We start from the raw sequence: 55,333 nt of genomic DNA, 5'->3' as shown, positions 1-55,333 counted from the left end.
TCGCTCCCGATCGGGCTGCTCGGCGCCTATCTGCTCTACCGGCTGGCCGGCAACGGGGCGCTGGTCGCGGCGCTCATCCTGCCACTCTACCCTATCGCCGATGCCACGCTGACGCTGCTGCGCCGGCTGGCGCGGCGGGAGCGCGTCTGGGAAGCGCATCGCTCGCATTTCTACCAGCAGGCGACAACGAACGGCCACGCTGTCCTGGCCGTGGTGACGCAGGTGGCCGGGCTCAATCTCGCCCTCGTCCTGCTGGCGGGCCTGACGCTGCTGCTGCCGATGCCGTGGGCGCAACTCGCCTGCCTGGCCGCGGCTGTGCTCCTGACGGCGCTGCTGCTGCGGCGCTTCGCGCGGCCGGCGGACTCGGCATGAACGGCGAGCGCGTTCTCGTCACCGGGGCCGGTGGCTTCGTCGGCCCCCATGTCGTCGCGGCGCTGCTGGCGGCCGGATACCGCGTCCGCGTCGCCCAGAGAACCGCGGCCGAGCCGCCGCCGGGCACCGAGGGCGTCGTCACCGGCGATCTCGCCGCGCCCATCGACTGGACGGCCGCGCTCGCCGACGTGGCTCACGTCGTCCACCTCGCCGGTCTCGCCCATGCCGGGCCGGGCCTCGACGAGGCGCTCTATCGGCAGATCAACACACAGGCGACGCTCGCCCTCGCGGAAGCGGCCTACCGGGCCGGCGTTTCGCGCTTCGTCTTCATTTCGTCGATCAAGGCGCAGACGGGAGCGTTCGACGGCCCGCCGTTGCGCGAGGACGACCCGCCAGCGCCCGACGATGCCTATGGCCGCTCCAAGCTCGCCGCCGAGCAGGGGTTGGCCGGTCTCGATCTGGACTGGGTGGCGCTGCGTCCGGTGCTGGTCTACGGGCCGGGGGTCAAGGCCAACATGGCGGCGCTGGTCCGGCTGGCGCGCCTGCCGCTGCCTCTGCCGCTCGGCGCGCTGACGGCGCCGCGCTCGCTGCTGGCGGTCGAGAACCTGGCCGACGCGATCCTCTTCGCTCTGACGCTACGCTGCCCGGTGCGGCGCGCCTTCACCCTGGCCGATCCCGAGCCGATCGGCGTGGCCGGCATCCTGACCGCCCTGCGGGCCGGCCTCGGCCGGGGGCCTGGCCTGATCGCGGTGCCGACGGGGCTGCTGCGGTGGGGCGCGCGCCTGGCCGGGCGGGGGGAGGCCTTCACCAAGCTCGTCGGCAGCCTCGTGGCGCGGCCCGAGGGTCTGCTCAGGGCCGGTTGGCGGCCGCCAGCCGAGACGGTTGCGGCGCTCCGGCGCCTGGGGGAACGCTCTGCCGCCGGCTGAAATCGGGGATCGCCTCGTCGAGGATCGAATCCGCCGCGGTCCGGTCATCCGCCTTCAGCGCTGCCTCGAGACGGGCCAGCCAGCCCTGCAGCCGGGCGCGGTTGGCGAAGACGGGCTTGGCCGCCATGACGCCGTCGAGGCCGGTCTCCGCCATCGGCTCGTCGCGCGCGAACAGGATCTCGTTCATGCGCTCGCCGGGCCTGACGCCGGTCACGACGATCTCGATGTCCTCGCCCGGCTCGAAGCCGGCGAGGCGGATCATCCGCTCGGCCAGGTCCATAATGCGCACCGGCTGGCCCATCTTCAGCACATAGACCGCGGCCCGCTCCGCCTCGACACCATCCGGCCGGGCATGTGAGGCGGCGGTCAGGACGAGGTCGCAGGCCTCGCGGATCGTCATGAAATAGCGGATCATGTCGGGGCTGGTGACGGTCAGCGGCCCGCCGCGCGCGATCTGGGCCTTGAACTTCGGCACCACGGAGCCGACCGAGCCCAGCACATTGCCGAAACGCACGGCGACGAGGCGCATGCCGGCCGCGGCCGCGACGAACTCGGCGTCGCGCGATTGCGCATACATCTCGGCGAAACGCTTGGTCGCCCCCAGCATCGAGACGGGCTCGATCGCCTTGTCGGTCGAGATCAGCACGAAGATCTTGGCGTTGGCCGCGATTGCCGCGTCGGTGACGTTCACCGAGCCGAAGATGTTGGTCTTGATGCCCTCGCTCCAGTCCGCCTCGAGATAGGGCACGTGCTTGAGCGCCGCGGCATGGATCACGATGTCCGGGGCGAAGGCGGTGAACAGGGCCGTGATCCGGTCGCGGTCGCGCACATCCGCCAGCACGCCGGAGACGACCGTGGCATGTTTCTGGACGCTGAGTTGCTCGGTGATCTGGAAGAGGGCGGGCTCCGAGCTTTCGACGATGAGCAACTCGGCCGCACCGAAAGCGGCGCAGCGCAGGCAGATCTCGGAGCCGATCGAGCCGCCGCCGCCGGTGACGATGACGCGCTTGCCCGCCAGGAAGGCGCCCAGCCGCTCGCGGTCGATCCGGACGGTCGAACGGACGAGCAGATCCTCGATTTCGAGCGGGGCGAGTTCGGAATCACGCGCGCCGCCTTCCCCCAGGCTGTCGATGCGCGAGATCGGCAGCGCGAGCTTGCGGGTCCGCGCCAGCCATTTGTCGGGCTCCGCCTCGGGCAGCAGCGCGCTCGGCGTCGCGACGATCCGGCGGAAGCCCTCGCCGCGCTCGGCCGCGTCTCCGACGATCTGCTCGATCTGTGACAAAAGGCCGAGCACGGGCACGCCCCGGATAGCCTGGCCGAGATCGTCGGCGCGCGGCGAGAGGATGCCGGCCGGCCGCAGCCGGCGCATCGTGCCGGCCTCCATGGCCCTAATCACCATCTCGACCTCGAAGCCGCGTCCCAGCAGCAGCGCCGGAAGCGACGCCTCGCGGGCGGCGTGGCTGCGCGAACGTGAGAACTTGAAATAGCGGTAGGCCAGCCGCGGACCGCCCAGCAGCGCGATCTGGACCAGCCAGTAAAGGGCGATGCTGATCTTGCCGAAGTAGAAGGCGCCGTAGAAATCGGGCGAGACCAGCACATAATCGACCACGACGAGCGACAGCGTCAGGATCGTGCTCGCCTTGACGATGTTCGACAGGTCCGGCAGCGAGGCGAAGCGCCATTTCGAGCGGTAGAGCGAGAACAGCCAGTAGATCAGGCCGCCATAGGCGACGAAGGCCGGCAGGAAGCGGGGCAGATAGCGCAGATGCTCCTCGAGCTGCGCGCCTTCGAAGCGGATGACGAAGACGAGCCAGATCGCGAGCGCCGTCGCCACGAGATCGTGGGCGATGACGGCGAGCTTCTTGACGCTCTGCTTGGAAGACTGGGCCATGACGGGCGGGGTATCCTGCTCCCTCGGCGGCTTGTCAACGCGGCGGCCGCCGCGCGGACACGCCGGACGGTCAGCCCGCAGGCTTTGGCGTCTCCAGCGCGGCCATGATGAACGCGATCATCTCCTCCGCGGAGGGGCCGGGAAAGCGTTCGCACTGCGCCATCAGCAACGGATGCTGGAAGCGGATCATCGCGGTCCGGATGCACTGCGTCGCGGCGACCGGATCCATCGCGCGGAACTCGCCATTGGCGACGCCTTCGGCCACCACCCGGCCGAGAAGCGCGTCGAAACGCTCGATATGTCCGAGAATGGCGTCCCAGCTCTCCTCCATCGCGGCGCAGACCATCTCCTGCATGCGCTGCTGGTCGGCGAAGCGGGCCTGGTTGATCCGGTGCGAGGTCAGCAGCATGTCGCGCAGGCGGGCGCCCGCCGAGCGCGGCTCGGCGATGATCAGCGACAGCGATTCCTCCAGCTCGCCCTTGAAGCGCGCCAGAACCGCCTCGTTGATCGACTTCTTGGAGTCGAAGAACCGGTAGACATTGGCCGGGCTCATTCGCAGCGACTTGGCGATGTCGGCGACGGTCGTCTTCTGATAGCCGATGTCGCGGAAGAAGCGCTCGGCCGTGTCGACGATGCTCTGCCTCGTATCGCGCTCGGGCTGACTCACGTGCTGGGCCTGTCCTGTTGGGTCGGCGGAGATGGATGGGAGTGCGACCGCTATGACGAATTTCGTCATTCGTCAACATTCTGGTGAATAAGCTTTTTCAATGCATGCCGCTTCGTCGCCTGTCGTGCATTGATCTGGATTAAGCGGCGCTGCCGAAGGGCGGCGGAAGGGGCGCTCGGCAGGAAGAACGCGCTGCGCTTCGCGCGGTTCCTGCGGTCGGGGTGTCTCAGCCCGGCGCGGGGCGCCGATGCGCCAGCGCCAGAAGGGCCTCGACGTCGAGATGGCGCGCCAGATGCGCCGCCAGCCGGTCGAGTGTCGCCTCGACATCGCCCTCATAGTTGGTGCCCGACGACAGCGGGGCGCCGGTGATCGCAGCCAGGCAGGCGGCGCGCACGGTATCCGAGGCGAAGACGCCGTGGAGATAGCTGCCGACCACGCGGCCATCGGGGCTCGCCGCGCCCTCGCCGCGATCGTCGACCCGGAACGGCGCCCGCGCACGATCGGCCCCCTCCGTCCGGCCGAGATGGATCTCGTAGGCCTGGCCGGCGGCGGCGCTGGCTGCATGCACGAAACCGGTCTCGCGGACGGTCTTGCGGCCTTCCAGCACGGTCTCGACATCGAGGAGGCCGAGCCCGGCGGCCTCGCCGGCCGGGCCTTCGAGGCCCAGCGGATCGCGCACCACGCGCCCGAGCATCTGGTAGCCGCCGCACAGGCCCAGAACATGGCCGCCGCGCCGGCGATGGGCGAGGATGTCGATGTCCCACCCCTGCGCCCGCAGCGCGGCGAGGTCCCGAAGCGTCGTCTTCGAGCCGGGCAGGATGACGAGCCCGGCATCGCCGGGCAGCGCCTGGCCCGGCCGCAGCAGCACGAGGTCGATCGCCGGTTCCAGCTTGAGCGGGTCGAGGTCGTCGAAATTGGCGATGCCGGGCAGGACCGGGACGGCGATCTTGAGGCGCGCGCCGGGCCGGGCCGGCGCGTTGCGCAGATCGAGCCCGTCCTCCGCGGGCAGGCGCGCGGCGTCCGCGAACCAGGGCACGACGCCCAGGCAGGGCCAGCCGGTGGCGCTGCGGATGGTCTCGACGCCGTCGGCAAACAGCGCCACCTCGCCGCGGAAGCGGTTGACCGCAAAGGCGCGGATCATCGCGCGGTCGGCCTCGTCCAAGACGGCATGGGTGCCGACGAGGCTGGCGATGACCCCACCGCGATCGATGTCGCCGACCAGAACGGCCGGCACGCCGGCGGTGCGGGCAAAGCCGAGATTGGCGATGTCGCGCGCCCGCAGATTGGTTTCGGCCGGTGAGCCCGCCCCCTCGACCAGCACGAGATCGGCGCCCGCACAGAGCCGCTCGAAGCTCTCCAGAACCTTGGGCAGGAAATCCCCGCGCCGGGCGAAGTCCCCGGAGGGAAGATGCCCGGCCACGCGGCCCTGCAGGATGATCTGGCTGCCGGCTTCGCTCTCGGGCTTCAGCAGCACCGGGTTCATGTCGACATGCGCAGGGATGCGGGCGGCGCGCGCCTGCAGCGCCTGGGCCCGTCCGATTTCGCCCGCGGCCGTGGCGGCGGCGTTGTTGGACATGTTCTGCGGCTTGAACGGCCTGACCCTGAGCCCGCGATCCGCGAAGAGGCGGCAGAGCCCCGCGACGAGCAGCGACTTCCCGACATTGGAGCCGGTGCCGAGGATCATCAGCGCGGGGGTACGGGGCGAAGCCATGCGCCTGATTAGGCGGCGTGTGCCGGAGCGGCAACCGTCGCGATGCGAGGCGCTGAAGGGAGGGTCGCCGGTTCACGCCAATTCCCGCTGCGCCAAAGGGGCGAAGTCGCAACAGGTGCCCGTCGTGAACCGGCTGAAAAGCACCCAACAATGATCAGTGATGAATGTCAACAATCATCACTCGGTATTTTTTATGGAAGCCTCATCGCCTGTGCAGGGTGTGCCTGCAGCCCCGGCGTGGTAGAGGCGCCAGAAAGCGTTCCTTTCCGCCGCAGCGACGAACCGCGATGAACCCGATCTTCTCCGCCCTTTCGACCAGCGTCTTCGAGGTGATGTCGCAGCTCGCCCGCGAGACCGGTGCGGTCAATCTCGGCCAGGGCTTCCCGGACGATCCCGGGCCGCTCGACGTGCGCCGCAAGGCGGCGGAGGCCGTCGTCGACGGCTGGAACCAGTACCCGCCGATGATGGGCCTGCCGGAACTGCGGCAGGCGACGGCCACCCATTACCAGCACTGGCAGGGGCTCGATCTCGACCCCGGCAGCGAGATCATGGTCACCTCCGGCGCGACGGAGGCCATTGCCGGGGCGCTGATGGCGCTGGTCTCGCCGGGCGACGAGGTCGTGCTGTTCGAGCCGATGTACGATGCCTATGTCCCACTCGTGCGCCGCGCCGGCGGCATCCCGAAATTCGTGACGCTGCGCCCGCCGCATTTCGGCCTGAGCGAGGAAGCGCTCGCCGCCGCGTTCTCGCCGCGTACGAAGGTCGTCCTGTTCAACAACCCGCTCAACCCGACGGCGACGATCTTCTCAGCCACCGATCTCGATCTGCTCGCCGATTTCTGCATCCGCCATGACGCGGTGGCGATCTGCGACGAGGTCTGGGAGCATGTCGTCTTCGACGGCCGGCGGCATGTTCCCGTGCTCGGGCGGCCCGACATGCGCGAGCGCACCGTCAAGATCTCCTCGGCCGGCAAGATCTTCTCGCTGACCGGCTGGAAGGTGGGGCTGGTGATGGCCGCGCCGCCGCTGATGAAGGTGCTGGCCAAGGCGCATCAATACATCACCTTCACCACGCCGCCCAATCTCCAGACCGCCGTGGCCTATGGGCTGGGCAAGGAGGACGGCTATTTCGAGAGCATGAGGGCGGATTTCCAGCGCTCGCGGGACCGGTTCGCGCAGGGGCTGACGGGGCTGGGCTTCAGCGTGCTGCCGAGCGTCGGCACCTATTTCCTCAATGTCGACATCGCCCCGCTCGGCGAGAGCGACGACGTCGCCTTCTGCCGGAAGCTGGTGATGGAGAACGGCGTGGCGGCGATCCCGGTCAGCGCCTTCTACGACGAGGCGGCGGTCAAAACCGTGGTGCGCTTCTGCTTCGCCAAGCGCGACGCCACGCTGGATGCGGCGCTGGAGCGGCTCGCCGATCTGCGCAGGGCCGGCACGGCGGCCTGAGCCCCTCAGCGCTTGCGCATGCCTTCGGCCAGGCTGCCGGCGAGGACGAGCTTCTTCTGCAGCATGGCGACGTCGGCGCTGTGGCCGGCCTCGCGCATCGCCTCGACGGCGGCGGCGATCTGCATGAAGGCCTGCTGCGCCATGCCCGGGTCCTTGCGGCGCGCCGCGAGTTGCATCGAGGCCAGGCCTTGGCTGGCGGTGCTGGCCGCCCAGAGCTGCGGGCTGCGATCTCGCCGGCGCTCTTCCAGGGCCGAACCGAAGGCGGCGACCGCCTCCTCCAGCACGACCGGCTCGCTGTAGCGCTCGCCCATCGCGGCCAGAACCCCGCCCATCTGGTCCTGCAGCTCGGCCCAGCGCAGCGGCTCCCGGGTGCGGTCGACGGCCTTGGCGACGCGGTTGAAGCCGTTGAAGGCGCGCTCGAGCAGAGCGAGGTCGCTGGTGCGACGGCCCAGCGCGGCGCGGCCGCGCGAGATCAGCTGCTCGGCCTCGAGCCAGCGGGCCTCGTCGCCGTCCTGGTTCCAGCGGGCGAGGGCGGTGGCCAGAGCGGAGATCGCCTCCTCCAGCAGATCGTCATTCTCGCGCAGCTCTCCAAGCGGAATGGCGATGCGACCAAAGCGCACCTTCAGCGCACGCCAGAGCAACGGCGCCTGGTCGTGCCGCAGATCCTCCAGGGCCGTGCGGCAGCAGGCCAGCGCCTCGTCCAGCCGCTTGTCGTCGCCCGCCAGATGGGCAAGGCCCGCCAGGGCGCGCGCCAGCCGCTCCTGCACGGTCGCCCAGGCGATCGTGTCGTCGAAATTGTCGAGCCGCGAGAGCAGGGTTCGGAAATGGGCGATCGCCGTCTCGAAACCAGCGGACTCGGCAAAATCCTCGCCGGTCCGCGCCAGAGCATCGCCCTGGCGCAAAGCGAATTCGCGGCTGCGCGCGAGATCCGCCTGACCGATGATGGCGGCTGCCTCGCCATAGCGCTGCGCCGCTTCCTTGCAGGCGGCGGGCGTGAGATCGAGCAGGGCAATGGCGGCGCGGTCGCTGCGTGCCTCGCCGGCGGCGATGCGCCGGTCGGACGGCATGGCCGACAGGTCGGTCATTCCGCCGAAGAAATGCAGTTCGAGTTGCGCCAGCGCCCGCTCGACCTCGACGAACTGCCCGCTCTCGAGAGCCCGCGCGGCCTTGCGGCGTGCCTCGGCGACCACCGCATCCGCGCTCGCCTGGCCGAGGCGGCGGCGCAGGGCCACGACCTCGCGGGCCTTGCGGCCGAGGAGTTGCTCCAGCCTCGCGAGGTTCGGCCGGACGCCGCTCCTGACCAGGCTGGCCATGACGGCGAGCAGCACCGCGAGCGGCACATCGTGCCGGTCCGCGACCCGCGCGATCATGGCGGACATGTCATCCTGAGAGGTCACTTGGCCACCTCCCGTCTCCTGCGGTCGCAGCATGCCCGAACGGCCCCGTTTGCCGGGGCCAGCAGCCGGTTACTTCGCGGCGATGACCGCGATCTCGACGGTGAATTGCGGCGCGGCGAGCTTGGCCTCGACCGTGGCGCGGCCCGGCGTCTGGCCGGCGACGACCCACTTGTCCCAGACGCCGTTCATCTCGGCGAAGGTCGACATGTCGGAGAGCCAGATGTTGACCATGAGAAGCTTGCTCTTGTCGGTGCCGGCCTCGGCCAGCAACCCGTCGATGATGCCGAGGATATCCGCGGTCTGCTCGGCGACGCTCTTGCCCGCCGCCTTGTCGGCGACCTGGCCCGCCAGATAGACGGTGTCGCCATGAACGACGGCCTTGGACATGCGCGGGCCGACGGCGATGCGATGAATGCTCATGATCAGATCTCCGGAAAAGGGCCTTCGCTGGTAGCCTGTGCCGACACGGCGCGCAACGCCGTGGAGGTTGCGGTATGACGTTAGGTCAATGCTGTCCAGCCGGCCCAGAGCATCGCATATCGTCCTGCCTTGCCCGCCAACACCAGCAGAACGAAGCGGCCCAGCGGAAAGTTCAGCGTGCCGGCCGCGAAGGTCAGCGGGTCGCCGGCGAGCGGTAGCCAGGCGAAGAGCAGCGACGGCCAGCCGAAGCGCGCGAACCATGCTTGGGCCTGCCAGAATCTCGCCGGGTCCGGCCGCAGGCGTAAAGGCAGTTTCTCGACGCCATGACGCGCGATCAGGCGTCCCAGCCACCAGTTGACGACCGAACCGGCCGTGTTGGCGAGGCTGGCGACGAGAAACAGCGCGAGCGGATCGACGGTCCTGGCCGCCAGGAGCCCGAGGAAGACGGCCTCGGACTGGGCCGGCAGCAGCGTCGCGGCGACGAAGGCGGCGCCCGCCATTCCGGCCAGTGACCAGAGGGCCTCCATCAGTGCGGCATGTCAGACAAGCGGGTCGGGGTTGCGCCGGGCGCCATCCCTAGAGCCGCCGCAGCGCGACCTGCTGGATCCGGTGGCTCGCCCCCTTTGTCAGGATCAGGCTGGCGCGCTGGCGGGTCGGCAGGATGTTCTCCTGCAGGTTCGGCAGGTTGATGCCGGTCCAGAGGTCCTCGGCGATCGACAGCGCCTCTTCTTCGCCGATCTCCGCATATTTGCGGAAGAAGGAGCGCGGGTCGCGGAAGGCGGTCTGGCGCAGCGTCATGAAGCGGTTGACGTACCAGCGGTGCAGGTCGTTCTCGTCGGCGTCGAGATAGACCGAGAAGTCGAAATAATCCGAGACGAAGGGGATCACCGTGCCGTCCTTCGGCATCCGGCTCGGCTGCAGCACGTTGAGCCCCTCGAGGATCAGGATGTCCGGCCGCTCGACCGTGACGCTCTCGCCCGGCACCACGTCATAGACGAGGTGGGAATAGACCGGCGCCTTGACCTGCGGCTTGCCGGCCTTGACGTCGGAGAGGAAGCGCAGGATCGCCGAGCCGTCATAGCTCTCGGGAAAGCCCTTGCGCTGCATCAGCCCGCGCCGCTCGAGCTCGGCATTCGGCAAAAGGAAGCCGTCGGTGGTGACGAGCTCGACCTTGGGCGTGTTGGGCCAGCGCGACAGCAGGGCCTTGAGCACGCGCGCCGTGGTCGACTTGCCGACCGCGACCGAGCCCGCGACGCCGATGATGTAGGGGACCTTGACCTCGGCCTCTGCCAGCAGGAAGCGCTGCGTCGCCTTGAACAGCCCCTGCGTCGCCGCGACATAAAGCGAGAGAAGCCGCGACAGCGGCAGGTAGATCGCGACGATCTCGTCGAGCGAGATCGGGTCGTTGATCGACTGCAGCTTCGTCAGGTCGTCGACCGACAGCGTCAGCGGCGTGTCGGCGCGCAAATGCGCCCACTCGTCGCGGGTGAAGCTGCGATAGGGCGAATCGAGTTCGGGGAGGGCCGGGGCAGGCATCGCGCGCTGATCCATGGGGCGACCCGCATTCCAGGCTTCGAGGTTCAACGCGGGACTAGCCTCGGCTCTTCAACGGGGGCGTGCGGCTTTCTCCGCCAGACCGGAGCGCACGGTGCGGCCCTCAAGCTGGCTCAACACGTCCTGCAATGCAACATCGCGGGCCTTCAGTACAACCAAGAGATGATAGAGCACGTCCGCGCTTTCGGCGATCAGCTCCTCCCGGTCGCCCTTCACGGCGGCGATCACGGCCTCGACCGCCTCCTCGCCGAACTTCTTGGCGCAGCGCTCGGGCCCGGCGGCCAGCAGCTTGGCCGTCCAGGATTCGTCCGGTGCGGCGGCGGCGCGCTCGGCGATGCGGGCTTCGAGATCGGAGAGGGTGAAGGTCATCGCTCAGTCCAGCCGCATCGCCAGGCCCGCCTGCGCCATATGCGCCTTGGCCTGCGGGATGGTGTAGGTTCCGAAATGGAAGATCGAGGCGGCGAGTACGGCCGAGGCATGGCCCTCGCGCACGCCGTTGACGAGATCGTCGAGATCGCCGACGCCGCCCGAGGCGATCACCGGAACCGTGACCGCATCCGCGATGGCGCGGGTCAGGCCCAGATCATAACCGACCTTGGTGCCGTCGCGGTCCATCGAGGTCACCAGCAGCTCGCCGGCACCCAGCGAGACGACCTCCTGCGCGAAGGCCACTGCCTCCAGCCCCGTCGGGTTGCGCCCGCCATGGGTGAAGATCTCCCAGCGCCCGGGTGTCACCTGCTTGGCGTCGATCGCCACGACGATGCACTGGTCGCCGAACTTCTCGGCCGCCTGCCTGACGAACTGGCGGTTGGTGACGGCCGCCGTGTTGATCGAGACCTTATCGGCGCCCGCCAGCAGCAGGCCGCGGATGTCCTCGACCTTGCGCACCCCACCACCGACGGTGAGCGGCATGAAGCAGGCTTCCGCCGTCCGCGTCACCACTTCGAACAGGATGCCGCGGTCCTCGTGGCTGGCGGTGATGTCGAGGAAGCAGAGTTCGTCGGCGCCGGCCGCGTCATAGGCCTTGGCGGCCTCGACGGGGTCGCCCGCATCGACGAGATCGAGGAACTGCACGCCCTTGACGACGCGGCCGTCCTTGACGTCGAGGCAGGGGATGATGCGGGTCTTGAGCATGGCGAAGCCGGCTTCCGGGAGGGCTGGCGCGAGCCTATGCCGGATTTCGGCCCCGCCGTCACCCTCACCGCGCCTCGGCGGCCTGCGCCAGCCGCGCCGTCTCGGCGATCCAGCCCCAGAAGCTGCGAAACCAGGCCTCGCTTTCCGCCAGAAGGCGCGGCGCCAGCGCGACCCGGCCCCGGCTGCGATCCTGCACCAGCAGTTCCTCCGCCTCGGACCGGTTGATGACGTTGCGGACATGGGAATGCGACAGGCCGAGGCGCGCGGCGACCTCGCGGGCGTGAAGGTCGAACCAGACCAGATCGCCGGGCTCGCCCGTCGCCGCGCGATGATGCGCGCCGAGGAGGACGAGTCCGATCCGGTCGCCGCAGTCGAAGCGGTCGAGCCAGGCCCAGGCGCCGTTTCCGGCCGTCGCCTCCCGCGTCCGTGCGAAGAGATCGCGGGCATGGCCGAGAAACAGCCGCAGGAAGGGGTCGTCAGCAAGCAGGCGCTGCGAGAGTCCGACCTCGGCCAGGCCCAGGATCTCGCCGCAGCCGGCGTGATGCGACAGCCATTGCCGCAGTCCCTCATAGAGCGGCGGCGCCGGCACCAGCCAGGCCGACCGGGCATCCCCGGGCACCGGCTCGCGCGTCACATAGCCGGCGAGCCGCAGCAGCCCAAAAAAGGCCGCGAGCGTGCGGGCACCGCCCATCTCGCGCTGGACCAGCGCCAGCGTCGGCCTCGGACCAGCGCCGCGCTCGGCCTCGCAATGCATGACGACGACGAGCCCGGCCGCATGCGATTGCAGGTTGCGGCCGAAGACCTTGCTGACGATCTTCTCGGCCACATGCATCCGCAGCACGCAGTCCGCGCAATGCAGCATCGCCGAGCGGAAGCTCGCAGATCCGCCCGCCACGGCTGAGATGGGAATAATTTGGCGCGAATTGTAATTCAACTGAAGATAAGGACCTGTTTCAGGGATCATTCAGCAAGTCCTCGTCGCAATCGGATTCAAGCAGACTTTGGACTGTTCAGCCATGGCAGCATCAATACCATCGCGGGGCAAGCCCGGATCACCGCTCCGTCCGGATGCGAAACGTCCGCTGGCCCGAGGAAGGCTCCCATGTGTGAACGCTGTGCCCCGAACGCCCTCTTTCCATCCCTTTCCCGCCGCTCCCTGTTCGGTCTCGGCGCCGGGCTCGCCCTGACGGCCGGCCTCACCCGTCCGGGCTGGGCGCAAGGCGCCGCCTCGCCACCCGCACCGATCAGCGGCGCGGAGGCGCTCGACCGGCTGATGGCGGGCAATGCCCGCTACGCCGCCAACAAGCCCAACCAGCGCGACTTCTCCGCCGGGAGGGCGGCGCGGACGCGCTCGCAGCATCCCTTCGCCTCGATCGTGAGCTGCGCCGATTCCCGCCTCGCGCCCGAACTCGCCTTCGACCAGGGTGCAGGCGATCTTTTCGTCGTTCGTGTCGCCGGCAATTTCGTCAACGAGGATGGCCTGGCGAGCCTGGAGTTCGGCGCCGCCGTGCTGCAATCGCCCCTGATTCTGGTGCTCGGCCACACGCGTTGCGGCGCCATCGCCTCGACGATTGACGTTGTCAAGAACGGCACGGAGCTGCCCGGCCACCTGCCCTCGCTGATCAACGCGATCAAGCCGGCCGTGCTCGACGCTCAGAAATCCGGTGCCGCCGATCTGCTGGACGCGGCCATCGCGGCCAATGTCCGCCTCAATGTCGAACGGTTGAAGAGCGCCGCGCCGATCCTCGCCGAGCGCGTCGCCCAGAAGAAGCTCACCGTCGCCGGCGGCGTCTACGACCTCGCCACGGGCAAGGTGAAGCTCATCTGAGCGTTGCGAGGCGCCCGTCGGCTCACAAGCCGGCGGCGCGGCGCAGCAGGTCGATGCCGACGACCGTCAGGATGGCCTTGATCGCGACGGCGAACCAGCGCTCGGGCAGCCGCTCCAGCAGCGTCGTTCCCAGCATCGTGCCGGCAAAGCCCGATAAGATCATCGCGCCGATCAGCGGCAGCCAGTCCGAGAAGGAAAAGCCCAGCGCCCCGAAGGCGAAGACCTTGAGCAGGTGCTGGATCGTCGTGCAGGCCGCATGGGTCGCGATCAGCTGCCGCTTTTCGAGACCCAGCGGCAGCAGCAGCGCCTGCACGAAGGATCCGGTCGCGCCGACGAACATGGTGATGATGGTCGAAAGTCCGCCGCCGATCACGAGCCCGCTCGAGGCCAGCCCCGGGATGCGTGGCTTCGGCAGCCAGGTCATGACGAGGATGAAGGCACCGAGCAGGCCGAGCAGGATACGCTCCGGCAGTTCCACCACCAGCAGCGCCCCGATCAACGCCCCGATCACGGAGCCCGCGGTGAAGCGCGCCACCAGCGGCCAGAGCGCATGCGCCCGCTGCACATAGGTACGCCCGACATTGGAGCCGACCTGCACCAGTCCGTGGACGGCGATGACCACGGAGGGCGACACCGTTCCGGCGAGCGCACCCAGCATCGCCACCCCGCCGCCGATGCCGAAGGCGGCGGTGAAGGCCGAGGTGAGGAAGCTGACGGCGATCAGCAGCAACGCGATGGTGGGCGCGACGCCGGCCGGCAGGAGCATGTCGAGCATGGAGGACCGCAAGGGCGGGAGGGGCGGGCATTCCTGCTACACCCACCCGCAGCCCTCGGCAAAGCCGGCGGCGCAGGTCGAAGACGCGATCCGCGCAGGGCCGGGGCCGCATGTCGGAAACCACATTCCGGCTCGGCGCTTTACAAGCACCTCCCGAGAGCGTTTCCTTGAGGGAATGGCGGCGGATATCGCTCCGACAACGCCGAAGCGATCAACAGTTGCGTCTTTGCGGAGTGGTGTGATGCGTCGCATGTTCGGCCTGCTGGCCGCTGTCCTTCTGTCGCTGGCCGGCATCGCCTCGGCTGAAGCCGGCGTCGATGTCCGCGTCGATATCGCCGCCCAGCGCGTCCAGGTCACCACGACCGACGGCGAGAGCTACAACTGGGCCATCTCCTCGGGCCGCAAGGGCTATCGCACGCCCAACGGCGTCTACCGTCCGACGCGGTTGGAGAAGAACTGGTACTCGCGCAAATATGGCGGCGCCATGCCGAGCGCCATCTTCTTCCGCGGCGGTTACGCGATCCATGGCACGACGGCCGTCGGCGCGCTCGGGCGCCCGGCCTCGCATGGCTGCATCCGCCTGCACCCGGCCAATGCCGCCAAGCTCTTCGCGCTGGTGAAGAAGCATGGGCCGAGCCAGACGCGCATCGCGCTGAACGGCGTCGCGCCCGACAATCTCTCGCAATTCGCCAAGGCCAAGGGGGCTACGAAGACGAAACTCGCCAAGGCCAAGAGCAAGCAGCGCGCCGCCATCGCCCAGCAGCGCAAGGCGCCGAAATGGGATGCCGCCCGCGAGCAGATCCTCCTGCGCCCGGCTCTGCCCGCCGGCGCCTTTGGCTATCAGCCGACCAACCTGCAGCGCTATTACGAGACCGGCCCGCGCTGGCGCTGAGCGAAGCTCAGAGCGCCTCGGGAACGATCCGTAGCCAGCCTTCGAGCGTCTCGCCCGGGGCGAGCCGCGTGAGCGGCGCGGCTTCCCGCGCCGCTCTCTCGCTGGGCGAGCCGATGGCGTGGCTCTGCGGCTCGACACAGAGGAAATCCGCTCCCGGGGGCGCCCAGACCACCGGGCAGCGCAGGGTCTCGCTCGCCGTCAGCGCGATCGCGAGCCCGGTCGAGGGCGTCTCGATCCGCGCCGTCCCGTCCCAGCCGAGGAAGCTCCAGGCGACTTCCCCGCCCGTCGCGAAGGCAGCGCCACCGGCATAGGGCCCCCCGCCGTCGAGCGTGCGGGAGCCGGCGGCGCGATAGCCTTCGCCCTCGAACAAAAGCGCCCCGCGCGCCGTCATCCGCAGCCGCGTATCCGGCGTCGCGGGAAACCAGGGGTGATGGCCCAAGCCATAGGGTAGGGCCTGGTCTGCCTCGTTGGTGAGGACGAGTTTGACGGTCAGACCGGCCTCGTCCAGCGCGATCTCCTGGTTGACCCGGTAGCGATAGGGGTCGGGACCGGCCTCGCGCCGATGTTCCAGCACGGTATGGCCGGCGGTATGGCCGAGTACGACCCAGTTCGCCTCCCAGCCGAAGCCATGGATGCAGTGCCCGCCGCCCAGTCGGTTGTCCGGGAGTGCGAAGCGCTGCTCGCCATCGTCGACGACGCGGTCGAAGGCGCAGTTGGCGAAGGGCACCATGGCCCAGCTCCCCATCTTGTTGGGCGCTGCGGTCGAGGGCGCGAGACCCGGCGGCGCGCGCAGGAGCGGATGCAGGCGCCCATCCGGCCCCCGCCACTCCAGCGCGGCGATGATGCCGCCGATCTCGGGGTGGATGCGGGCCTGCAGCGGACCGGCCTTCAGCTCCAGCATGGTGTCGTCCTTCAGCTGATCAGAGGGCGCAGCAGCGCCTGGAGCTGGCGCATCCCCGGCAGGAAGCGATCGGCCATCTCCACCGCCGAGCTGCGCTGGACCTGGCCGGAGAGGTTGAAGGCGGCGACCACCTCGCCGCGCGCATTGAGGAGCGGCATGGCGATCGAGATCAGGCCCAGTTCGAGTTCCTGGTCGACGATGCAGTAGCCTTGCGCCCGCACGCCGGCCAGGATCTCGGCCAGCCGGTCGGGGTCGGTCACGGTGTGCGGCGTCAGGGCCCGGGGCCGGCCCGCGAGAATGCGCGCCCGGGCGTCGGCCGGATCGCGCGCCGCCAGCAGCACCCGGCCCATCGAGGTGCAGGAGGCCGGCAGCCTCGTGCCGACCGAGAGCCCGACGGACATGATCCGCCTTTGCGCCGAGCGCGCGATATAGACGATCTCGTGCCCGTCGAGCAGGCAGGCCGAGGACGACTCGTGCGTCTCCTCGGAGAGCCGCTCCAGAAAGGGCTGCACGAGCTGGGGCAGGGCGGCCGAGGCCAGCCAGGTATGGCCGAGCCGCAGCACGCGCGGCGTAAGCCGGAAGAACTTCCCGTCGAAGGCGGCATAGCCGATCCGTGTCAGCGTCAGCAGGCAGCGCCGGGCGGCGGCGCGGGACAGCTCCGTCGCCCGCGCGACCTCCGCGATCGTGAGTCTGTCGCGGCCGGCATCGAAGCACTCGATCACGGCCAGCCCCTTTTCGAGGGCGGCCATGTGGTCACGGTCGGGCGCCTCTCCAGCCATTCTTGACCGCCTGCCCCTCGCTGGCCTAACGTTCGATTATCAACACAGTGTGCGATAAACGCACAATCTGAGGAGATGTCAAGGTGGCGGAATTCGTCTCCCTCTCGCAGGGAATCGAGGCGGTCTTGAGCGATGGCTGTTCCGTCGCGATGGAAGGCTTCACCCATCTCATCCCGCATGCGGCGGGGCATGAGACGATTCGTCAGGGCAGGCGTCGCCTGACGCTGATCCGGATGACGCCGGACCTGATCTACGACCAGCTGATCGGCACCGGCTGCGCCGAGAAGCTGATCTTCTCCTGGGGCGGCAATCCCGGCGTCGGCTCGCTGCATCGCTTCCGCGACGCGGTCGAGAACGGCTGGCCGCACCGGCTCGAGATCGAGGAGCACAGCCACGCCGCGATGGCGAATGCCTATGAGGCTGGGGCGGCGAACCTGCCCTTCGCCGTATTCCGCGGCTACAAGGGCGTCGATCTGCCCAGCGTCAACCCGCAGATCCGCTCGGTCACCTGCCCCTATACCGGCGAGGTGCTGGCGACGGTGCCGGCGATCCGGCCCGATGCCGCGGTCATCCACGCGCTGAAGGCCGATCGCGAGGGCAATGTCCTGCTCGAGGGCATCGTCGGCGTGCAGAAGGAGGCGGTTCTGGCGGCGAAGCGCTCGCTCGTCACGGTCGAGGAGATCGTCGACGATTTCGGCCCGCGCAACGCCAATGCGGTGATCCTGCCCTCCTGGGCCGTCACCGCGATCGCCCATGTGCCGGGCGGCGCCTACCCGTCCTACGCCCATGGCTATTACAAGCGTGCCAACGACTTCTACATCGCCTGGGACAAGATCGCCCGCGAGCGCGAGACCTTCCTGGCCTGGATCAAGGACAACGTGCTGGAAAAGGGGCCCGACGCCTTTGCCCGCCATGCGACCCGGAAGGAGGCGGCGTGATGAGCGCGACACCCACCGAGATGATGACGATCGCGGCCGCGCGCCTGCTGACGAATGACGATGTCTGCTTCGTCGGCATCGGCGCGCCCTCGGCCGCCTGCAACCTCGCCCGCCTCACCCACGCGCCCAAGATCACGCTGATCTACGAATCCGGCACGCTCTCGACGCGGCCCAGCGTGTTGCCGCTTTCGATCGGCGACGGCGAGCTCTGCGACACCGCGCTGACCACGGTCGCGGTGCCCGAGATGTTCCGCTACTGGCTCCAGGGCGGGCGCATCACCATCGGTTTCCTCGGCGGCGCGCAGATCGACCGCTTCGCCAATCTCAACACCACGGTCGTCGGCCCCTATGACGCTCCGAAGGTGCGTCTGCCCGGCGGTGGCGGTGCGCCCGAGATCGCCAGCAATTGCGGCCAGATCTTCATCACCATGGCGATGGGTACCCGGGCCTTCGTCGACAGGCTGCCCTTCATCACCTCCTTCGGCCACGGCAAGGGCAAGGGGGACCGCGCCGCGCTCGGCCTGAAGACGAAGGGCCCGACCAAGGTGATGACCGATCTCTGCGTGCTGGAGCCGGATCCCGACACCGCCGAACTCACCGTCGTCTCGCTTCATCCGGGCGTGACGCGCGAGCAGGTCCAGGCCGGTTGCGGCTGGCCGCTGCGCTTCGCGGCCGACGTCGCGGAAACGCCCGCCGCGACGGAGCAGGAATTGTCGGTGCTGCGCGATCTCCACGCCCGCACCAAGCAAGCCCATGGAGTGGCGGCATGAGCCTGATCTATCCGCGCGAGAGCCTGGCGGCGCACCCAGTGAATGCCTCGCCCGCCTATGGCTCGACGGTGAAGCGCGCGCCGTCGAAGCCGCTGATCCTGCTGCCGCACACGCTCTCGGAGACGACGGGCCCGGTTTTCGGCCATGCGGCTGTCGGCGCGGGTGATTCGGACCTGACGCGCCAGCATGCGGGAGAACCGCTGGGCGAACGCATTATCGTCTCGGGCCGCGTGCTCGACGAGGATGGCCGGCCGGTGCCGCATACGCTGATCGAGATCTGGCAGGCCAATGCGGCCGGGCGCTATGTCCATGTCCGCGACCAGCATCCGGCGCCGCTCGATCCCAACTTCACCGGGGCCGGCCGGGCCCTGACCGATGCGGAAGGACGCTATCGCTTCGTCACGGTGAAGCCCGGCGCCTATCCCTGGCGCAACCACCACAATGCCTGGCGCCCGGCCCATATCCATTTCTCGCTCTTCGGGCCGAGCTTCCTGTCGCGGGTGATCACCCAGATGTATTTCCCGGGCGATCCGCTGTTCAAATACGATCCGATCTTCCAGTCGATCACCGACGCGCAGGTGCGCGAGCGCCTCGTCTCGCGCTTCGACCTCGCCACGACCGAGCCGGAATGGGCGCTCGGCTATCAGTTCGACATCGTCCTGCGCGGCCGCAACGCGACGCCGGTGGAGGAGCCGCATGAGCACTGATCCGCAAACGGCCCAGGCGCCCCTCGGCATCACGCCGTCGCAGACCATCGGCCCCTTCTTCGCCTATGCGCTGACACCGCGCGCCTATGGCGGCAGCGAGCTGGCGACCGGGACCGTCGCGGCCGAGAGCGTCGCCGGCGAGCGCATCCGCATTGCCGGCACGGTCTATGACGGCGATGGCGCCCCGGTGGGAGACGCCATGCTCGAGAGCTGGCAGGCCGACGCGCAGGGCCGCTACAACGCGGCCGGCAATGCCGGATTCACCGGCTTCGGCCGCATCGAGGCGACCGCCGAGGGCGCGTTCCAGATCGAGACCATCCGCCCCGGCCCTGTCGCCGCGCCGGACGGGACGATGCAGGCGCCGCATCTCTCGCTCTCCGTCTTCGCCCGCGGCATCCTGACCCGGCTGGCGACGCGGATCTATTTCGAAGGCGAAGCGGCAAATGCCGCCGATCCCGTGCTGGCGCTGGTCCCGGCGCAGCGGCGGCACACACTGATCGCGACGCGCCAGCCGGACGGCAGCTTCCGCTTCGATATCCACCTGCAGGGCGAGGACGAGACGGTCTTCTTCGCGGCGTGAGGCTATTCCCCTCCCCCTCGTGGGGAGGGGCTAGGGGTGGGGGGCGTAAAGGTGGAGCGCCTCGCATGCATCAAGGCGTGAACGGTTGATCCAGCGCTTTTGGTGATGCAACTGTCACCCGGTCGTTCGCCCCCCACCCCTGCCCCTCCCCACGAGGGGGAGGGGGTCCCGGAGCCTTCCCCCATGCCCAGACCCCTGATCGCGCTCGACTGGGGCACGACCCGCGCCCGCGCCTATCTCATCTCGGCAGCCGGAGAGGTGCTGGAGCGCCGCAGCGCTGACCAGGGCATTCAGTCGGTTCCCGCAGGCGGCTTCCCTTCCGCCTTCGAGGCCATCGCCGGCGATCTGCGCCGCACGGTGCCTGAGGCGCAAATCGTGCTGGCGGGCATGGTGGGCAGCCGCAATGGCTGGGTCGAGGCGGCCTATGTGCCATGCCCCGCCTCGCCGGATGCCATCGCCGCGGCCGGCCTGAAGGTCGCGCTGGCCGACGGCACACCTGCGCTGATCCTGCCCGGCCTCTCCAGCGACGAGGGCGCCTTCGACGTCATGCGCGGCGAGGAGACCCTGATTGTCGGGCTCGGGCTCGAGGACGGCATCGTCTGCCTGCCCGGCACGCATTCGAAATGGGCCCTCGTCGAGGGCGGACGGATCACCCGCTTCGCCAGCTTCATGACCGGCGAGATCTGGGGTCTGCTGCGGCAGAACTCGATCCTCTCCCGCCTCGCCGAGGAGCCGACCGAGGAGGGCGCGCAACTGGGTCTTTCTGCAGGCTTTGCCGCCTCCCGCCGCCCCGGCGGCCTGCTCAACACCGCCTTCGCGGCCCGCTCCGAAGTGCTGGCCGGGAGGCTGCCGGGTTCGGCCGTCGGCCCCTATCTCTCTGCCTTGCTGGTCGGCCACGAGATCGCCGGCGCGCTGGCGTTGTTCGGGCGGCATGACACCGTCCATCTCGTCGCCGACGGCGCCATGGCGGAGAGCTATGGCGCCGGCCTCGCTGCGGCGGGGCTCAAGGCCGTGGTGACCACGCCGGAAGCCGCCTTCGTCGCCGGCATCCGCCGTCTCGCCGGAGCCATCGCGGCATGATCGTCGTCTTCGGTTCGCTCAATGTCGATCTGGTTACCCCGGTCGAGCGTCTGCCCGGCGCCGGCGAGACCGTCATCGGACCCTCCTACGCCCTCCATCCCGGCGGCAAGGGCGCCAACCAGGCGCTCGCGGCCCGTCGCGCCGGTGCGCCGGTGCGCCTCGTCGGCGCGGTCGGGACCGATGCCTTCGCCGATATCGCGCTCTCGCTGCTGGCGGCCGATGGTGTCGACCTCGCTGACGTCGCGCGGGTGGCAATGCCGACCGGCGCCGCCTTCATCGCCGTCGCTGCCGACGGTGCCAACCAGATCGTCGTCGCCGCCGGCGCCAATGCCCAGGCGAGCGCGACGCCCCTGGCGTCGCTGCCGCTCGGCGAGGCCGACATCCTGCTGCTCCAGCGCGAGGTGCCCGAAGCGGAATGCCTCAAAGCGGCGCGGGCCATGAAGCAGGCCGGCGGTCGCGTGATCCTCAACCTCGCGCCCGCCGGGCCGCCCGATCCAGCGCTGCTTGCCGATCTCGACATGCTCGTCGCCAACGAGCACGAGGCGCTGGTGCTGGCGCAGTCGCTGGGCTGGGCCGAGCGGGAGCCCGACGACATCGCCCGCCGCTGCGACGGCGAACTCGGAATCGCCTGCATCGTCACGCTCGGTGCGCAGGGCGTCGTCGGCTGGCATGGCGGCGTCCGTCGCCGGCTTTCAGCCCCCGCCGTCAGCGTGGTCGACACCGTGGCCGCGGGAGACAGCTTCACTGGCGCCTTCGCGGCAGCGCTGTCTGCCGGCTTCGGCTTTTCGGGCGCTCTGCAGCGAGGGCTCGCCGCCGGCTCGCTCGCCTGCACGGCGGCCGGTGCCCAGCCCAGCATTCCCCGCCGGGATGCGATCGAGGCGCTGGTCGGGCAGTCCTTCCTCTAGGTCGAGACCCATTCGCGCGGTCGTGGCAAGGCGTGGTTAAGCCTGTCGCGCATCGATCGGCGCGCAATTCGGCATCCTGCGTCATCCCGCAGGCCGTCTTCACCCTTCCGCAGGAACTGCGCCGCATCGTCGCGGCAACGCAGGGAAAGGCAGGCCGATGGCGCAAAATCCGGTGGTCTGGGCGCTCGGGATCGCGGCGATCGCATCGCTGAGCGCGGTGGGGTACAGCGGCAGGCTGGCCGACCTCGTCGGTGTGGGCGAAGCGCCGAGCGCCGCGAGCATGACCGCGAGCCCCGCTTCGGCGAGGGCGACCGAGCCGGCGGCCGCACCCTATCGCCCGGCCGAGCCGCCGACCCTGACGGTGGCGGCCGATTATCGCGGCCACTATGTCGTGCACCCCTCGATCGACAATTTCCGTGTCAAGATGCTCGTCGATACCGGCGCCAGCCTCGTCGCGCTGACGGCGAAGGATGCGAGCGCGCTCGGCATCCGCCCCTCCCCGGGCGACTACAAGATGAAGCTGAACACCGCCAACGGCACCGTGAGGGGCGCCCGCGTCAACCTGCGCGAGGTCCGGCTCGGCTCCATCCTGGTCCGCAATGTCGAGGCGGTCGTCCTGCCCGAAGGCGCACTGTCGATGAGCCTGCTCGGCACCTCCTTCCTCGCCAAGCTGCGCGGCTACGAGGTCCAGACCGGCCGCATGATCCTGCGCGGCTGACGGCAGCCCCCTGCCGCCGACGGTGCATGGGTCGATTTCGCAGGCCAGATCCGCGACGTGGTCACCGTCAATGGCGTGCGCGTCACCACGCAGGACCGGGAAACTGGGCCCTGGTGCGCGCCTCGTCCAAGAAGCCCGGACTGGTCGTGGTCTGCGAGAGCACGGTGTCGGATGCGTGCGCGAGGTCTTCGCCGCGATCGATGCGGTGCTGCGGCTCAACCCGGAGGTCGGCGCCTGCAACCGGACGATCTGAGGCGATCGGACGCGAGCATCGCTCCGGTCAGCCGAAGCCGGGACACATCGCCACGCCGGACCGCTCGACCTGCTCGATGCTGGCGGTGCCGCCGGCCTTGCCGAGGCGCGGGCGCATATAGATCGGGTCGCCGCCGATCGAGATCGCGCCGCCCTTGATGAGCCAGCCGACCACGGGCGTGAAGTCGTAGCTCGCCTGCGCCATGATGAGCGAGCTGTTGGGCAGGCGAATATCCGCAGGGATGGTGACCGTGGTTCCGCGCGCGAATTTCGTCGAGTTGCGCTGTTCGCTCCAGCACACCTTCGCCACGCCGGCGCCGTCGACGACGATGTGGTGGACCGACATCTTCGGGTTGGCGCTGGTATAGGGCATCATCACGGTCTGCGCCGCATCGAAGATGTTGCTCATCTCGGTGTTGGAGATGGTGGTGGACTGCGCCGTCAGATCGGCGAGCGAGCGCGTCAATTGCGTGACCTTGCGGTCGATCATGACGCCCTGGCCGGTTTCGACGATCCCGAAATAGATCGCCAGCATCGCCGGCAGGATCATCGCGAACTCGACGGCGGCGACGCCGCGCGGATTGCCGCGGAAGCGTCGCGTCAGGCGTCGCAGGGCCGCCTTGTTGCGGCGCAGGGAGAAGGCGCGCGTCATCGGAGACCTCATGTCGCAGGCGCGTTGAAGGGCTCGGTCCGGAACGTCGCCGAGGCGACGATGCCGCGGCGGCCGGAGCCGATATTGGCCAGACTCGCGCTCCAGTAGGTGAAGTAGAGCGGGTATTCGAGGACGGCCCGCACCACCACGATCTGCTGCGGCTGGGGCGCATTGTAGCCGAAGCCGGTGGTGTTCAGCCCGCCTGCCGAGATCGGATTCGTGCCGTCGGTGCCGTTCTTCGCATTGGCGAAGGAACTGTAGGTGCGGACGTCGATGACCAGCTTCGAGCAGTCGACGAGCCCCGGGGCATTGGCGCAGACGTCGTTCTTGAAGGCTTGCGTGTTGGTGGCCGCATTGCCGGTGTAGCGCGTCAGCGCCTCGCCGGTGAGCAGGCGCCGCGAGGTCTGGGAGACCGCCTCCTCGAGCACCTGGCTGGTCCAGAACAGCAGCGCCGTTTCCAGGATGGCGGTGAGCAGCATCAGGAAGGGGATCGAGATGAAGGCGAACTCGACGGCGGTCGCGCCGTCCTGCGACCTGCGAAAGCGGGCGAGCAGCCGGAAGCGCGCGCGGCGTGCGGCCGGGGAGGCGGGGGACGCCGCGGGGTCGATGGGTGAAGGGTCGGTCATGTCGTCCGGGTCCCGTTGTCGCGTGCAGGTCGCTGCCGCGGGACCTCGGGCCGGCTTTCGCCTGTTGGCCCTTCGGATGCGGCATCGGTCAGATGACGCGTCCAGCATTACCGGCAAAGCATTGCCGATCCGTTAGACCGGTCGCGGTCGCGGTCGAATCGCGGTTAGCGGATGCTTAACCCTGAGGCGCCGAGTTTCAGCGCTTGCTCGCGCCCAGCGCCGCGCCGTTGCGGCTGCTGGCCTGGGAGCCGACCTCGCCGAAATATTTCTGCGCGTCGCCGAGCTGCGCCGCCGGCTGGCAGACCGGCGTGCAGGAATAGCTCTCCCGCTCCAGCCCGCGCTGCACGGTCAGGACGGAATCGGAATCCGCGCCCACGCGCACGAGGGATTCCGCCAGGAGCGTGCCGGACGCGTCGAGCGCGATCAGATTGGTCACGCCGAAGCTCTTGCCGGTGACGATCATGACGCCGTTCTTCTGCACGGCGACGTCGGCGATGGCGGGATTGCCGACGATCACGGTCTGCGCCTTCTCGGGCAGCCGCACCACCTTGGCGTGATCGACCTTGACGATGACGCTCTCGATCGTGCCCGTTGCGGGCGCCGCCGGCGCCGGGCCGGCACTCAATGTGACGCTCGCGACAACTCCCGCTACCGCGGCGATGGTCCGGGCGGAGCGGGGCCGATGGCGCCGAAGGGCGGCCGGGAGAGTGAACATCGCGCTGCCTCAAGATTTCCGTACCGACAGCTAAGCGGAAAATGATGAATCAAACCCTAATCTGGCTGTGCGGGCTGGTTTGGCGAGGGCGGTGGACACATGACCAAGGGAGAGAGACAGCGCCACCCCCTGATACCTGGACAGGATGATGCCGGCGCCGGATGTTGATGCGCAGGAATGGCAAACGTAAAACGGCTCATTAACTGTCAAAGACATGTAATAATCTAATTGAATCTGTCGATGATCATGGCAATTTGGCGTTAACCATCGCTCGAATGTCTTTGAGATCGAGCGAATTCTTCCTTCGCCTTAACCGATCGGCAAGAGGAGCGGGGTAATGTCCATCTCGTCGCTGACCGAAGCCACTTCAGAGCGAAGGCAGCCGTCAAACCGTGGTTCAAGAGGAGTTTCACATGACCAACGTTTTCGCTCGTTTCGTCAAGGATGAGTCCGGCGCCACCGCCATCGAGTACGGCCTGATCGCGGCCCTGATCGCCGTCGTCTGCATCACCGTCTGGACGAACATCGGCACCAGCCTGTCGGCCAAGTTCACCGCGATCAACACCGGCCTGCAGTAAGATCCGGCGGGCGGGGCAAATACGCCCCCGCCACCGCAAGCCTGAACGCCCCGGCTCGTCCGGGGCGTTTTGATTCGTGGCAGCCCCGCCGCCCTCTCATCGAACGCAGTAAGGCTTTGGTGAGACGCCTGCGGCAGGATCGCCTCCACCGCCGTCACCGCTCCGGAAGGGGATGTTCATGTCGCTCCCGCTCATCGCCCTGCTCTTCGTCTTTCCGGCGGCCATGGCCTATGCCGCGGCGAGCGACCTCGTCTCGATGACGATCTCGAACCGGCTCTGCCTCGTCCTGCTCGCGACCTTCGCCGTCTGTGCCGCCACGCTGGGACTGGGCTGGCACCAACTCCTCTGGCACCTCGCGGCTGGCGGGCTCGTCCTGGTGATCTGCTTCGGCATGTTCGCGGCGGGCTGGATCGGCGGCGGCGACGCCAAGCTCGCGGCAGTGACCGCGCTCTGGTTCGGCTTCGATCAGCTGATGCCCTATCTTTCCCTGGCGGCGATCGGCGGCGGCGTGCTCACCTTCGTTCTCCTCAAGCTGCGCTCCGGCCCGCTGCCGCGGGTCGCGACCGGCTGGTCCTGGGCGCGCCGGCTGCACTCGCCGAAGGAGGGCGTGCCCTATGGCATCGCACTCGCCTTCGCGGCCCTCCTCGTGCTGCCCGACAGCGCGCTGTGGCGGGCCGCGATGGGGCTGTGAGGGCACCGGCGCGGGCCGTCGGCCCGGCCTTCAAAAAAGATACGTCCGATTAACCATAAGTTGACGATTCCAGCCGCACGATCCTCGCCGAGAGCCAACTGGGTTTGGCCGAGGGTCAGTCGCTATGAGTCCCGCCCGCATCATCATCCTTCTGGTTGCGCTGGTCGCCGGTATCGGTGCCGCCATGCTGATCAGGAAGCCGTCTCAGGCTCCTGCTCCCGTCGCCCGGGTCGAACAGGCGCCGACGGTGCCCGTTCTCGTCGCCGCGGCGGACATCCCCGTCGGTAACGTCGTCGCCGCCGCCGACATGCGCTGGCTCGACTGGCCGCTCGCCAGCGTGCCGGCCGGCGTCATCCGCAAGGACGAGGCGCCGCAGGCCGAGACCGAGCTCGCCGGCCAGGTCGTCCGCTACGGCATGCTCGCCTCCGAGCCGCTCCGCCGCGAGAAGCTGATCAAGACCGACGGCACCGGCTTCCTCTCGGCGGTGCTGCCGTCCGGCATGCGCGCCGTCGCGATCTCGACCGACAGCCGCGGCGCCAACACGGCCGGTGGCTTCATCCTCCCCAACGATCGCGTCGATGTGATCGTGACCATCAAGGGGCCTGCGGTCGAGGGTGAAGGCGATGCCTTCCTCAGCGACACGATCCTGCGCAATCTCCGGGTCCTCGCCATCGGCCAGAACGTCCAGGAGCGCAACGGCGAGAAAGTCGTCGTCGGCGAGACGGCGACGCTCGAGGTCGAGCCGGGCCAGGCCGAAACCCTGTTCCGCGCGCAGAAGATGGGAACGCTCTCGCTTTCGCTGCGCAGCCTCAAGGATGCGGGCCAGGTCGTGACGGGCCCGACGGCCGAAGGCGCGATGACCATCGTGAAATACGGCGTGACCTCAAGGAGTGCGAACCAGTGAGCCGGCACCGTACCCTCCTCTCCGCCGCCCTCGTTCTGGCGCTCGCCGGGCCGGCCTTCGCTCAGGCCACCGGCAAGGCGCCGGTCCTCAATGTCGGCACCAGCGAGCACGCGATCTCGCGCAAGCTCGATCTCTCGATTGGCCGCTCGCTGATCGTCGAGCTGCCGCGCGACGCCAAGGAGGTCTTCGTCGCCAATCCGAAGGTGGCCAACGCGGTCGTCCGCTCAGCCCGCAAGCTCTTCATCATCGGCATCGCCGACGGTTCGACCTCGATGTTCGTCATTGACGGCGAGGGTCGCCAGATCACCGCGCTCGAAATCGAGGTCGGCCGCGATCTCAACGTGCTGCGCCAGACGCTGCGTTCGGCGATGCCGAGCGCCCAGATCGAGGTCAAGCCGGCCGGCAACTCGATCCTGCTCGTCGGCAATGTCGCCAACGCCTCCGAGGCGACCCAGGCCGTCGACATCGCCAACGCCTTCGTCGGCACCACGGCCGGGCTGTTCAGCTCCTCCAAGGGCGCCGTCATCAACTCGCTGACGATCCGCGGCCGCGATCAGGTCATGGTCAAGGTCGTCGTCTCCGAGGTGTCGCGCAAGGCGATCAAGCAGCTCGGCATCAACTCGACGGGTGAGTGGAAGCTCGGCAATTTCTCGATCATGCCGACGCTCGACAATCCGCTGCCGCTGCAGCCGCAGGCGCTGGCCGCGACCGCGGTTACCGCCGGCATCGGCAACTCGACCAATTTCACTCTTCGGGCCCTGGAACGCGCCGGGCTCTCGCGCGTCCTCGCCGAACCGACGGTCACCGCCATTTCCGGCGAAAGCGCCAAGTTTACGGCGGGCGGCGAAGTTCCGGTTCCCAGCGGCTATTCCTGCGACGGCACGGGCCTCTGCACGCTCGGCATCCAGTACCGGCCGATCGGTGTGGCCCTGAACTTCACGCCGATCGTGCTGTCGGGAAACAAGATCAGCATGCGCATCGCGACCGAGGTGACGGAGCTCGACTTCGAGAACCAGCTGCGCCTCAGCGACACCCGCAACAGCAGCCAGCAGGTCGTCAACGCGCCGGCTTTCCGGGTGCGCAAGTCGGACACCACCGTCGAACTGCCCTCCGGCGGCACGCTGGCGACGGCCGGCCTGATCCAGCGCGTCTCCAAGCAATCGCTCAACGGCTTCCCCGGCCTGATGAACCTGCCCGTCATCGGCGTGCTCTTCCGCTCGCGCGACTATCAGCGCGAGGAGACCGAATTGCTGATCACGGCGACGCCCTACATCGCCAAGCCGATGGAGCCCAACCAGGTGCAGCGTCCCGATGACGGCTTCGTCGATGCCCATGACGCACAGGCCGTGCTGCTCGGGCGCCTGAACAAGATTTACGGAACCGGCGGCGGGCCGGCGCCGCAGGCCTACAAGGGCCGCGTCGGCTTCATCGCCGACTGAAGCCGGTCGCGATGGCGAAGTCCGAACACGCAAGGGATGGCGAGACCATGATGGCTCGATCACAGCAGAACACCCGGCCCCTCGGCATCGCGCTCGCTGCAGCGCTGCTGCTCGGCGCCTGTTCCGGAAAGCGCGACCTCGCCGAAACGGGCGTGCCCGTGGATGTGCGCGAGCGCCATCCGATCGTGCTGCGCGACGCGCCGCGCTCGCTCGACGTCTTCGTCGGTCGTTCGGGCGGCAGGCTCGACGATCGCCAGGCGGAGGATGTCGCGGACTTCGCCCGCGAGTACCGTCGCTCCGGCAAGGGCGGGCTGGTCGCGCAGGTTCCGACGGGCACCCGCCGCGAGATGGCGGCGCATGACACGCTGAACGGCATCCGCTCGGCGCTGGCACGCGGCGGCGTGCCCGGCACGGCGCTGTCGGTCACGACCTATCCGGTTTCGGACGCCCATCTCGCCTCGCCCATCCGCCTGACCTTCGCCTCGCTCCAGGCGAAGCTGCCGCATGATTGCGGCCAGTGGCCGGCCGATACCGGCGTCTCCAGCTTCAAGGGCGACATGTCGAACGAACCCTACTGGAACTTCGGATGTTCCAGCCAGGCGACGCTCGCCGCCCAGGTCGCCGATCCGATCGATCTCGTCCGTTCGCGCAGCGAGGGTCGCCCCGACATCGCCAAGCGCATGGGCGCCATCGCCAAGATCCGCGAAGGCAAGGACCCGTCGACGCAGTACCGGCAGGAAACCCCGCAGATCAACTCGACTGTCGGAGGCCGTTGATGAACGCCGGGGAGGACCAGGGCATAGCTTCGGGCAGCGCGGTCGAGGATGTCGTCGCGCCATTGCCGCGCGTCACCCTGCAGGCGTTCTGCGAGACGCCGGGCGTGGCCGCGACCATGCAGGCCGCCATCGCCGACCGACGCATGGACAAGGCGCATGCGCGCATCCACATGGGTGGGCCGGCGGCGGCCGTCGAGGCCTTCCGCTCGGCGCCCACGCCCAACATCATCGTGCTCGAGACGGTCGCGGATGCGGCCAGCCTGATCGGCCATCTCGACATGCTGTCCGAGAGTTGCGACTCCGGTACGAAGGTCATCGTGATCGGCCACGTCAACGACGTGCAGCTTTACCGGGACCTGATCCGCCGCGGCGTCAGCGAATATCTCATCGCGCCGCTCGGCACGCTCGACGTGCTGAAGACGCTGTCGGAGCTCTATGTCGCGCCCGGCGCCCGCAATCTCGGCCGCATCATCGCCGTGATGGGCGCCAAGGGCGGCGTCGGCGCGTCGACCGTCTCGCACAACGTAGCCTGGGCGATCGCCCGCAACCTCGATGCCTCGACGGTGATCGTCGATCTCGACATCGCCTACGGCACCGCCGGCCTCGACTTCAACCAGGACCCGCCGCAGGGCATCGCCGAGGCGGTCTTCGCGCCCGAGCGCCTCGACGCCAACATGCTCGACCGGCTGCTCTCCCGCTGCAGCGACAATCTGGCCCTGCTGGCGGCCCCCGCGATGCTCGACCGCACGCTGGACCTGCCGGAGGACGCTTTCGAGCAGCTCTTCGACCTGCTGCGCGCCACCGTTCCCTGCGTCGTGCTCGACGTCCCCCATGTCTGGAGCGGCTGGGCCCGGCGGGCACTGATCTCGGCCGACGAGATCGTCGTGGTGGCGGGGCCGGAGCTCGCCTCGCTGCGCAATGCCAAGAACCTGATCGACCTCGCCCGGGCCAACCGCCCCAACGATGCCGGGCCGAAGCTCGTGCTCAATCAGGTCGGCATGCCCAAGCGGCCGGAGATCGACGCGGCTGAGTTCTCCAAGGCGCTCGGCATCGACGTTCTGACCTCGATCCCCTTCGACGCGCAGCTTTTCGGCACGGCGGCCAACAATGGCCAGATGATCGCCGAGGTACAGGCCGGCGGAAAGATCGCCGAGGCCTTCGTGCAGATCGCCAGCAGCCTCACCGGCCGCGGCGAGGCCAAGCGCAGCAAGCGCAGCCTGTTCGAGCCGCTCGTCGCCAAGCTGCGTCGCAAGGCCTGATCATGCAAGCGCACCAGGCCGCAGCCGACGTCGACAGGGCCATGAGCGGGAGAAGGTTGCCGGCCGGGCTGCCCGCTCCGGCCGTCTGCGTGCGAGAGGGTTGAGATGTTCGGAAAGCGATCTACCGGTGGAGCCGCGGCGCCCGCGCTGGCCGTGAGGGCGCCGACGCCAGCGGCCCCGGTCCAGCGCCAGCCGGAGCCGCAGGCCGCCGATCCCCGGCGCGGCGCGCCCGTCGCCGCCCCGGAGCCGCAGCGCTCCGAAGAATACTACCAGATGAAGAGCATGATCTTCGGTGCTCTCATCGAGGCCATCGACCTGTCGCAGCTCGCCAAGCTCGACGGCGAATCGGCGCGCGAGGAAATCCGCGACATCATCAACGAGATCATCTCGCTGAAGAACGTCGTGCTCTCGATCGCCGAGCAGGAGGAACTGCTCGACGACATCTGTAACGACGTGCTCGGCTATGGCCCGCTCGAGCCGCTGCTCGCCCGCGACGACATCGCCGACATCATGGTCAATGGCGCCACCCGGACCTTCATCGAAACCGGCGGCAAGATCACCCTGACCAACATCCGCTTCCGCGACAATGCGCAGCTGATGAACATCTGCCAGCGCATCGTCAGCCAGGTCGGCCGGCGCGTCGACGAGAGCTCGCCGATCTGCGACGCCCGTCTCGCCGACGGCTCGCGCGTCAACGTCATCGCCCCGCCGCTGGCCATCGACGGCCCAGCGCTCACCATCCGCAAGTTCAAGAAGGACAAGCTGACGCTCGACCAGCTCGTCAAGTTCGGCGCGATCTCGCCGCCCGGCGCCGAGATTCTGAAGATCATCGGCCGCGTCCGCTGCAACATCGTCATCTCCGGCGGTACCGGCTCCGGCAAGACGACGCTGCTCAACTGCCTGACCAACTACATCGACCTCGACGAGCGCGTCATCACCTGCGAGGACGCGGCGGAGCTGCAACTGCAGCAGCCCCATGTCGTGCGTCTCGAGACCCGGCCGCCCAATCTCGAGGGCACGGGCGCGGTGACGATGCGCGATCTCGTCAAGAACTGCCTGCGCATGCGTCCCGAACGCATCATCGTCGGCGAGGTGCGCGGACCCGAGGCGTTCGACCTGCTGCAGGCGATGAATACGGGCCATGACGGCTCGATGGGCACGCTCCACGCCAACACGCCGCGCGAATGCCTCAGCCGTATCGAATCGATGATCACGATGGGTGGCTTCTCGCTGCCGTCGAAGACGCTGCGCGAGATGATCTGTTCCTCGATCGACGTCATCATTCAGGCGCAGCGCCTGCGCGACGGCTCCCGCCGCATCACCCACATCACCGAGGTGATGGGCATGGAAGGCGACGTCATCATCACCCAGGATCTCGTCAATTACGACATTCTCGGCGAGGACGCGAACGGCAAGCTGATCGGCCGGCATCGCGCCACCGGCATCGGCCGGCCGCGCTTCTGGGAGCGCGCGCGCTACTACGGCGAGGAACAGCGCCTCGCCGCGGCGATCGACGAACTCGAGCAGGGCGAAGCCAATGTGGCCTGACGCCGCCACGAGCCCGGAGGGACGGCCATGGATCTGAGCGTCGTCGCCGTCATCCTGCTCGCGACGATCGCCGCGGGCGGTGTCACCTATGCACTGTTTTATCCGATGCTCAGCGGGCAGGCCCGCGCGGAGAAGCGTCGCAAGGAGTTCGCCGCACCGGTCGCCGCGCGGGTGATGGACCGCGACGCGCAGGCCCGGGTCAAGCGCGGGCAGATCGCCCAGAGCCTCAAGGACATCGAGAGCCGGGAGAACGCCCGCAACAAGCTCACGCTCGATCAGCGGATCCAGCAGGCGGGGCTGAGCTGGGACCGCAAGAGATATTACATCTTCAGTGCCGTCATGGCGGTTGGCACGGCCCTGCTCCTCTTCGTGTTGAGCGCCAACTCCATTCTGGCGCTTGTCGGCCTGTTCATCGGGGCGCTCGGCATTCCGCCCTGGTTCCTGCAGCATTGCCGCAACCGCCGGCTGAAGAAGTTCGGCAACGAGTTCCCCAACGCCATCGACGTGATCACGCGTGGCATCAAGGCCGGCCTGCCGCTGAACGACTGCCTGCGCATCATCGCGACGGAATCGGCGGAACCTGTGAAGACCGAGTTCCGCCTCATCATCGAGAGCCAGACGCTGGGGCTGCCGCTGACGGAGGCCATCGGCAAGCTGTATGAGCGCATGCCCTGCGCGGAGTCGAATTTCTTCGGCATCGTGCTAGCCATCCAGCAGAAGACCGGCGGCAATCTCTCGGAGACGCTGAGCAATCTCTCGCGCGTTATCCGCGACCGCCGCAAGATGCGCGACAAGATTCAGGCCGTCTCGATGGAGGCGAAGGCCTCCGCTGGCATCATCGCCTGCCTGCCGCCCTCCGTCGCCGCCATGGTCTACCTCACCAGCCCCCGCTACATCGAGCTGCTCTGGATCACCCAGGCCGGCAAGTTCGCCCTCGTCGGCTGCGCCATCTGGATGCTGATGGGTGTTCTGGTGATGCGCAAGATGATCAACTTCAACATCTGAGGCCGCAGCGATGATTTCCCTGATCGCGGACAAGGCCGTCGACAGCCAGTTCCTGCTGTCGCTCTTCGTCGCGATCGCGGCGGCGGCGACGGTGCTGACCATCGCCATTCCGCTGACAGAGGGCTCGAACCTCCAGAAGCGCATGAAGAATGTCGCGACCGAGCGCGAGAAGATCCGCGCCCGTGAACGCGACCGGCTCAACCGTCAGGGCGACCGCGCCTCGCTCCGCCAGGAGCCGAAGGAGTTCATGCGCCGCATCGTCAATCAGTTCAAACTCGGCGACTGGCTCGGGACCGAGACGGCGAAGCATCAGCTCACCATGGCGGGCTATCGCGGCCAGCAGGCCGAGGTCGCCTTCCTCTTCTTCCGGCTGGTGATGCCGATCGGCCTGTTCCTGTTCACGCTGTTCTACGTCTTTGTGATCAACGATTTCGGCCAGTCGGCCATGGTCTGCATCGGAATGGCCGTCGGCGGGGCCTATGTCGGCATCAAGGCGCCCGAGTTGTTCCTGTCGAACCAGATCAGCAAGCGGCAGGCTTCGATGAAGCTGGCCTTTCCCGACGCGCTCGACCTGCTGCTGATCTGCGTCGAATCGGGCATGTCGATCGAACATGCCTTTCGCAAGGTCTCGACCGAGATCGGTGGCCAGTCGGTGCCGCTGGCCGAGGAGTTCGCCCTCTGCACGGCCGAGCTGTCCTATCTGACGGAGCGTCGGCAGGCCTATGAGAATCTCTCCGCCCGCACAGGTCTGGAAGGGGTGAAGTCCGTCTCGACAGCGCTGATCCAGGCGGAGCGTTATGGCACGCCGCTCGGCACCGCCCTGCGCACGCTGGCCCAGGAAAGCCGCGACCAGCGCATGATGGAGGCCGAGAAGAAGGCCGCCTCCCTGCCGCCGAAGCTGACCGTGCCGATGATCCTGTTTTTCCTCCCGGTCCTCTTCGTCGTGATCATGATGCCGGCGGTCATCCAGGTGATGAAGCTGCAATAGGGGCGCCCGGTTGCGCCCGCGGCCCCGCATCCGGCGCCTGCCGGGCGGGGCTCTTGAGGGTTGTCAGCGCAGGTTTCGCCATCTCGGGAAAACAAGAGTTTGCCGGCTGACACCGAGTCCGGCCAGCTGGACAAAGGCACCGAAACCCCCCACACAAAGGCGGCTCAACGCTATCGCTGGAGTGCGCGTGCACGCAGGACAAACCTCCGCCGCCGCGGTCGCGCGCGGCGGCGGGTTTTGGGTCCCATTCCGCCGGCTTCAGCCCTGCGGCTCGCTCGGCTTGGGCGCGCGCGCCTGGGCGGGGGCGGTCTTGGCCTTTGGCTTGCCCGCACCCGTCTTCAGCATCTCCCAGCTGTTGGGCTGGCTCACGCTGCGCTTGAGATAGGCGACCGTCGCCGCGGCTTCCGCGGGGCTCTGGTCCTGGCGGGCGAGGGTTTCGGCCTCGCCGAACCGGCCCTGCAGGCCGAGAACGAGGACCAGGTTCTGGCGCACGCGCGGATCGCTGCGGCCGGCAGAGACGGCCTCGCGCAGCACGCGCTCCGCCTCCGGCAACTGCCGGGAGAGCGCGAGCGACAGGCCGAGATTGGACAGCACGGTCGGCTCGCCCGGCGCGATCTTCAACGCCGCCTGATAGATCTGCTGGGCGCGGGCATGCTCGCCGAGCTGGTCGGCGACCGTGCCCTGGGCCGACAGGATGCGCCAGTCCGGACGCTCCGGGGAATGCGCGCGCGACAGCACGTCGTCGGCTTCCTTGAGGCGGCCATTATCGGCGAGCGAGCGGCCATAGGCGCCCAGCAGCGCACGGTCGTTGCCATGCGTCAGCACGGCGCTCTGCAGCACGGCCAGGGCCTGGGCGTTCTGGTTGAGCGAGCGCAGGGCACGGGCGTAGTAGAAGGCGGCGTCGCGGTCCTTGGGGTTGGCTTCGTAGCGCTTGCCCCAGCGCTCGCTCTCGGCCTGCCAGTCGGCAGCGCCGCGCGGCTGCGAGGCGCTGCCGCCGATGGAGCCGGTGACGTCTCCCAGCCCACCGCGCCCCTGGCAACCCGCGAGCACGAGGCCGGCAAGGCAAAGCGACAGAGCAAGAGCGGGGCGGGACAGCCGCCGCGGCGATGCGACCGCCTCCGATGGCCCGAGATTCAATGACAGATGACTGGAAAACATGGGTCTCACCGCCTCGCCACCAATGGCCGATGTGGTCGAACCGGTGATAAAACGTTAACCCTAACGCATCCTTAACCGGCCTTAGCCGCCCTCCGCATCAGGTAGCCTCTCCCGTGAACAGCCTCGTCGTTGCAGCGTCCCCGGCCGCGATCCCCGTCCATTGCGTAACGAAATCCGGCCTGCGGGCGCTGCTCGCCGATCTCGCGCCGGAAGCCCGGCGCTTCGCGGAAGCCCAGGGCTTCGCGGCCCAGCCCAGCCAGCACATCGTCCTGCCCGACGCCGCGGGCGCCATCGCGGCGGTTCTGCTCGGCGTCGAAGGCATCGAGGCGCGGCGTCGTGATCCCTTCGCACCGGGGCGGCTCGCGGCCTCCCTTCCGGCGGGCGATTATGTGCTGGCGGGCGAGACGGGGGATCCCGACCTCGCCGCGCTGGGCTGGCTGCTGCAGGCCTATCGCTTCGACCGCTACCGCAAGCCGGCGCCCGCCGCGGCGCGGCTCGTCCTGCCCGAGGGGGTCGACGGCGCGGATCTCGCCCGGATCGCCGGATCCGTGGCGCTGGCGCGGGATCTGGTCAACACGCCCGCCAACGACATGGGCCCCGCTGAGATCGAACTCGCCATCCGAGCGCTCGCCGACGAGACCGGCGCGGTGGTGACCGCGATCGTCGGTGACGATCTCCTCGCCCGCAACTTCCCGATGGTGCACGCCGTCGGCCGCGCCTCGCCGCGCGCACCCCGGCTGATCGACCTCGTCTGGGGCGATCCCGCCCATCCCAAGGTCACCCTCGTCGGAAAGGGCGTCGCCTTCGACACGGGCGGGCTCGATCTCAAGCCCTCGGCCGGCATGCTGCTGATGAAGAAGGACATGGGCGGAGCGGCAGCGGCCATCGCGGCGGCGCGCATGATCATGCTGGCGAAGCTGCCGGTGCGGCTGCGCCTGCTCGTGCCGGCGGTGGAGAATGCGGTCTCGGGCTCCTCCTTCCGTCCGGGCGATGTCCTGCCGAGCCGGAAGGGGCTCAGTGTCGAGATCGGCAACACCGATGCGGAAGGCCGCCTGATCCTGGCCGACGCGCTCGCGCTCGCCGACGAGGAGGCACCGGAGCTGCTGATCGATTTCGCCACGCTGACCGGCGCGGCGCGCACGGCGCTCGGCCCCGAGCTGCCACCCTTCTACACCCATGATGAAGGGCTGGCCTCCGAGATCGCGCGGCTGGGGCAGGCGGTCAACGACCCGGTCTGGCGCATGCCGCTCTGGCCGTCCTATGAGCGCATGCTCGATTCGCGCATCGCCGATCTCAACCATGTCTCCGGCGGCAGCTTCGCCGGTTCGGTCACGGCGGCGCTGTTCCTCAACCGCTTCGTCGAGACGACCCAGTCCTATGCCCATTTCGATATCTATGGCTGGAACCCGTCGGCGAAGCCCGGCCGGCCCGAGGGCGGAGAATGCCAGGCGGCGCGGCTGACCTATGCGCTGGTCAAACAACTCCACCCGCCCGGTTAAGCCTGTCGACAGAAGCCGATTGCGCGACTATCGCGGCACGTTAATGATACGGGTCCGTAACGATCGGGATCCGTCCTGCCCATGCCCCTGGAGATCAGGCCTTCGCAGGCCCTCAGATTGTGGCGCCAGGTCCATCTCGACCTGGTGCGCGACGGGGAGTCCGACCTCTCGGCCCGCCAGACCGCGATCCTGCTGACGATCTATCTGGAGCTGCCGCCGCACACCGTGCGCGGCCTCGCCGCTCAGCTCGGCGTAACCAAGCCGGTCATCACTCGTGCTTTGGACAGCATGGGCAAGCTCGGGCTGGTGACGCGCCGGCGCGACGAGACGGACCGCCGCAATGTCGTGATCCAGCGCACGGTCGCGGGTGCTCTCGCCGTCGAGCGCCTCGCCGACCGCGTCGTTGAGCGGGCGCGCGAGATCGGCGCGACCTGAGCGTTCCCGCCGAAGCCCCGCGGCGATAGAGTACCGCGATGACCACGATTCTCAACCGCCGCCTGACGCCCGCCCGTCCCGACCTCGCCGCCCGCCATCTGATCGGGCAGGTTGAGGCGCGAGCCTTCGTCGATCCCGAGCCGATGCGCGTGGCCGCGCCTTCGGCGCCGCTGCGGCGCGAGCCGCGGCCCGACGCCCCGCTCGATAGCGAGGCGCTCTGCGGCGAGGCGGTCGACGTCTACGAGCGCTTCGAAGGCTGGGCCTGGGTCCAGCTCCGTTCGGACGGCTATGTCGGCTACGTGCCCGACGACGCGCTGCGGCCGGATGCGCTCGCGCCGACCCACCGCGTGAGTGCGCTGCGGACCTTCGTCTATCCGGGCCCGTCGATGAAGCTGCCGCCGCTGGCGGCGCTGTCTCTGGGGGCCGGTGTCGCGGTCGCCGGCGAGAGCGGGGAGTTCCTGACGCTCGCCGAGTTCGGCCGCTATGCCACCGGCTTCGTCTTCGCGCCGCATCTCGCGCTGCTGGAGCAGCCCGCGCCCGACTTCGTCACCGTCGCCGAGCGCTTCCTGAACGTGCCTTATCTCTGGGGTGGCAAGACCAGCCTCGGCCTCGACTGCTCCGGGCTCACACAGCTCGCCCTCGCCGCAGCCGGAATCGCGTCACCCCGCGATTCCGACATGCTGGAGCGGGAGATCGGCGCGCCTGTGCCCTTCGACGACAGGCTGCAGGGCCTGCGGCGCGGCGACCTCGTCTTCTGGAAGGGCCATGTCGGCATCATGACCGATCCCGACACATTGCTGCACGCGACCGCCTATTCGATGACGGTGATGAGCGAGCCGCTGCGCGCCGCCCGCGATCGCATCCAGGCCAAGAGCTTCGGCGCGATCACGAGCATCCGTCGGATCGGCTAACCCAACCCCTTCAGTCGATACAGCGCCTCCAGCGCCTCGCGCGGCGTCATCTCGTCCAGGTCGAGTCCGTCTAGGGCGAGGCGCAGCGGGTCTTCAGTCGGCAGAGCGGGCGGCGCGGCGGCGCGGCGCTGGGGCGCCGCGAAGAGCGGCAAATCGTCGACCAGCGAGGCGACGGGTTTCTCCCGCTCGCTCTTCTCCAGTTCGCCGAGGATGGTCCGGGCGCGCTCGACCACCGCCGGGGGCAGCCCGGCGAGCTTGGCGACCTGGATGCCGTAGGAGCGATCGGCCGCACCGGGAACGACCTCGTGCAGGAAGACGACCTCGCCCTTCCACTCGGTGACGCGCACCGTCGCGTTGCTGACACGCTCCAGCCGGTCGGCCAGAGCCGTCAGCTCGTGGTAATGCGTTGCGAACAGCCCCCGGCAGCGATTGACCTCGTGCAGATGCTCGATCGCGGCCCAGGCGATCGAGAGCCCGTCGAAGGTCGCGGTGCCGCGCCCGATCTCGTCGAGAATGACCAGGGCGCGCGGCCCGGCCTGGTTGAGGATCGCGGCGGTCTCGACCATTTCGACCATGAAGGTTGAGCGCCCGCGGGCGAGGTCGTCGGCGGCGCCGACGCGGGAGAACAGCCGGTCGACGATGCCGATATGGGCGCTCGACGCCGGCACGAAGGCCCCCATCTGCGCGAGCACCGCGATCAGCGCATTCTGCCGCAAGAAGGTCGACTTGCCCGCCATGTTGGGGCCGGTGATCAGGCAGATGCGCCCGCCCTTCGCACCGTCGCCCGGCGGGGAGAGGTCCGTTTCGTTGGCGACGAAGGGCTTGCCGTCGCGCTTCAGCGCCGCTTCGACCACCGGATGCCGGCCGCCGGCGATCGTGAAGGCCTCGCTGGCATCGACGAGGGGCCGGACCCAGCTCTCCCGCGCCGCCAGTTCGGCGAGTCCCGCGGCGACGTCGATCTCCGCCAGCGCCGCCGCCGCCCGCTTGATTGGTTCGGCCTGGGCGAGCACCGCCTCGCTCAGCCCGGCGAAGATGCCGAGCTCCAACTTCAGCGCCCGGTCGGCCGCCGAGGCGATCTTGGCCTCCAGCCCGCCGAGTTCGACGGAGGAGAAGCGCATCGCGTCCGACATCGTCTGCCGGTGCACGAAGGTGGCCCGCCAGGGCTCCTTCAGGAAATCCTCGCCGATGGCCTGCGGCACCTCGACGAAATAGCCGAGCATGGCGTTGTGCTTGATGCGCAGCGTCCGGCACCCGGTCTCGGCCGCATAGCGGGCCTGCAGCTGCGCGATCACCTTGCGCGAATCGACCTGCAGCAGGCGCAGCTCGTCCAGCGCCGGATCATGCCCTTCCCGCACGAAGCGCCCGTCGCGCCGGTTGAGCGGCAGCTCCTCGGCCAGCGTCGCGTCCAGCCGTGCCGGCAGGTCGGGGTCGATCTCGGACAGGGCTCGCGAGGCCTTCGACAATTCGGCCGGCAGAGCCGCCCGGTCGAGCAGCATCGCGACGATCGCCCGTGCCGCGGTCAGCCCCGCGCCGAGCGCGGCGAGGTCGCGCGGGCCGCCGCGGTTGAGCGCGAGCCGCGCCAGCGCCCGGGCGATGTCGGGCACGCGGGCGAGCGCGGCCTGGAGGTCTTCGCGCAGGGCGCCGTCGGCCACGAGCGCGGCCACCGCATCATGGCGCGCCGCGATCGCCTGTGGATCGGTCAGCGGCCCCGCCAGGCGCTCGGCCAGCAGTCGTGCCCCGCCGGGCGTTACCGTCCGGTCGATCGTCGCGAGCAGGCTGCCGCCTCGTTCGCCTGACAGGGTCCGCGTCAATTCGAGATTGGCCCGCGTGGCCGCGTCGATCAGCATCGTGTCGGTGCCGGAATCGCGCACGGGCGGGGACAGGGGCGGGCGGGCGCCGAACTGCGTCCGCTCGACATAGGCCAGCGCCGCGCCGGCCGCCGCGATCTCGGCGCGGCTGAAATGGCCGAAGGCGTCGAGCGTGGCGACGCCGAAGAACGCCTTGAGCCGGCGCTCCGCCGAGGCGGCGTCCAGCCCCTCGCGCGCCAGCGGCGTCACGGGCAGGCCGAGGTCGAGCCAGAAGGCCCGCAGGGCGGGATCGTCATGGATCGCGTCGGGGCAGACGATCTCGCGCGGCTCGAGCCGGGCGAACTCGATCGCGAGCCGCTCCTGCGGCGTCTCCATGACGCTGAAGCGCCCGGTCGAGATGTCGATCGCTGCAATCCCGTAGAGGGCGCTGGCATCGCCGAGCTTCCGCCGGGCGACCGCGACCAGCAGGCTGGCCCGGCCGGGCTCCAGCAGGCGCTCCTCGGTGATCGTGCCGGGGGTGACGAGGCGTACCACGTCGCGCCGCACCACCGATTTCGGCCCGCGCTTCTTCGCCTCGGCGGGATCCTCGATCTGTTCGCAGACGGCGACGCGGTGCCCGGCGGCGATCAGCCGCTGCAGATAGTCGTCGGCGCGCTCGACCGGCACCCCGCACATCGGGATGTCGTCGCCCTGGTGCTTGCCGCGCTTGGTCAGCACGATGCCGAGTGTCCGCGAGGCGATTTCGGCGTCGTGGAAGAACAGCTCGTAGAAGTCGCCCATCCGGTAGAACAGCAGGCAGTCGGGATTGGCGGCCTTGATCTCGATGTACTGCGCCATCATCGGCGTGACGCGCGCGCCGTCGTCGCGGTTTGCGGCCACGGGGGTGGCGGGCCGATCGGCCGGATCGGCGAGAGACGGGCTGGCGCGGTGCATGGTGGCGGGACGCTAGCGTTTCGGGTCTGGGTTGGAAACCGCGACGCTCCGGGCCTGCCCGTTTCGCGACCATTTTGGTGTGGATGCGCGCGGCACGATCCTGCAACGCAACAAGGTTCAGGATTCGTTAGCAGCAATCGCAGTAGACCATGGCGATGCCGTTCTCAGCCGCAGCAGGCCAGACGATATGCTACTGGAACTGACCCGGGGTCTCGGTTACCTCATCGTCGCAGCCGTGCTGGTGCCGCTCGCGACGCAGCGGCTCGGCGAGTTCCATCGGCTTCGGCAAGTCGTCATCGGCGTGATCCTCGCAGCCGGCGGCAGCGCCAGCATGTTCGATCCCATCGTCGTCCAGACAGGTATCCTGCTCGATTTCCGCAACATCGCCGCCGTTCTGGCCGGCCCGTTGGGCGGTCCGATCGCCGCTGTGATCACGGCGGCAGGACTGGCGACCGTGCGGCTCTACATTGGTGGCGTCGGAGCGGAAGCCGGTGTGGTCGGCCTCATACTGTGTTCGCTCATCGGGCTCGGAGTCTCGCTCTGGCTCAGGCGTACGGCCCGCAGCCTCACCATGGCAGGGTTCGTCGGCCTGAGCCTCGTGGCAGCCTGGATGCCGGTGGCGATCATCATCGCTTATGTGCCCTTTCCGCGTGCCTGGGACCTGATCGTCGCGATCTCCGGACCGGCCGCGACGGCGGTCAACGTCGCCGGCGCGCTGCTGATCGGCTTCATCATCAAGAGCGACCATCAGCGCGTCGAGGCGATGCTGCGGCTCGAGGCCTGCACGGCCAACATGCCGGGCGTGATCTATCAGAAGATCCTGCGGCCGGACGGCACGATCCAGCACAAGCTGGCCAATTCCCGTATCGAACAGTTCCTCGACGTGACCCGCGAGGAGGTTGAGCGTGACCCCGAGAGCTGGCTGCGCTGGATGGTGCCCGAGGATCGCGAGTTTCTGGCCAAGTCAAATGCCGCCGCAGTGGCCGAGCGCACGCTCAAGCCCTGGCGCTTCGAGGCGCGGCACATCCGCGACGACGGCTCGCTGATCTGGCTGCGCACGGACGCCGCGCCGCGCCGTCTCTCGGACGGGTCGATCTGCTGGGACGGCATCATGACCGACGTCACCGCCGAGCGCACGCTGGCCCAGCAGCGCCAGGAGATGGACGCGGATCGCAAGGCCGCGGTCGAGGAACTCGCGGTGCAACTCGAGGCCAAGGTCGGCAAGGCCCTTCAGGAGGTCACCTCTTCGGTCCGCGGCATGCATGACGCGGCGAACGCCATGGCGGGGAGCGCCCACAACACGGCTTTGCGGGCCGGTGAGGTGACCCGCGAGGCCGATCTCGCCTCCCGCCGCGTCGGCAGCGTGGCGATCGCCGCCGAGGAGATCGAAGCCTCCATCCGCGAGCTGACGCGCCAGACAGCTCATGCCGACCAGACGGTGCGGGACGCGGCGAGCTATGTCCGCACCACGCGGCAGGACGTGGCCGGTCTCGGTGCCGCAACCGACAAGGTCAGCTCGGTGCTGGACTTCATCGAGGACATCGCCTCTCGCACCAACCTGCTGGCGCTCAACGCCACGATCGAGGCTGCGCGGGCTGGCGCGGCCGGTCGCGGCTTCGCCGTCGTCGCGGGCGAGGTCAAGAACCTCGCCGAGCAGACGCAGAAGGCGACGCGCGACATTGCCGCGACGCTCCAGGACATTCGCGGCGCCGCGGCGACCGCGTCCGATGCCGTCGCCCAGATCGAGGTGACGATGACGACGATCGAGCAGACCTCGGGGGTCATCGCCAGCGTCGTCAGCCGCCAGGCCGACATCGCCTCGACCATCACCGCCGATGCGCAGGCGGTTGCGGGCAGCACCACCGCGGTGACCTCCAACGTCGGTTCGGTGGCCGCAGAGGTCTCCGTCACAGGCGATGCCGCCGAGCGCGTTCTCGATGTCGCCCGCAAGGTCGACGAGCAGACCGCTTCGCTCGACCGCTATGTCGGCGAGTTCGTCGGCAGCCTGCGGCGCAGGCTCTAGGCGCGCGGTCATGGGCGCGCCCGGCTCTCTTTCTCCGGCTCCGGGCGGCCCGCTCCGGCCGTTTGCAGGCGCCGCGTGATGCAATTGATCATCGCCCTCGTCGAAAGCCTGTCCTTCATTCTGCTGGCCGCGCTCGCCGTGACCGTCGTGACGGCCAGGATCGAGCGCTACACGGTGCTGCGAGCGATGGTGGTCGGCCTGCTCTTCGCAGCGGCGGGCCTCGCCAGCATGGCGCACCCCTTCATGATCGCGCCGGGCGTGTCGGTCAGTTCCCGCAACATCGCGGCGCTGCTGTCGGGGGTGGTCGGCGGACCGCTCGCGGCCGGCGTCACGGTCCTGCCGCTGGCGATGCTGCGCTATTCTCAGGGCGGCAACGGCATGATCATGGGCATCATCGGCATTCTGCTCAGCGGCGCCTGCGGCCTGGCGATCTTCTGGCGCAGACCGCGTCGCGAGCGCAGCATCGTCAAGGGCGACATCCCCCTGATCGCGCTCGTCGCCGCCGCCGTCCTTCTGCCGACGCCGCTGCTGCTGCCGGACACCGAGATGATCTGGACGGTCTACACCCATGCGCTGCCGCCGACGCTGCTCGTGAACGTGATCGGGGCGACGCTCGGGGCGCTGATCATCCTGATCGACGCCGAACGCCGGGAGATGGCCTATCGCTTCCGCAGTCTGGCGGAGCGGGTACCCGGCACGCTCTATCAGCGAATCCTCTCTCCTGGCGGCCGCGTCAGCTACCGCTTCGCCTCCTTCCAGCTCGGCGAATTATTGGGGCTGAAGCAGGAGGAGGTTGAGCGCGACGCCCGGGTCTGGATCGACCGGATGATCCCCGAGGATCGGGCCCGCTTCGAGCATGGCTGCCGCAACGGCTTCGATCCGAGCGACAACTGGCGTCTGCACCTGCGTTATCACGGCAAGGACGGAGTCATCGTCGCCCTGCGCAGCGAAGCGACGATGCGAGAACTGCCGGACGGCACGAGAATCTGGGACGGCATCCTGTTCGACGTCACCGACGAGCGGACGCTCGAGGTGCGGCGGGCCGAAATCGAGACGGCGCGCCGCCGGCAACTCGACGATCTCGCGGGGCAACTCGAAGTCACGGTCGGCAAGGCGCTCGGCGACGTCGCCCGTTCGGCCCGCAGCATGCACGAGGCTGCGAGTGCGATGACGCGAAGCGCCGATGCCACGACGAGCCGGGCGGTGGCGGCGACGCAGGAGGTCGAAAGCGCGTCGAGCCGCATCGCCAGCGTCGCGCGGGCGGCCGAGGAGATCGACGCGTCGATCCGCGAGCTGAACCGCCAGGCCGACCATGCCGACCGCTCCGCTCAGGAGGCGGCTTGCTATGTCCGAGAATCGCAGCGTGACGTCGCCGGCCTCGAGACCGCGGCCGACAAGGCCAGCGACGTGCTGAACTTCATCGAGGACATCGCCTCGCGGACCAACCTGCTGGCCCTCAACGCCACGATCGAGGCTGCGCGCGCGGGCGCCGCCGGCCGCGGCTTCGCCGTCGTCGCGGCCGAGGTCAAGAATCTCGCCGAGCAGACCCAGAAGGCGACCCGTGACATCGCCGCGACCTTGCAGGACATCCGGGCCGCGGCGTCTACGGCCTCGGGCGCCGTCGCCTTCATGGACAGGACCATGGGCGACATGGAGCAGAATGCCGGCATCATCGCTCGGGTCGTCAACCGGCAGGCGGACCTCGCATCCACCATTGCGGCCGATGCGCAGGCCGTCGCCGGCAATGCGGTGCTGGTGACCAGCAATGTCGGCTCGGTCGGTCACGAGGCGCATGTCACGGGCGAGGCCGCGCGTCTCGTCGTCGAGGCGGCGCGGACCGTCGAGGAGCAGACCGGCGCGCTCGACGCCTATGTCGGTCAATTCGTCGCCAGCGTTCGCCGCCAGCTCTGAGAACGGGGCGCGAGGCCGCCTCGCCCCGCCCCGCCGTCGACGGTCGCCCCCGCCCGCATGCGTGACCCACGCCGGCCCGGCTTGTAGCCGCGGCAGCCCTTGCCTATGGTCCGCGTCCTCCAGGAAACGCCGACAAAAAAGAACAAGCCCATGCCCGACCAGCCGCCGATCAAGCGCACGCGCCCGACCTTCACTGACCAGGAAGCCCTGCTTTTCCACTCGGAGGGGCGCCCGGGCAAGCTCGAGATCGTCGCGACGGTGCCGATGGCGACGCAGCGCGATCTGTCTCTCGCCTATTCGCCGGGCGTCGCCGTGCCCGTGCTGGCGATCGCGGAGGATCCGACCCGCTCCTATGACTACACGGCGCGCGGCAACCTCGTCGCGGTGATCTCGAACGGCACCGCGATCCTCGGCCTCGGCAATCTCGGCGCGCTCGCCTCCAAGCCGGTGATGGAGGGCAAGGCGGTCCTGTTCAAGCGCTTCGCCGACGTCGACTCGATCGACCTCGAGGTCGATACCGAGGATGCCGACAAGTTCATCGAGGCCGTGCGCTATCTCGGGCCCTCCTTCGGCGGCATCAATCTCGAGGACATCAAGGCACCGGAGTGCTTCATCATCGAGCAGCGCCTGCGCGAGCTGATGGACATTCCCGTCTTCCATGACGACCAGCACGGCACCGCGATCATCGCCGCCGCCGGCCTGATCAATGCGCTCGATCTCACCGGGCGCGACGTGAAGACGACCCGCCTCGTCATCAACGGCGCCGGCGCGGCGTCCATCGCTTGCACCGAGCTGCTCAAGGCGATGGGCTTCAAGCCCGACAACGTCATCCTCTGCGACACCAAGGGCGTGATCTATCAGGGCCGCACCGAGGGCATGAACCAGTGGAAGTCCGCCCATGCCGCCATCACCGACCGGCGCACGCTGGCGCAGGCGCTGGACGGGGCGGACGCCTTCTTCGGCCTGTCGCAGAAAGGCGCCGTGACGCCCGAGATGGTCGCCTCGATGGCGAAGAACCCGATCATCTTCGCCATGGCCAATCCCGATCCGGAGATCACGCCGGAGCAGGTCCATGCCGTCCGTGACGACGCCATCATGGCGACGGGGCGCTCGGACTATCCCAACCAGGTCAACAACGTCCTCGGCTTCCCCTTCATCTTCCGCGGCGCGCTCGACGTGCGCGCCAAGACCATCAACATGGAGATGAAGATCGCAGCCGCCGAGGCGCTGGCCTCGCTCGCTCGCGAGGACGTTCCCGACGAGGTCGCCGCCGCCTATCAGGGCTCGCGGCCGCGTTACGGCAAGGACTACATCATCCCGGTCCCCTTCGACCCGCGGCTGATCCAGGTCGTGCCCGTGGCGGTGGCGAAGGCGGCGATGGAAACCGGCGTCGCCGGCAAGCCGATCGTCGACATGAACGCCTACAAGGCGCAGCTCTCGGCGCGGCGCGACCCTGTCGCGGGCACGCTGAACCGCATCTTCGAGCGCGTCCGGCGCTACCCCAAGCGCGTCGTCTTCGCCGAGGGCGAGGAGGAGCAGGTCATCCGCGCCGCGGTGTCCTTCGTCAACCAGGGGCTCGGCCACGCCATTCTGGTCGGCCGTGAGGAGCGCGTCTTCGAGACCGCGACCTTCCTCGGCATCGACCTCGAGACCAAGGGCATCTCGGTCCAGAACGCGCGGCTGTCGAAGCGCAACGCGGCCTATGCGCAATATCTCTACGAGCGCCTGCAGCGGCAGGGCTATCTCTTCCGCGACTGCCAGCGCCTGATCAACCAGGACCGCAACCATTTCGCCGCCGCCATGGTCGCACTCGGCGATGCGGATGCGATGGTGACGGGCGTGACCCGCAACTACTCGATCGCGCTGGAGGAGGTCCGTCGCGTCATCGACGAGAAGCCGGGGCACCGCGTCATCGGCGTCTCGATCGTGCTCTCGCGCGAGCGCACGGTGCTGGTCGCCGACACCGCGATCACCGAGATGCCGACGGCGAAGGAGCTGTCCGAGATCGCGATCGAGGCCGCGGGCGTGGCCCGGCGGCTCGGCTACGAGCCCAAGGTCGCGATGCTCGCCTTCTCGACCTTCGGTCACCCGGCCGGCGAGCGCTCGGAAAAGGTGCGCGAGGCGGTCAAGCTGCTCGACGGTCAGCGCGTCGACTTCGAGTATGATGGCGAGATGGCCGCCGACGTCGCGCTCAACCGCGATCTGATGGCGCAGTATCCCTTCTGCCGCCTGAGCGGGCCGGCCAATGTGCTGATCATGCCGGCATTCCACTCGGCCTCGATCTCGACCAAGATGCTGCAGGAACTCGGCGGCTCCACCGTGATCGGCCCGCTGATCGTCGGCCTCGACAAGCCGGTCCAGATTGTCCCGCTCGGTGCCAAGGACAGCGACATCGTCAACATGGCGGCGCTCGCCGCCTTCAATATCGGCGGCTGACAGCGAGGCTCAGGGCTCGGCGGCGCGCTTCTTGCGCGTCGCGGCCACCTTCTCGGCCGAGGCCGAGCGCTGGGCGGCGGTGCGAGATGCCGAGGCCTTGCCGCCGATCTCGCCGCCGCGTTGGGACGCGCTGTGGTCGTCGGGCTTGCCGCGTCCGGATCCGCTCTTGTTGCCGCCGCCACTCTCCCTGTTAACGGTGGCCCAGGCGCGCTTCTCGGCCTCCTCCTTCGGGACGCCGCGCTCTTCGTATCCTTCCTCGATATGCTCCGCCTTGCGCTTCTGCTTGTCGGTGTAGGCGGACTTTTCGCCACGTGGCATGCTGCGTCTCCCGGTTGCTGTCGCGGGAACGTCGCCGTCGTCCCGTGGTTCCCGTTCATTCTGAGTTCATTCGGCCCCAGCCAGCCTGTCGCCAAGGCCGGAAAACCGGCGGTTGGGGATCGTGGGGTTCGTGCGGGCGGCAAGCGAGATGCCGGGGCGGGAGGCTGTGCCGGGAGATCGGCAGGTGGCGTTGCGCTTCGCGCGGCTCACCGGCGGCTTCTGGCGTGGCGAAACGGCAGGTCGGGCCTGGTTCTGGTCGCTGCTTCTGGCGTCTGCGATCATCCTTGGCGTCTTTGCCAACGTCACCGTCAACCGCTGGAACGGCTGGTTTTTCGACGCGCTGGAAAAGCGCGACAGCGAGAGCGCCCTGGTCGCCATGGCGGTCTTCCCCGTGCTGGTGCTGATCGTCGCCGGGCTCGGGGTGGTGATCCTGGTCTCGCGCGAGACCTTCCAGGTCCATTGGCGGCAATGGGTGACGGCGAAGCTGGCCGATTCCTGGGTGGGGCAGCGCCGCTTCTTCCGACTCAGCCTCTCCGGCTACGAACCCGCCAATCCGGAATACCGCATCGCCGACGACGTGCGATGGGCGACGGAGCCGGTGGTCGATTTCGCGATCGGCCTGCTTTCGGCCGTCATCACCATCATCACCTTCATCGAGATTCTCTGGAAGATCGGGGGCGCGCTGACCGTCGAGGCGGGCGGCACGACGGTGGTGATCCCGGCCTATCTGGTCCTCGCCGCGATCGTCTATGCCGTGCTGGTCTCGGGGCTGATCACGATCGTCGGCCGCAAGCTGCCTGGCCTCATTGCCGCCCGCAACGAGGGCGAGGCGCGCCTGCGCTTCTCGCTGATGCGCATCCGCGACCATGGCGAGACGATCGCCCTCTCGCGCACCGAAGCGGGCGAGCGCCGCGCCGTCGCGCGCACCTATGACAGCCTCGTCGGCCGCTGGCTCGCCATGATCCGCCAGCGCGGCCGGCTGACCTGGATCACCAATGGCAGCGGCGCGCTGGTGCCGGTGGTGCCGCTGTTGCTGGCGGCGCCCAAATACCTGTCGGGGGACATGTCCCTGGGCGGCGTCGTGCAGGTCGCGGCCGCCTTCGTCGCCGTGCAGAATGCCTTCAACTGGGTCCTCGACAACTTCATGCGCATCGCCGAATGGCTCGCCGCGGCAAGGCGCGTCAACGAACTGGCCGATGCCCTGGAGCGTGTCGACCACGAGCCGCCGGGCGAGCATCTGGCGATCGCGCCGAGCCCCGACGGCCAGTTGCATCTCCAGGATGTGACCCTGATCGACCGCGACGGGCGAACGCTCGTCGCCGACATCTCCTGTGCGCTGGCGCCGGGGACGACTCTGCATGTCTCGGGCGAGCTCGGCTTCGGCAAGGCGGCGCTGATCCAGGCCGTGGCCGGCCTCTGGCCCTGGGGGCGCGGCGAGATCCGGCGTCCGGCGGGTGCCTTCGTCACGGCCGTGCCGCACAAGCTGCACCTCTCGGAAGGCAGCCTACGCGCCGTCATCGAGACCGGCCGCACCCTGCCGGAGGAGCAGCTCCAGAACGTCCTGCGGCGCTACGGCCTGTCCTCGCTCGCCGCCATGCTGGACGAAACCCGCGACTGGGACCGGGAACTCGCCACCGGCGACCGGCAGCGCCTGGCGCTGGCGCGGGCCGAGCTGGAGCAGCCCGACATCGTCCTGCTGGACGAGGCCACGAGCGCCTTCGACACCGATGCCGCGCTGGAACTGCTCGGCCATCTGCGCGCCGCGCGACCGGATGCCATCATCATCGCCTTCGGACAGGGCGCAGGTTTCGCCGAGGCGGCGACGCATCGCCTCCTGCTGAAGCGCGCCGGCGGCGTGGTGCGGATGGCCTCGCGGAGCGCCGCCTCCGAACCCGCCGTCCTGCCCGGCATCGTGCCGGTCCATGCCGAACCCGCCGAATGACCCTCACCGCTTTCTGGAGCCCGTGACGATGACTGCTGCCGCGATGAACATCTGGGACGTCTATTGGGGCCTGCGCGTCGAGCAGTGCCCCTGCGACGTGCATTTCGTCGAATGGCTCGAGGAGCTCGGCCTCACCGGCCAGCGCGTCTACCATTTCGGCACCGGCGGCCATCACTATGTCGGCATTCGATGCGCCGAGCCCGAGCTCGACTGCACGGTGCTGGGGATCACCGCTTCGCCCAAGGAATACGATACCTTCGTCAAGCTGGCGACGGGCAACCCGACCATCACCAAGACCTATAGTGCCTATTTCGGCGACATCTATACGAGCAATGCCAAGCTGCTGCCGCGCTTCGACATCGTCACCCTGTTCCATGCCTGCGAGTTCAGGACGGAGGCGAACGACGCCTATGGCGCCCTGACCGACCGCGAGGTGATCGAGCTCTTCACCAACCAGACCGATGCCGGCGGCTATCTGCTGTTCTATACAGGCTCATTCGCTTATGCGACGGCCGAGCCGATCATCGCCGACTGGGCGAAGACCGCCCCTGTGGAGGAGGTCGCTTCCTTCAAGACCCTGCGGGTCTTCCGCAAGACGGGCTGAAACGCCCCCGCGCGGGGGGCATGGCGCGTATTCGTCGCGCCCACCCGCCTTGTGGATTGGCGCGCAGGCGCTATGTCTCCGCCGGGGCCAGCTTGCGCCTCGTGCCCGCAATCGGCACCGCCGGCCCTCCGGCCCGGTGCCAGAACCGACCATGAGTGCGCATGTCGTTCGGCCCGCTCGAGCCTGGATTGCCGCCGCGCCGGCGCAGCCGCTGGTGGTGGCTGGGCCCGCTCGCCAGCGTCGTCATCTTCGGCGCCTCGCTGGTGGTGCTCTGGTACATCGTCCGCGAGATCGAGCCCGGCGAACTCGCCAATGCCTTCGCCAATGCGAGCCTGCGCCAGCTCGGCCTCGCCTGCGCCTTCACCGCCCTGAGCTATCTGTTGCTGACCGGCTATGACGCGCTGGCGCTGAAGCGGCTCGGCCTGTCGATCCCCTATCGCACGACGGCGCTCGCCTCCTTCACCAGCTATTCGGTCTCGTTCACGCTGGGTTTCCCGATCGTGACCGGCGGCACCGTACGTTACTGGATCTATTCGCCCAAGGGCGTGCGCGCCTCGGAGGTCGCGAGTCTGACCGTCATCGCCGGGCTGACCTTCTGGCTCGGTCTGGGTGCCATCCTCTGCGTCAGCCTGTTCTATGCCACGCCCTCGGTAGCGATGCTGGCGCGAACCTCGCCGCTCGTCGTGCAGGCGGTCGGTGCGGCCGTGGCGGCCGGCACCATCGGTTATCTGATCTGGATCGCGAGCGGCGAGCGCACCATCCGTGTCCGCGGTTGGAACCTGCCGCTGCCGGGTCTCGCGATCACGCTCGGTCAGATGTTCCTGGGTGCGGCGGAGGTCTGCGCGGCGGCGGCCGTGCTCTTCGTCCTGCTGCCGGGCGGCCATGGCATCGACTACCCGACCTTCCTTGCCGTCTACGTCTTCGCCTGCCTCGTGGGGATTGCCAGCCATGCGCCCGGCGGGCTCGGCGTTTTCGAGGCGACGATGCTGGTCGCGCTCAGCCGCCTGCCCTTCGAGCATGTGCTCGGCGCGCTGCTGATCTTCAGGATCGTCTACTACGTCCTGCCCTTCATCCTGGCGCTGGTGCTGCTCGCGCTGAACGAGATGGTCCGGCGCATCCGCCGCCATGAGCGCTGAGGCCGGCGCTCACTTCAGCGCCACCACGATCAGCAGGAACATCAGCACCAGCGCGATCTGCTTGAGGCTCCAGGCGATCCGGCCGAGCCCGTCCGCGGTCGTCTCGCCGGGCTCCTCCTCTGGGGAGGGAGCGGGCTCGATGTCGCCCGCGACGGGCGAATGCCACTCCAGGCTCTCGACCAGCCCGCGGGCTGGCGCGCTCCCGCGCCCGTCTGCCTCGAGCCCCAGATGCCACGTCACCGGCAGACCGGGCGCCGCCTCGTGGTCGCTTTCACGCGCCCAGAGATTCGTCATGGCGGAGATGAGGAGCCTCTGCGCCGCTCCACTGGAGACGGCACCGCACAACGCCTCGAACACGGGCGCAGGCGCATAGATGTCCGCATGATAGGCCTCGTCGAGTGGATCGCCGCCCTCCCGGAAACTCAACAGCAGCAGCGCGCGTCCCTCTCCGGCCTTGGCGAGCGGGCGTATCGTGAGGGCGATCGCATGCGCCTCTCCGGCATAGCCTGCACGCATGAGCCGATCCGCGACCAGGCTCGCATGCCCCTCGATCCGCGTCGCCGCCTCGATCTGTCCGTCGCGCAACGCAAAACCGCCGATCGGCCGTAGCCGGTCGGCGACGAGTCGCAGCGGCCGCCCGAGGCCTTGGGCGAACCGCTCCGGCGAGCCTTCGATCATCATCACGCGTTGTTCCATGGCGCCGCGTCGCGTCGTGCCTGCATTGACCCATCCATGGCAGCACCCCAACTCGCAGCAACGATAACAGGTCGCCGGTCGGCGACGAAGCCGGCAGTGCAAGGGGTGCCGCCGAGGCTTGCGCCAGGCTTGCGCCTCGGCCTCACGCGCCTTGCGCATGAGCGTAGCTTTGCGGCCCGGGTTGTCACGCGTTTCGCGAAGCCCTAGAGCGGCAGGCAGGGGCTTACGACCACTGCGCCCGCCGTCAGGCGAGGGCGCCCCGACAGGCTGCCATGACCGACGCTTCCCTGACCGCCGGGCCCCGCCACGGCATGCGCTTCCGTTCCTTCGTCGCGCTGATGGCCGCGCTGATGGCGGCCAATGCGCTGGCGATCGATTCGATGCTGCCCGCTTTGCCGCAGATGGCCGAGGCGCTCGGCATCGCCGGCGCCAATGAGCGCCAATGGATCATCACCGCCTATCTGCTCGGCTTTGGCTCGGCGCAGATCGTCTACGGCACGCTGGCCGACCGGTTCGGGCGCCGCCCCATCCTGCTCTTCGGCCTCATCGTCTATGTCCTGGCCAGCATCGCGGCGGCCTTCGCCGGCTCCTTCGAGGCGATGATGGCGGCGCGCGTTGTCCAGGGCGTCGGCGCGGCGGCAACGCGCGTGCTCGTCGTCTCGATCGTGCGCGACTGCTACTCCGGCCGCGACATGGCGCGGGTGATGTCGCTGGCGATGATCGTCTTCCTCGCGGTGCCGATCCTCGCCCCATCGATCGGCCAGGCGATCCTGCTCGTCGCGCCCTGGCGCTGGATCTTCGGCGTGCTGACGATCTTCGGGGCGCTGGTGATGGCCTGGACGATGCTGAGGCTGCGCGAGACGCAAAGCCCGGAGGATCGCAAGCCCATCGAGGTCGCCACTGTGGTCGCCGCCTTCCGCACGACACTGACGACGCGGCTGGCCGTCGGCTACATGCTGGCGATGGCCTTCGTGCTCGGCGGTCTCTTCGGCTTCATCAATTCGGCCCAGCAGGTCTTCGTCGACGTCTTCGATGCGCCGGAATGGTTCACGACCATCTTCGCCCTGATCGCGATGTTCATGGCCGCCGCCTCGCTGCTGAATTCGCGCATCGTCGGCCGCCTCGGCATGCGCCGCGTCTCCCATGGCGCGCTGCTCGCCTATATTGGCCTCACCGGCACCCATGCCGTGGTCGCCTGGTGGGGCTATGAATCGCTCTGGAGCTTCGCCGCCTTCCAGGGCGGTGCGATGTTCTGCTTCGGGCTCGTCGCGCCGAATTTCGGAGCCATGGCGATGGACCCGCTCGGCCATGTCGCCGGCACGGCCTCCTCGGTTCAGGGCTTCGTCACGACGACCGTCGGCGCCCTGCTGGGCTTCTACATCGGCCAGCATTTCGACGGCACGGTCGTGCCGCTGACGCTCGGCTTCGCTCTGTGCGGGCTGGTGGCGCTCGGGATCGTGCTGGTGGCCGAGCGGGGCCGGCTCTTCCGCCCCGCCGCCGGGCGGACCTGATACCAACGGCCCTCATTCCTGACCGATATGCGCCCATTCACGCCTCCCGATGGATGTGATGGTCCTGGGCTGATCGACGAGGCGGTTCCACGCGTCGCAGGCGGCGTCGATGATGTCGTCGTAGGTGTCGAAGACGCGGTTTGAGAGCCAGTTCGCGCGCAGATACTGCCAGATGTTCTCGACCGGGTTCAGTTCGGGCGAGCGCGAGGGCAGGAAGATCAGCGAGATGTTTTTCGGCACGACGAGCTTGGCCGTGGTGTGCCATCCGGCGCGATCGAGCAGTAGGACGGCATGGGCGCCCTTCGCGACCGTCCTGGCGATCTCGTCGAGATGGGCCTGCATGGCGTGGGTATCGGCGAAGGGCATGGCGAGCGCCGCGCCGACGCCGCGGGCCGGGCAGATCGCCCCGAACAGATAGGCGCTCTCGTAGCGCTGGTCGGCGGGCTGGCGCGGCCTGGTTCCGCGCCTGGCCCATTGCCGGACCAGGCCGTTCTTCTGGCCGATGCGGGCTTCGTCCTGGAACCAGAGTTCGATCGGCTTGCGCTTCGGCACATGGGCGAGATGGGCCCCCAGCGTCACCGCGAAGTTTTTTTGAACGCCTCGATCACGCGCGCGTCCTGCGCCGGGTGGTGCGGGCGCGCGCTGATGTGGGAAAAGCCGATCTGCTTCAGAAGCTTCCCGATCGTGCGCTCGTGATAATCAACGCCGAAGCGCTCACGAACGACCTTCTGCAGGTCGATGCGCCGCCAGCGCACCACGCCATTGACGGCCCGGTCGGGGCCCGTCTCGACGATGGCCGCCAAGGCGGCGAGCTGATCGGTCGAGAGCCTGGGCGGATGTCCCTTGGAACGAATGTCCTTCAGCCCGTCGGGGCCGCCTTCGTTGAACCGGTGAACCCAGTCGCGCAGCGTCTGGCGATCCATGCCGCCGATCCGCGCGGCCTGCTCCCGATCCATACCGTCGAGAACCGCCGCCAGCGACAGAAGCCGGCGGCTCTGGTTGGCGTGCCTCGACCCCGCCGCAAGCCGACGCAGGTCGAGGGCCGAGTAGTCCGTTCGAAGCTTCACCGCAGCAGCCATGGCGCGAATCCTCCTCGCGCACATGGAATCAGCGAAACGAGCCGCCGAAAAGACCCCCGTGAGTCAGCCGCGATGGCCGTTGGTATGACACCACCGGAGCCAAACCATCACGATGGGCTCGCGACAAGACCGAAACCAGACCAGAAAGTTGATGATGAAATCCCGGCTGTCGACATAGCGTAACCTATCGTTACAGTCTTATATTTTAATTATTCTAATCAATTATTGAAACGTCTATTTACAGTTACAATCTAATTCTGTGTTGATCCAATGTTAATTATTGAGCTACGGCTCCGGAAAGACGACTTTCTGGAGACGCTGGATGAACCGCTCGATCATGGCGCTGTCGGCCGTGGCTGCCCTTGTGCCCACCCTGCCGGCGAGCGCGCAGCAGGCGCGGGTCGAACAACTGGACGAGATTGTCGTCCAGGGTGAGGCGGCCCGCCGCCCCGGCAGCGGCGCCACCGGCGTCGTCGCCAATGAGGGTTACGTTCCCAAGACGACCCGGACCGCCACCAAGACCGAGACGCCGGTGGCGGAGACGCCGCAGACCATCAACACCGTCACGCAGAAGCAACTCGAGGAGCGCCGCCCCCAGTCGCTGACCGAGGCGCTCGGCTATACGCCCGGCATCCGCACCGGCGGCTACGGCTTCGACCCGCGCTTCGACAGCTTCACCATCCGCGGCGTCGACATCACCTATACCGGGGTCTTCCGCGACGGCCTGAGGGACTTCAACAGCCCGAGCGGCCTGTTCCGCCTCGAGCCTTACGGCGTCGAGTTGATCTCGATCCTGAAGGGCCCGGCCTCCTCGCTCTATGGCGACACGCGCGTGCCGCCACGGCGTGAGCCGCGTCACCGGGACGACGCTGGGTTGGGCGAGGGGAGTGGGCCGCTTCGGCTCGGAAGGGCCTTGGCCAGGTCTTCGGGGTAACCTCACCGCCGCCATCGAGGCGACGGGCATGCCGGGAATCGTCTTCAGTCCGGATAGATAGAGAGATTCGCAGTGGCTCGGGAAGCGACGCCGCCGATCGGCCTCCCGTCTCGGTCTCAGCTCACGCCGTCTTGAGGTTGACGGCCGAAGACTTGCCCGTCTTGCGATCGGCC

General features: G+C 68.7%; 54 protein-coding genes (2 of these 54 only partly in view). 32 read left to right on the top strand and 22 right to left on the bottom strand.

Annotated elements, in window-relative coordinates; translation table 11 throughout:
- Positions 1-372 carry the 3' portion of an MraY family glycosyltransferase gene (locus tag SJY11_RS02140; protein WP_376984829.1) on the top strand. The gene continues 648 nt to the left of window position 1, outside the view, so only the last 372 of its 1,020 coding nucleotides appear in the window; its start codon lies off the left edge, out of view; its stop codon occupies positions 370-372.
- The gene (locus SJY11_RS02135; protein ID WP_376984828.1) at positions 369-1,298 is read left to right on the top strand and encodes an NAD-dependent epimerase/dehydratase family protein; all 930 of its coding nucleotides are present in this window, start codon (positions 369-371) and stop codon (positions 1,296-1,298) included. Before SJY11_RS02140 ends, SJY11_RS02135 begins: the two co-directional genes overlap by 4 nt.
- On the opposite strand, the gene SJY11_RS02130 is transcribed toward SJY11_RS02135, so the two are convergent.
- From SJY11_RS02130 to SJY11_RS02120, 3 genes are all read right to left on the bottom strand, one after another.
- Entirely contained in the window at positions 1,222-3,189 is a 1,968-nt protein-coding gene (locus SJY11_RS02130) for an SDR family NAD(P)-dependent oxidoreductase (RefSeq protein ID WP_376984827.1), read from the bottom strand. The genes SJY11_RS02135 and SJY11_RS02130 overlap by 77 nt on opposite strands.
- A 70-nt stretch (positions 3,190-3,259) precedes the next feature.
- Positions 3,260-3,856 (bottom strand): TetR/AcrR family transcriptional regulator, encoded by a 597-nt coding sequence (locus SJY11_RS02125; RefSeq protein WP_376984826.1) that lies wholly within the window; start codon positions 3,854-3,856, stop codon positions 3,260-3,262.
- Between the two features lie 226 nt (positions 3,857-4,082).
- The gene (locus SJY11_RS02120) at positions 4,083-5,567 is read right to left on the bottom strand and encodes a cobyric acid synthase (protein ID WP_376984825.1); all 1,485 of its coding nucleotides are present in this window, start codon (positions 5,565-5,567) and stop codon (positions 4,083-4,085) included.
- A 287-nt stretch (positions 5,568-5,854) separates the two neighbouring features.
- On the opposite strand from SJY11_RS02120, the gene SJY11_RS02115 reads away from it, so the two are divergent.
- Positions 5,855-7,015 (top strand): aminotransferase, encoded by a 1,161-nt coding sequence (locus tag SJY11_RS02115; protein WP_376984824.1) that lies wholly within the window; start codon positions 5,855-5,857, stop codon positions 7,013-7,015.
- A 5-nt stretch (positions 7,016-7,020) separates the two neighbouring features.
- On the opposite strand, the gene SJY11_RS02110 is transcribed toward SJY11_RS02115, so the two are convergent.
- The 7 genes from SJY11_RS02110 to SJY11_RS02080 all read right to left on the bottom strand — a co-directional run bounded on the left by SJY11_RS02110 (position 7,021) and on the right by SJY11_RS02080 (position 12,415).
- Positions 7,021-8,394 (bottom strand): hypothetical protein, encoded by a 1,374-nt coding sequence (locus SJY11_RS02110; protein ID WP_376984823.1) that lies wholly within the window; start codon positions 8,392-8,394, stop codon positions 7,021-7,023.
- Between the two features lie 87 nt (positions 8,395-8,481).
- Entirely contained in the window at positions 8,482-8,832 is a 351-nt protein-coding gene (locus tag SJY11_RS02105; RefSeq protein ID WP_376984822.1) for a RidA family protein, read from the bottom strand.
- 80 nt (positions 8,833-8,912) lie between these two features.
- Positions 8,913-9,359: a YqaA family protein gene (locus tag SJY11_RS02100; protein WP_376984821.1), complete on the bottom strand. Its 447-nt coding sequence runs from the start codon at positions 9,357-9,359 to the stop codon at positions 8,913-8,915.
- A 49-nt stretch (positions 9,360-9,408) separates the two neighbouring features.
- Positions 9,409-10,368 carry a type I pantothenate kinase gene (gene coaA / locus SJY11_RS02095; protein WP_376984820.1) on the bottom strand — a complete coding sequence of 320 codons (960 nt, stop codon included), beginning with the start codon at positions 10,366-10,368 and terminating at the stop codon, positions 9,409-9,411.
- Between the two features lie 69 nt (positions 10,369-10,437).
- Complete coding sequence (locus tag SJY11_RS02090; protein WP_376984819.1) at positions 10,438-10,755, bottom strand: phosphoribosyl-ATP diphosphatase; 318 nt, start codon at positions 10,753-10,755, stop codon at positions 10,438-10,440.
- A 3-nt stretch (positions 10,756-10,758) separates the two neighbouring features.
- Positions 10,759-11,520, bottom strand: coding sequence for an imidazole glycerol phosphate synthase subunit HisF (hisF, locus tag SJY11_RS02085; protein WP_376984818.1), 762 nt, complete (start codon positions 11,518-11,520; stop codon positions 10,759-10,761).
- 64 nt (positions 11,521-11,584) lie between these two features.
- The gene (locus SJY11_RS02080) at positions 11,585-12,415 is read right to left on the bottom strand and encodes a hypothetical protein (RefSeq protein WP_376984817.1); all 831 of its coding nucleotides are present in this window, start codon (positions 12,413-12,415) and stop codon (positions 11,585-11,587) included.
- A 207-nt stretch (positions 12,416-12,622) separates the two neighbouring features.
- On the opposite strand from SJY11_RS02080, the gene SJY11_RS02075 reads away from it, so the two are divergent.
- Positions 12,623-13,348: a carbonic anhydrase gene (locus SJY11_RS02075; RefSeq protein ID WP_376984816.1), complete on the top strand. Its 726-nt coding sequence runs from the start codon at positions 12,623-12,625 to the stop codon at positions 13,346-13,348.
- Positions 13,349-13,370: 22 nt separating this feature from the next.
- On the opposite strand, the gene SJY11_RS02070 is transcribed toward SJY11_RS02075, so the two are convergent.
- Positions 13,371-14,123 (bottom strand): sulfite exporter TauE/SafE family protein, encoded by a 753-nt coding sequence (locus tag SJY11_RS02070; RefSeq protein ID WP_376984815.1) that lies wholly within the window; start codon positions 14,121-14,123, stop codon positions 13,371-13,373.
- A gap of 241 nt (positions 14,124-14,364) precedes the next feature.
- On the opposite strand from SJY11_RS02070, the gene SJY11_RS02065 reads away from it, so the two are divergent.
- Complete coding sequence (locus SJY11_RS02065; RefSeq protein WP_376984814.1) at positions 14,365-15,015, top strand: L,D-transpeptidase; 651 nt, start codon at positions 14,365-14,367, stop codon at positions 15,013-15,015.
- Positions 15,016-15,022: 7 nt separating this feature from the next.
- On the opposite strand, the gene SJY11_RS02060 is transcribed toward SJY11_RS02065, so the two are convergent.
- Together SJY11_RS02060 and SJY11_RS02055 are read right to left on the bottom strand one after the other, a co-directional pair.
- The gene (locus SJY11_RS02060; protein ID WP_376984812.1) at positions 15,023-15,916 is read right to left on the bottom strand and encodes an aldose epimerase family protein; all 894 of its coding nucleotides are present in this window, start codon (positions 15,914-15,916) and stop codon (positions 15,023-15,025) included.
- Positions 15,917-15,927: 11 nt separating this feature from the next.
- Positions 15,928-16,665: an IclR family transcriptional regulator domain-containing protein gene (locus tag SJY11_RS02055; RefSeq protein WP_376984811.1), complete on the bottom strand. Its 738-nt coding sequence runs from the start codon at positions 16,663-16,665 to the stop codon at positions 15,928-15,930.
- A gap of 113 nt (positions 16,666-16,778) precedes the next feature.
- Here SJY11_RS02055 and SJY11_RS02050 point away from each other — a divergent pair, with 113 nt between their 5' ends.
- The 7 genes from SJY11_RS02050 to SJY11_RS02020 all read left to right on the top strand — a co-directional run bounded on the left by SJY11_RS02050 (position 16,779) and on the right by SJY11_RS02020 (position 22,393).
- Positions 16,779-17,633 (top strand): CoA transferase subunit A, encoded by an 855-nt coding sequence (locus tag SJY11_RS02050; RefSeq protein WP_376984810.1) that lies wholly within the window; start codon positions 16,779-16,781, stop codon positions 17,631-17,633.
- Complete coding sequence (locus SJY11_RS02045) at positions 17,630-18,403, top strand: CoA-transferase subunit beta (RefSeq protein ID WP_376984809.1); 774 nt, start codon at positions 17,630-17,632, stop codon at positions 18,401-18,403. Before SJY11_RS02050 ends, SJY11_RS02045 begins: the two co-directional genes overlap by 4 nt.
- Positions 18,400-19,110: a protocatechuate 3,4-dioxygenase subunit beta gene (gene pcaH / locus SJY11_RS02040; protein WP_376984808.1), complete on the top strand. Its 711-nt coding sequence runs from the start codon at positions 18,400-18,402 to the stop codon at positions 19,108-19,110. Before SJY11_RS02045 ends, pcaH begins: the two co-directional genes overlap by 4 nt.
- Complete coding sequence (pcaG, locus tag SJY11_RS02035; protein ID WP_376984807.1) at positions 19,100-19,690, top strand: protocatechuate 3,4-dioxygenase subunit alpha; 591 nt, start codon at positions 19,100-19,102, stop codon at positions 19,688-19,690. Before pcaH ends, pcaG begins: the two co-directional genes overlap by 11 nt.
- Positions 19,691-19,873: 183 nt before the next feature.
- A complete protein-coding gene (locus SJY11_RS02030) occupies positions 19,874-20,770 on the top strand; it encodes a 2-dehydro-3-deoxygalactonokinase (RefSeq protein ID WP_376984806.1) in 897 nt (298 codons plus the stop codon).
- Positions 20,767-21,675, top strand: coding sequence for a ribokinase (locus SJY11_RS02025; protein WP_376984805.1), 909 nt, complete (start codon positions 20,767-20,769; stop codon positions 21,673-21,675). Before SJY11_RS02030 ends, SJY11_RS02025 begins: the two co-directional genes overlap by 4 nt.
- Positions 21,676-21,832: 157 nt before the next feature.
- Positions 21,833-22,393 (top strand): retropepsin-like aspartic protease family protein, encoded by a 561-nt coding sequence (locus SJY11_RS02020; RefSeq protein WP_376984804.1) that lies wholly within the window; start codon positions 21,833-21,835, stop codon positions 22,391-22,393.
- A 280-nt stretch (positions 22,394-22,673) separates the two neighbouring features.
- Here SJY11_RS02020 and SJY11_RS02015 read toward each other — a convergent pair whose 3' ends face one another.
- The 3 genes from SJY11_RS02015 to SJY11_RS02005 all read right to left on the bottom strand — a co-directional run bounded on the left by SJY11_RS02015 (position 22,674) and on the right by SJY11_RS02005 (position 24,638).
- Positions 22,674-23,297, bottom strand: a complete 624-nt coding sequence (locus SJY11_RS02015) for a TadE/TadG family type IV pilus assembly protein (RefSeq protein ID WP_376984803.1) — start codon at positions 23,295-23,297, stop codon at positions 22,674-22,676.
- 8 nt (positions 23,298-23,305) lie between these two features.
- The gene (locus tag SJY11_RS02010) at positions 23,306-23,923 is read right to left on the bottom strand and encodes a TadE/TadG family type IV pilus assembly protein (protein WP_376984802.1); all 618 of its coding nucleotides are present in this window, start codon (positions 23,921-23,923) and stop codon (positions 23,306-23,308) included.
- Between the two features lie 196 nt (positions 23,924-24,119).
- Entirely contained in the window at positions 24,120-24,638 is a 519-nt protein-coding gene (locus SJY11_RS02005) for a pilus assembly protein N-terminal domain-containing protein (protein ID WP_376984801.1), read from the bottom strand.
- Positions 24,639-25,051: 413 nt separating this feature from the next.
- Between SJY11_RS02005 and SJY11_RS02000 the strand changes: the two genes are divergently transcribed.
- The 9 genes from SJY11_RS02000 to SJY11_RS01960 all read left to right on the top strand — a co-directional run bounded on the left by SJY11_RS02000 (position 25,052) and on the right by SJY11_RS01960 (position 33,826).
- Positions 25,052-25,216, top strand: coding sequence for a Flp family type IVb pilin (locus SJY11_RS02000; protein ID WP_054210431.1), 165 nt, complete (start codon positions 25,052-25,054; stop codon positions 25,214-25,216).
- Between the two features lie 178 nt (positions 25,217-25,394).
- Positions 25,395-25,907 carry an A24 family peptidase gene (locus SJY11_RS01995; protein ID WP_376984800.1) on the top strand — a complete coding sequence of 171 codons (513 nt, stop codon included), beginning with the start codon at positions 25,395-25,397 and terminating at the stop codon, positions 25,905-25,907.
- 124 nt (positions 25,908-26,031) lie between these two features.
- Complete coding sequence (cpaB, locus tag SJY11_RS01990) at positions 26,032-26,811, top strand: Flp pilus assembly protein CpaB (RefSeq protein ID WP_376984799.1); 780 nt, start codon at positions 26,032-26,034, stop codon at positions 26,809-26,811.
- Positions 26,808-28,250: a type II and III secretion system protein family protein gene (locus SJY11_RS01985; protein ID WP_376984798.1), complete on the top strand. Its 1,443-nt coding sequence runs from the start codon at positions 26,808-26,810 to the stop codon at positions 28,248-28,250. The genes cpaB and SJY11_RS01985 overlap by 4 nt, the downstream gene beginning before the upstream one ends.
- A gap of 47 nt (positions 28,251-28,297) precedes the next feature.
- Complete coding sequence (locus SJY11_RS01980; protein ID WP_376984797.1) at positions 28,298-29,026, top strand: CpaD family pilus assembly protein; 729 nt, start codon at positions 28,298-28,300, stop codon at positions 29,024-29,026.
- Complete coding sequence (locus SJY11_RS01975; protein WP_326912369.1) at positions 29,026-30,285, top strand: CpaE/TadZ family protein; 1,260 nt, start codon at positions 29,026-29,028, stop codon at positions 30,283-30,285. Before SJY11_RS01980 ends, SJY11_RS01975 begins: the two co-directional genes overlap by 1 nt.
- A gap of 105 nt (positions 30,286-30,390) precedes the next feature.
- Entirely contained in the window at positions 30,391-31,833 is a 1,443-nt protein-coding gene (locus SJY11_RS01970; protein ID WP_376984796.1) for a CpaF family protein, read from the top strand.
- 27 nt (positions 31,834-31,860) lie between these two features.
- A complete protein-coding gene (locus SJY11_RS01965) occupies positions 31,861-32,838 on the top strand; it encodes a type II secretion system F family protein (protein ID WP_376984795.1) in 978 nt (325 codons plus the stop codon).
- Between the two features lie 10 nt (positions 32,839-32,848).
- Positions 32,849-33,826, top strand: coding sequence for a type II secretion system F family protein (locus SJY11_RS01960; RefSeq protein ID WP_376984794.1), 978 nt, complete (start codon positions 32,849-32,851; stop codon positions 33,824-33,826).
- A gap of 258 nt (positions 33,827-34,084) precedes the next feature.
- Here SJY11_RS01960 and SJY11_RS01955 read toward each other — a convergent pair whose 3' ends face one another.
- Positions 34,085-34,876 carry a tetratricopeptide repeat protein gene (locus SJY11_RS01955; RefSeq protein WP_376984793.1) on the bottom strand — a complete coding sequence of 264 codons (792 nt, stop codon included), beginning with the start codon at positions 34,874-34,876 and terminating at the stop codon, positions 34,085-34,087.
- Between the two features lie 221 nt (positions 34,877-35,097).
- Between SJY11_RS01955 and SJY11_RS01950 the strand changes: the two genes are divergently transcribed.
- From SJY11_RS01950 to SJY11_RS01940, 3 genes are all read left to right on the top strand, one after another.
- Complete coding sequence (locus tag SJY11_RS01950) at positions 35,098-36,483, top strand: leucyl aminopeptidase family protein (RefSeq protein WP_376984792.1); 1,386 nt, start codon at positions 35,098-35,100, stop codon at positions 36,481-36,483.
- A gap of 81 nt (positions 36,484-36,564) precedes the next feature.
- The gene (locus tag SJY11_RS01945) at positions 36,565-36,918 is read left to right on the top strand and encodes a MarR family transcriptional regulator (protein ID WP_376984790.1); all 354 of its coding nucleotides are present in this window, start codon (positions 36,565-36,567) and stop codon (positions 36,916-36,918) included.
- Between the two features lie 38 nt (positions 36,919-36,956).
- Positions 36,957-37,829 (top strand): C40 family peptidase, encoded by an 873-nt coding sequence (locus SJY11_RS01940; protein ID WP_376984789.1) that lies wholly within the window; start codon positions 36,957-36,959, stop codon positions 37,827-37,829.
- Here SJY11_RS01940 and mutS read toward each other — a convergent pair.
- Positions 37,826-40,570 carry a DNA mismatch repair protein MutS gene (gene mutS, locus SJY11_RS01935; protein WP_376984788.1) on the bottom strand — a complete coding sequence of 915 codons (2,745 nt, stop codon included), beginning with the start codon at positions 40,568-40,570 and terminating at the stop codon, positions 37,826-37,828. The genes SJY11_RS01940 and mutS overlap by 4 nt on opposite strands.
- A gap of 187 nt (positions 40,571-40,757) precedes the next feature.
- Between mutS and SJY11_RS01930 the strand changes: the two genes are divergently transcribed.
- The 3 genes from SJY11_RS01930 (at position 40,758) to SJY11_RS01920 (ending at position 46,940) form a co-directional block, all read left to right on the top strand.
- Positions 40,758-42,593: a methyl-accepting chemotaxis protein gene (locus SJY11_RS01930; protein WP_376984786.1), complete on the top strand. Its 1,836-nt coding sequence runs from the start codon at positions 40,758-40,760 to the stop codon at positions 42,591-42,593.
- 78 nt (positions 42,594-42,671) lie between these two features.
- Positions 42,672-44,504: a methyl-accepting chemotaxis protein gene (locus SJY11_RS01925; RefSeq protein WP_376984785.1), complete on the top strand. Its 1,833-nt coding sequence runs from the start codon at positions 42,672-42,674 to the stop codon at positions 44,502-44,504.
- Positions 44,505-44,654: 150 nt separating this feature from the next.
- Positions 44,655-46,940 (top strand): NADP-dependent malic enzyme, encoded by a 2,286-nt coding sequence (locus tag SJY11_RS01920; protein ID WP_376984784.1) that lies wholly within the window; start codon positions 44,655-44,657, stop codon positions 46,938-46,940.
- A gap of 9 nt (positions 46,941-46,949) precedes the next feature.
- Here the strand turns inward: SJY11_RS01920 and SJY11_RS01915 are convergent, their stop codons facing one another.
- Entirely contained in the window at positions 46,950-47,258 is a 309-nt protein-coding gene (locus SJY11_RS01915) for a plasmid stabilization protein (protein WP_376984783.1), read from the bottom strand.
- Positions 47,259-47,442: 184 nt separating this feature from the next.
- Between SJY11_RS01915 and SJY11_RS01910 the strand changes: the two genes are divergently transcribed.
- The 3 genes from SJY11_RS01910 to SJY11_RS01900 all read left to right on the top strand — a co-directional run bounded on the left by SJY11_RS01910 (position 47,443) and on the right by SJY11_RS01900 (position 50,940).
- On the top strand, positions 47,443-49,200 hold the full coding sequence (locus SJY11_RS01910) for an ABC transporter ATP-binding protein/permease (protein ID WP_376984782.1): 1,758 nt from the start codon (positions 47,443-47,445) through the stop codon (positions 49,198-49,200).
- A gap of 28 nt (positions 49,201-49,228) precedes the next feature.
- Positions 49,229-49,804, top strand: coding sequence for a hypothetical protein (locus SJY11_RS01905; RefSeq protein WP_376984781.1), 576 nt, complete (start codon positions 49,229-49,231; stop codon positions 49,802-49,804).
- A gap of 161 nt (positions 49,805-49,965) precedes the next feature.
- Entirely contained in the window at positions 49,966-50,940 is a 975-nt protein-coding gene (locus SJY11_RS01900) for a lysylphosphatidylglycerol synthase domain-containing protein (RefSeq protein ID WP_376984780.1), read from the top strand.
- A 9-nt stretch (positions 50,941-50,949) separates the two neighbouring features.
- Here SJY11_RS01900 and SJY11_RS01895 read toward each other — a convergent pair whose 3' ends face one another.
- Complete coding sequence (locus tag SJY11_RS01895) at positions 50,950-51,624, bottom strand: hypothetical protein (RefSeq protein WP_376984779.1); 675 nt, start codon at positions 51,622-51,624, stop codon at positions 50,950-50,952.
- Positions 51,625-51,908: 284 nt separating this feature from the next.
- Here SJY11_RS01895 and SJY11_RS01890 point away from each other — a divergent pair, with 284 nt between their 5' ends.
- On the top strand, positions 51,909-53,147 hold the full coding sequence (locus SJY11_RS01890) for a multidrug effflux MFS transporter (RefSeq protein WP_376984778.1): 1,239 nt from the start codon (positions 51,909-51,911) through the stop codon (positions 53,145-53,147).
- 12 nt (positions 53,148-53,159) lie between these two features.
- On the opposite strand, the gene SJY11_RS01885 is transcribed toward SJY11_RS01890, so the two are convergent.
- Positions 53,160-54,226 (bottom strand): IS630 family transposase gene (locus SJY11_RS01885; protein WP_376984777.1). Its coding sequence is split into 2 segments (ribosomal slippage): positions 53,160-53,740 and positions 53,740-54,226, totalling 1,068 coding nucleotides; the frame shifts between segments, so codons are not numbered across the junction.
- Positions 54,227-54,548: 322 nt separating this feature from the next.
- Between SJY11_RS01885 and SJY11_RS01880 the strand changes: the two genes are divergently transcribed.
- Positions 54,549-55,160 (top strand): TonB-dependent receptor plug domain-containing protein, encoded by a 612-nt coding sequence (locus SJY11_RS01880; RefSeq protein ID WP_376984776.1) that lies wholly within the window; start codon positions 54,549-54,551, stop codon positions 55,158-55,160.
- 121 nt (positions 55,161-55,281) lie between these two features.
- On the opposite strand, the gene SJY11_RS01875 is transcribed toward SJY11_RS01880, so the two are convergent.
- Positions 55,282-55,333 carry the end of a cold-shock protein gene (locus SJY11_RS01875; protein WP_066718201.1) on the bottom strand. The gene runs 158 nt beyond the window's last position, so 52 of the gene's 210 nt are visible here — the last part of the coding sequence; the start codon falls outside the window, past its right edge; the stop codon is at positions 55,282-55,284.

The organism is Allobosea sp. R86505 (assembly GCF_042466375.1).
Taxonomy (GTDB): Bacteria; Pseudomonadota; Alphaproteobacteria; order Rhizobiales; family Beijerinckiaceae; genus Allobosea.
The sequence above is the reverse complement of the archived record's forward strand: the minus strand, read 5'-3'. Positions and strand labels throughout refer to the sequence as shown.

Excerpts from the sequence above, each read along its gene's own strand:
- SJY11_RS01930 (WP_376984786.1), top strand. The coding sequence starts at position 40,758 with ATGCTACTGGAACTGACCCGGGGTCTCGGTTACCTCATCGTCGCAGCC.
- SJY11_RS02115 (WP_376984824.1), top strand. The coding sequence starts at position 5,855 with ATGAACCCGATCTTCTCCGCCCTTTCGACCAGCGTCTTCGAGGTGATG.
- pcaH (WP_376984808.1), top strand. The coding sequence starts at position 18,400 with ATGAGCCTGATCTATCCGCGCGAGAGCCTGGCGGCGCACCCAGTGAAT.
- SJY11_RS02030 (WP_376984806.1), top strand. The coding sequence starts at position 19,874 with ATGCCCAGACCCCTGATCGCGCTCGACTGGGGCACGACCCGCGCCCGC.
- SJY11_RS02020 (WP_376984804.1), top strand. The coding sequence starts at position 21,833 with ATGGCGCAAAATCCGGTGGTCTGGGCGCTCGGGATCGCGGCGATCGCA.
- SJY11_RS01920 (WP_376984784.1), top strand. The coding sequence starts at position 44,655 with ATGCCCGACCAGCCGCCGATCAAGCGCACGCGCCCGACCTTCACTGAC.
- SJY11_RS01970 (WP_376984796.1), top strand. The coding sequence starts at position 30,391 with ATGTTCGGAAAGCGATCTACCGGTGGAGCCGCGGCGCCCGCGCTGGCC.
- SJY11_RS01925 (WP_376984785.1), top strand. The coding sequence starts at position 42,672 with ATGCAATTGATCATCGCCCTCGTCGAAAGCCTGTCCTTCATTCTGCTG.
- SJY11_RS01940 (WP_376984789.1), top strand. The coding sequence starts at position 36,957 with ATGACCACGATTCTCAACCGCCGCCTGACGCCCGCCCGTCCCGACCTC.
- SJY11_RS02025 (WP_376984805.1), top strand. The coding sequence starts at position 20,767 with ATGATCGTCGTCTTCGGTTCGCTCAATGTCGATCTGGTTACCCCGGTC.
- SJY11_RS02075 (WP_376984816.1), top strand. The coding sequence starts at position 12,623 with ATGTGTGAACGCTGTGCCCCGAACGCCCTCTTTCCATCCCTTTCCCGC.
- SJY11_RS02090 (WP_376984819.1), bottom strand. The coding sequence starts at position 10,755 with ATGACCTTCACCCTCTCCGATCTCGAAGCCCGCATCGCCGAGCGCGCC.
- SJY11_RS02000 (WP_054210431.1), top strand. The coding sequence starts at position 25,052 with ATGACCAACGTTTTCGCTCGTTTCGTCAAGGATGAGTCCGGCGCCACC.
- SJY11_RS01975 (WP_326912369.1), top strand. The coding sequence starts at position 29,026 with ATGAACGCCGGGGAGGACCAGGGCATAGCTTCGGGCAGCGCGGTCGAG.
- SJY11_RS01905 (WP_376984781.1), top strand. The coding sequence starts at position 49,229 with ATGACTGCTGCCGCGATGAACATCTGGGACGTCTATTGGGGCCTGCGC.
- SJY11_RS02100 (WP_376984821.1), bottom strand. The coding sequence starts at position 9,359 with ATGGAGGCCCTCTGGTCACTGGCCGGAATGGCGGGCGCCGCCTTCGTC.
- SJY11_RS01880 (WP_376984776.1), top strand. The coding sequence starts at position 54,549 with ATGAACCGCTCGATCATGGCGCTGTCGGCCGTGGCTGCCCTTGTGCCC.
- SJY11_RS02070 (WP_376984815.1), bottom strand. The coding sequence starts at position 14,123 with ATGCTCGACATGCTCCTGCCGGCCGGCGTCGCGCCCACCATCGCGTTG.
- SJY11_RS02105 (WP_376984822.1), bottom strand. The coding sequence starts at position 8,832 with ATGAGCATTCATCGCATCGCCGTCGGCCCGCGCATGTCCAAGGCCGTC.
- SJY11_RS01995 (WP_376984800.1), top strand. The coding sequence starts at position 25,395 with ATGTCGCTCCCGCTCATCGCCCTGCTCTTCGTCTTTCCGGCGGCCATG.
- hisF (WP_376984818.1), bottom strand. The coding sequence starts at position 11,520 with ATGCTCAAGACCCGCATCATCCCCTGCCTCGACGTCAAGGACGGCCGC.
- SJY11_RS01965 (WP_376984795.1), top strand. The coding sequence starts at position 31,861 with ATGGATCTGAGCGTCGTCGCCGTCATCCTGCTCGCGACGATCGCCGCG.
- SJY11_RS01900 (WP_376984780.1), top strand. The coding sequence starts at position 49,966 with ATGTCGTTCGGCCCGCTCGAGCCTGGATTGCCGCCGCGCCGGCGCAGC.
- SJY11_RS01960 (WP_376984794.1), top strand. The coding sequence starts at position 32,849 with ATGATTTCCCTGATCGCGGACAAGGCCGTCGACAGCCAGTTCCTGCTG.
- pcaG (WP_376984807.1), top strand. The coding sequence starts at position 19,100 with ATGAGCACTGATCCGCAAACGGCCCAGGCGCCCCTCGGCATCACGCCG.
- SJY11_RS02110 (WP_376984823.1), bottom strand. The coding sequence starts at position 8,394 with ATGTCCGCCATGATCGCGCGGGTCGCGGACCGGCACGATGTGCCGCTC.
- SJY11_RS02120 (WP_376984825.1), bottom strand. The coding sequence starts at position 5,567 with ATGGCTTCGCCCCGTACCCCCGCGCTGATGATCCTCGGCACCGGCTCC.
- cpaB (WP_376984799.1), top strand. The coding sequence starts at position 26,032 with ATGAGTCCCGCCCGCATCATCATCCTTCTGGTTGCGCTGGTCGCCGGT.
- mutS (WP_376984788.1), bottom strand. The coding sequence starts at position 40,570 with ATGCACCGCGCCAGCCCGTCTCTCGCCGATCCGGCCGATCGGCCCGCC.
- SJY11_RS01915 (WP_376984783.1), bottom strand. The coding sequence starts at position 47,258 with ATGCCACGTGGCGAAAAGTCCGCCTACACCGACAAGCAGAAGCGCAAG.
- SJY11_RS02010 (WP_376984802.1), bottom strand. The coding sequence starts at position 23,923 with ATGACCGACCCTTCACCCATCGACCCCGCGGCGTCCCCCGCCTCCCCG.
- SJY11_RS02065 (WP_376984814.1), top strand. The coding sequence starts at position 14,365 with ATGCGTCGCATGTTCGGCCTGCTGGCCGCTGTCCTTCTGTCGCTGGCC.
- SJY11_RS02130 (WP_376984827.1), bottom strand. The coding sequence starts at position 3,189 with ATGGCCCAGTCTTCCAAGCAGAGCGTCAAGAAGCTCGCCGTCATCGCC.
- SJY11_RS02005 (WP_376984801.1), bottom strand. The coding sequence starts at position 24,638 with ATGTTCACTCTCCCGGCCGCCCTTCGGCGCCATCGGCCCCGCTCCGCC.
- SJY11_RS01890 (WP_376984778.1), top strand. The coding sequence starts at position 51,909 with ATGACCGACGCTTCCCTGACCGCCGGGCCCCGCCACGGCATGCGCTTC.
- SJY11_RS02135 (WP_376984828.1), top strand. The coding sequence starts at position 369 with ATGAACGGCGAGCGCGTTCTCGTCACCGGGGCCGGTGGCTTCGTCGGC.
- SJY11_RS02060 (WP_376984812.1), bottom strand. The coding sequence starts at position 15,916 with ATGCTGGAGCTGAAGGCCGGTCCGCTGCAGGCCCGCATCCACCCCGAG.
- SJY11_RS01980 (WP_376984797.1), top strand. The coding sequence starts at position 28,298 with ATGATGGCTCGATCACAGCAGAACACCCGGCCCCTCGGCATCGCGCTC.
- SJY11_RS01945 (WP_376984790.1), top strand. The coding sequence starts at position 36,565 with ATGCCCCTGGAGATCAGGCCTTCGCAGGCCCTCAGATTGTGGCGCCAG.
- coaA (WP_376984820.1), bottom strand. The coding sequence starts at position 10,368 with ATGCCTGCCCCGGCCCTCCCCGAACTCGATTCGCCCTATCGCAGCTTC.
- SJY11_RS02015 (WP_376984803.1), bottom strand. The coding sequence starts at position 23,297 with ATGACGCGCGCCTTCTCCCTGCGCCGCAACAAGGCGGCCCTGCGACGC.
- SJY11_RS02055 (WP_376984811.1), bottom strand. The coding sequence starts at position 16,665 with ATGGCCGCCCTCGAAAAGGGGCTGGCCGTGATCGAGTGCTTCGATGCC.